Annotated in this window: 51 protein-coding genes, 1 pseudogene, 2 riboswitches and 3 other annotated features (1 of these 57 only partly in view); of the genes and pseudogenes, 40 read left to right on the top strand and 12 right to left on the bottom strand. The window is 34.7% G+C overall.

Annotated features, from left to right (window positions below; genetic code table 11):
• The first annotated feature begins 440 nt into the window (after positions 1 to 440).
• The 9 genes from MHH85_RS09755 (at position 441) to MHH85_RS09715 (ending at position 10,540) form a co-directional block, all read left to right on the top strand.
• Positions 441 to 1,808 (top strand): MATE family efflux transporter, encoded by a 1,368-nt coding sequence (locus tag MHH85_RS09755; protein ID WP_340706883.1) that lies wholly within the window; start codon positions 441 to 443, stop codon positions 1,806 to 1,808.
• 572 nt (positions 1,809 to 2,380) lie between these two features.
• Positions 2,381 to 2,926, top strand: a complete 546-nt coding sequence (locus MHH85_RS09750) for a helix-turn-helix domain-containing protein (RefSeq protein ID WP_340706882.1) — start codon at positions 2,381 to 2,383, stop codon at positions 2,924 to 2,926.
• A gap of 219 nt (positions 2,927 to 3,145) precedes the next feature.
• The gene (locus tag MHH85_RS09745) at positions 3,146 to 4,144 is read left to right on the top strand and encodes an ABC transporter ATP-binding protein (protein WP_340706881.1); all 999 of its coding nucleotides are present in this window, start codon (positions 3,146 to 3,148) and stop codon (positions 4,142 to 4,144) included.
• The gene (locus MHH85_RS09740) at positions 4,131 to 5,135 is read left to right on the top strand and encodes an ABC transporter ATP-binding protein (protein ID WP_340706880.1); all 1,005 of its coding nucleotides are present in this window, start codon (positions 4,131 to 4,133) and stop codon (positions 5,133 to 5,135) included. The genes MHH85_RS09745 and MHH85_RS09740 overlap by 14 nt, the downstream gene beginning before the upstream one ends.
• 33 nt (positions 5,136 to 5,168) lie before the next feature.
• Positions 5,169 to 6,767 carry an ABC transporter substrate-binding protein gene (locus tag MHH85_RS09735; RefSeq protein ID WP_340706879.1) on the top strand — a complete coding sequence of 533 codons (1,599 nt, stop codon included), beginning with the start codon at positions 5,169 to 5,171 and terminating at the stop codon, positions 6,765 to 6,767.
• Between the two features lie 102 nt (positions 6,768 to 6,869).
• Positions 6,870 to 7,883, top strand: coding sequence for an ABC transporter permease (locus tag MHH85_RS09730; protein WP_340706878.1), 1,014 nt, complete (start codon positions 6,870 to 6,872; stop codon positions 7,881 to 7,883).
• Positions 7,883 to 8,716, top strand: coding sequence for an ABC transporter permease (locus MHH85_RS09725; RefSeq protein WP_193739538.1), 834 nt, complete (start codon positions 7,883 to 7,885; stop codon positions 8,714 to 8,716). Before MHH85_RS09730 ends, MHH85_RS09725 begins: the two co-directional genes overlap by 1 nt.
• A gap of 13 nt (positions 8,717 to 8,729) precedes the next feature.
• Positions 8,730 to 9,071, top strand: coding sequence for a cupin domain-containing protein (locus tag MHH85_RS09720; RefSeq protein WP_193739539.1), 342 nt, complete (start codon positions 8,730 to 8,732; stop codon positions 9,069 to 9,071).
• 377 nt (positions 9,072 to 9,448) lie between these two features.
• Positions 9,449 to 10,540 carry a helix-turn-helix domain-containing protein gene (locus tag MHH85_RS09715; protein ID WP_340706877.1) on the top strand — a complete coding sequence of 364 codons (1,092 nt, stop codon included), beginning with the start codon at positions 9,449 to 9,451 and terminating at the stop codon, positions 10,538 to 10,540.
• A gap of 7 nt (positions 10,541 to 10,547) precedes the next feature.
• Here the strand turns inward: MHH85_RS09715 and MHH85_RS09710 are convergent, their stop codons facing one another.
• Positions 10,548 to 10,772 carry a VOC family protein gene (locus tag MHH85_RS09710; RefSeq protein ID WP_340706876.1) on the bottom strand — a complete coding sequence of 75 codons (225 nt, stop codon included), beginning with the start codon at positions 10,770 to 10,772 and terminating at the stop codon, positions 10,548 to 10,550.
• A gap of 194 nt (positions 10,773 to 10,966) precedes the next feature.
• Positions 10,967 to 11,211 (top strand) — a binding site (T-box leader).
• Between the two features lie 78 nt (positions 11,212 to 11,289).
• Between MHH85_RS09710 and MHH85_RS09705 the strand changes: the two genes are divergently transcribed.
• Genes MHH85_RS09705 through trpA form a run of 6 tightly spaced genes read left to right on the top strand, consistent with a single transcriptional unit; the run spans position 11,290 to position 17,089 of the window.
• Positions 11,290 to 12,663, top strand: coding sequence for an anthranilate synthase component I family protein (locus tag MHH85_RS09705; protein WP_340706875.1), 1,374 nt, complete (start codon positions 11,290 to 11,292; stop codon positions 12,661 to 12,663).
• 21 nt (positions 12,664 to 12,684) lie between these two features.
• A complete protein-coding gene (gene trpD, locus MHH85_RS09700) occupies positions 12,685 to 13,716 on the top strand; it encodes an anthranilate phosphoribosyltransferase (protein ID WP_340708148.1) in 1,032 nt (343 codons plus the stop codon).
• Positions 13,713 to 14,501 (top strand): indole-3-glycerol phosphate synthase TrpC, encoded by a 789-nt coding sequence (trpC, locus tag MHH85_RS09695; RefSeq protein WP_340706874.1) that lies wholly within the window; start codon positions 13,713 to 13,715, stop codon positions 14,499 to 14,501. Before trpD ends, trpC begins: the two co-directional genes overlap by 4 nt.
• Positions 14,498 to 15,115 (top strand): phosphoribosylanthranilate isomerase, encoded by a 618-nt coding sequence (locus MHH85_RS09690; protein ID WP_340706873.1) that lies wholly within the window; start codon positions 14,498 to 14,500, stop codon positions 15,113 to 15,115. The genes trpC and MHH85_RS09690 overlap by 4 nt, the downstream gene beginning before the upstream one ends.
• A complete protein-coding gene (trpB, locus tag MHH85_RS09685) occupies positions 15,115 to 16,323 on the top strand; it encodes a tryptophan synthase subunit beta (protein WP_340706872.1) in 1,209 nt (402 codons plus the stop codon). The genes MHH85_RS09690 and trpB overlap by 1 nt, the downstream gene beginning before the upstream one ends.
• Entirely contained in the window at positions 16,319 to 17,089 is a 771-nt protein-coding gene (trpA, locus tag MHH85_RS09680; protein WP_445684122.1) for a tryptophan synthase subunit alpha, read from the top strand. The genes trpB and trpA overlap by 5 nt, the downstream gene beginning before the upstream one ends.
• A 113-nt stretch (positions 17,090 to 17,202) precedes the next feature.
• Here trpA and MHH85_RS09675 read toward each other — a convergent pair whose 3' ends face one another.
• The 6 genes from MHH85_RS09675 to MHH85_RS09650 form a co-directional block, all read right to left on the bottom strand.
• Positions 17,203 to 18,012 carry a carbonic anhydrase gene (locus MHH85_RS09675; protein WP_340706870.1) on the bottom strand — a complete coding sequence of 270 codons (810 nt, stop codon included), beginning with the start codon at positions 18,010 to 18,012 and terminating at the stop codon, positions 17,203 to 17,205.
• Positions 18,013 to 18,160: 148 nt separating this feature from the next.
• Positions 18,161 to 19,231: an AbrB family transcriptional regulator gene (locus MHH85_RS09670; RefSeq protein WP_340706869.1), complete on the bottom strand. Its 1,071-nt coding sequence runs from the start codon at positions 19,229 to 19,231 to the stop codon at positions 18,161 to 18,163.
• Positions 19,232 to 19,575: 344 nt separating this feature from the next.
• Complete coding sequence (locus MHH85_RS09665) at positions 19,576 to 21,099, bottom strand: solute symporter family protein (protein ID WP_193740972.1); 1,524 nt, start codon at positions 21,097 to 21,099, stop codon at positions 19,576 to 19,578.
• A gap of 5 nt (positions 21,100 to 21,104) precedes the next feature.
• Positions 21,105 to 21,497 carry a DUF485 domain-containing protein gene (locus MHH85_RS09660; protein ID WP_340706868.1) on the bottom strand — a complete coding sequence of 131 codons (393 nt, stop codon included), beginning with the start codon at positions 21,495 to 21,497 and terminating at the stop codon, positions 21,105 to 21,107.
• 323 nt (positions 21,498 to 21,820) lie between these two features.
• On the bottom strand, positions 21,821 to 23,194 hold the full coding sequence (locus MHH85_RS09655) for an MATE family efflux transporter (protein WP_340706867.1): 1,374 nt from the start codon (positions 23,192 to 23,194) through the stop codon (positions 21,821 to 21,823).
• Between the two features lie 57 nt (positions 23,195 to 23,251).
• Positions 23,252 to 23,698, bottom strand: a complete 447-nt coding sequence (locus MHH85_RS09650; protein ID WP_193739552.1) for a GNAT family N-acetyltransferase — start codon at positions 23,696 to 23,698, stop codon at positions 23,252 to 23,254.
• Between the two features lie 109 nt (positions 23,699 to 23,807).
• Here MHH85_RS09650 and MHH85_RS09645 point away from each other — a divergent pair, with 109 nt between their 5' ends.
• The 4 genes from MHH85_RS09645 (at position 23,808) to MHH85_RS09630 (ending at position 27,283) form a co-directional block, all read left to right on the top strand.
• Entirely contained in the window at positions 23,808 to 24,635 is an 828-nt protein-coding gene (locus MHH85_RS09645) for a MerR family transcriptional regulator (protein ID WP_340706866.1), read from the top strand.
• A gap of 30 nt (positions 24,636 to 24,665) precedes the next feature.
• Complete coding sequence (locus MHH85_RS09640) at positions 24,666 to 25,538, top strand: hypothetical protein (RefSeq protein WP_340706865.1); 873 nt, start codon at positions 24,666 to 24,668, stop codon at positions 25,536 to 25,538.
• Between the two features lie 27 nt (positions 25,539 to 25,565).
• Complete coding sequence (locus tag MHH85_RS09635; RefSeq protein WP_340706864.1) at positions 25,566 to 26,042, top strand: hypothetical protein; 477 nt, start codon at positions 25,566 to 25,568, stop codon at positions 26,040 to 26,042.
• Positions 26,043 to 26,305: 263 nt separating this feature from the next.
• Positions 26,306 to 27,283, top strand: a complete 978-nt coding sequence (locus MHH85_RS09630) for an MBL fold metallo-hydrolase (RefSeq protein ID WP_340706863.1) — start codon at positions 26,306 to 26,308, stop codon at positions 27,281 to 27,283.
• A 494-nt stretch (positions 27,284 to 27,777) separates the two neighbouring features.
• Here the strand turns inward: MHH85_RS09630 and MHH85_RS09625 are convergent, their stop codons facing one another.
• Positions 27,778 to 28,056 (bottom strand): hypothetical protein, encoded by a 279-nt coding sequence (locus tag MHH85_RS09625; RefSeq protein WP_340706862.1) that lies wholly within the window; start codon positions 28,054 to 28,056, stop codon positions 27,778 to 27,780.
• Positions 28,057 to 28,362: 306 nt separating this feature from the next.
• Here MHH85_RS09625 and MHH85_RS09620 point away from each other — a divergent pair, with 306 nt between their 5' ends.
• The 5 genes and pseudogenes from MHH85_RS09620 (at position 28,363) to MHH85_RS09600 (ending at position 34,128) form a co-directional block, all read left to right on the top strand.
• Positions 28,363 to 29,319 carry a tyrosine recombinase XerC gene (locus MHH85_RS09620; protein WP_340706861.1) on the top strand — a complete coding sequence of 319 codons (957 nt, stop codon included), beginning with the start codon at positions 28,363 to 28,365 and terminating at the stop codon, positions 29,317 to 29,319.
• Between the two features lie 133 nt (positions 29,320 to 29,452).
• On the top strand, positions 29,453 to 29,998 hold the full coding sequence (locus MHH85_RS09615) for a GNAT family N-acetyltransferase (protein ID WP_340706860.1): 546 nt from the start codon (positions 29,453 to 29,455) through the stop codon (positions 29,996 to 29,998).
• Between the two features lie 537 nt (positions 29,999 to 30,535).
• Positions 30,536 to 32,260 carry a putative bifunctional diguanylate cyclase/phosphodiesterase gene (locus tag MHH85_RS09610; protein WP_340706859.1) on the top strand — a complete coding sequence of 575 codons (1,725 nt, stop codon included), beginning with the start codon at positions 30,536 to 30,538 and terminating at the stop codon, positions 32,258 to 32,260.
• Between the two features lie 447 nt (positions 32,261 to 32,707).
• Positions 32,708 to 32,803: riboswitch (SAM riboswitch) on the top strand.
• A gap of 77 nt (positions 32,804 to 32,880) precedes the next feature.
• Positions 32,881 to 33,618, top strand: coding sequence for a cyclase family protein (locus tag MHH85_RS09605; protein WP_340706858.1), 738 nt, complete (start codon positions 32,881 to 32,883; stop codon positions 33,616 to 33,618).
• A gap of 55 nt (positions 33,619 to 33,673) precedes the next feature.
• Positions 33,674 to 34,128 (top strand): annotated as a pseudogene (locus tag MHH85_RS09600) (GNAT family N-acetyltransferase).
• A gap of 113 nt (positions 34,129 to 34,241) precedes the next feature.
• Here MHH85_RS09600 and MHH85_RS09595 read toward each other — a convergent pair.
• Positions 34,242 to 35,237, bottom strand: coding sequence for a 5-oxoprolinase subunit C family protein (locus tag MHH85_RS09595; protein ID WP_340706857.1), 996 nt, complete (start codon positions 35,235 to 35,237; stop codon positions 34,242 to 34,244).
• A complete protein-coding gene (gene pxpB, locus MHH85_RS09590) occupies positions 35,234 to 35,959 on the bottom strand; it encodes a 5-oxoprolinase subunit PxpB (protein WP_340706856.1) in 726 nt (241 codons plus the stop codon). The genes MHH85_RS09595 and pxpB overlap by 4 nt, the downstream gene beginning before the upstream one ends.
• Before the next feature lie 210 nt (positions 35,960 to 36,169).
• On the opposite strand from pxpB, the gene MHH85_RS09585 reads away from it, so the two are divergent.
• The 11 genes from MHH85_RS09585 (at position 36,170) to MHH85_RS09535 (ending at position 47,941) form a co-directional block, all read left to right on the top strand.
• Positions 36,170 to 36,931: a LamB/YcsF family protein gene (locus MHH85_RS09585; protein WP_340706855.1), complete on the top strand. Its 762-nt coding sequence runs from the start codon at positions 36,170 to 36,172 to the stop codon at positions 36,929 to 36,931.
• A gap of 14 nt (positions 36,932 to 36,945) precedes the next feature.
• The gene (locus MHH85_RS09580) at positions 36,946 to 38,166 is read left to right on the top strand and encodes an NRAMP family divalent metal transporter (protein ID WP_340706854.1); all 1,221 of its coding nucleotides are present in this window, start codon (positions 36,946 to 36,948) and stop codon (positions 38,164 to 38,166) included.
• A 21-nt stretch (positions 38,167 to 38,187) separates the two neighbouring features.
• Positions 38,188 to 38,979 (top strand): putative hydro-lyase, encoded by a 792-nt coding sequence (locus MHH85_RS09575; protein WP_340708147.1) that lies wholly within the window; start codon positions 38,188 to 38,190, stop codon positions 38,977 to 38,979.
• 319 nt (positions 38,980 to 39,298) lie between these two features.
• Positions 39,299 to 39,565, top strand: a complete 267-nt coding sequence (locus MHH85_RS09570) for a YhdT family protein (RefSeq protein WP_340706853.1) — start codon at positions 39,299 to 39,301, stop codon at positions 39,563 to 39,565.
• Positions 39,565 to 41,010 carry a sodium/pantothenate symporter gene (panF, locus tag MHH85_RS09565; RefSeq protein ID WP_340708146.1) on the top strand — a complete coding sequence of 482 codons (1,446 nt, stop codon included), beginning with the start codon at positions 39,565 to 39,567 and terminating at the stop codon, positions 41,008 to 41,010. The genes MHH85_RS09570 and panF overlap by 1 nt, the downstream gene beginning before the upstream one ends.
• Before the next feature lie 149 nt (positions 41,011 to 41,159).
• A complete protein-coding gene (locus tag MHH85_RS09560; protein WP_193739568.1) occupies positions 41,160 to 41,318 on the top strand; it encodes a transcriptional regulator in 159 nt (52 codons plus the stop codon).
• 160 nt (positions 41,319 to 41,478) lie between these two features.
• Positions 41,479 to 41,671, top strand: a riboswitch (cobalamin riboswitch).
• 186 nt (positions 41,672 to 41,857) lie between these two features.
• The gene (locus tag MHH85_RS09555) at positions 41,858 to 43,678 is read left to right on the top strand and encodes an Ig-like domain-containing protein (protein WP_340706852.1); all 1,821 of its coding nucleotides are present in this window, start codon (positions 41,858 to 41,860) and stop codon (positions 43,676 to 43,678) included.
• A 74-nt stretch (positions 43,679 to 43,752) separates the two neighbouring features.
• Positions 43,753 to 44,679, top strand: a complete 927-nt coding sequence (locus MHH85_RS09550; protein ID WP_340706851.1) for a DUF4430 domain-containing protein — start codon at positions 43,753 to 43,755, stop codon at positions 44,677 to 44,679.
• Between the two features lie 24 nt (positions 44,680 to 44,703).
• Positions 44,704 to 45,585, top strand: a complete 882-nt coding sequence (locus MHH85_RS09545) for an energy-coupling factor transporter transmembrane component T (protein WP_193739571.1) — start codon at positions 44,704 to 44,706, stop codon at positions 45,583 to 45,585.
• The gene (locus tag MHH85_RS09540) at positions 45,558 to 47,264 is read left to right on the top strand and encodes an ABC transporter ATP-binding protein (RefSeq protein ID WP_340706850.1); all 1,707 of its coding nucleotides are present in this window, start codon (positions 45,558 to 45,560) and stop codon (positions 47,262 to 47,264) included. Before MHH85_RS09545 ends, MHH85_RS09540 begins: the two co-directional genes overlap by 28 nt.
• Positions 47,213 to 47,941 (top strand): ECF transporter S component, encoded by a 729-nt coding sequence (locus MHH85_RS09535; RefSeq protein WP_340706849.1) that lies wholly within the window; start codon positions 47,213 to 47,215, stop codon positions 47,939 to 47,941. The genes MHH85_RS09540 and MHH85_RS09535 overlap by 52 nt, the downstream gene beginning before the upstream one ends.
• A 675-nt stretch (positions 47,942 to 48,616) precedes the next feature.
• Here the strand turns inward: MHH85_RS09535 and lysS are convergent.
• Positions 48,617 to 50,173, bottom strand: a complete 1,557-nt coding sequence (lysS, locus tag MHH85_RS09530) for a lysine--tRNA ligase (RefSeq protein WP_340706848.1) — start codon at positions 50,171 to 50,173, stop codon at positions 48,617 to 48,619.
• Positions 50,174 to 50,261: 88 nt separating this feature from the next.
• Positions 50,262 to 50,520, bottom strand: a binding site (T-box leader).
• A 336-nt stretch (positions 50,521 to 50,856) separates the two neighbouring features.
• Here lysS and MHH85_RS09525 point away from each other — a divergent pair.
• The 3 genes from MHH85_RS09525 to MHH85_RS09515 all read left to right on the top strand — a co-directional run bounded on the left by MHH85_RS09525 (position 50,857) and on the right by MHH85_RS09515 (position 54,485).
• Positions 50,857 to 53,085: a S8 family serine peptidase gene (locus MHH85_RS09525; protein WP_340706847.1), complete on the top strand. Its 2,229-nt coding sequence runs from the start codon at positions 50,857 to 50,859 to the stop codon at positions 53,083 to 53,085.
• Between the two features lie 168 nt (positions 53,086 to 53,253).
• Positions 53,254 to 54,000 carry a hypothetical protein gene (locus MHH85_RS09520; RefSeq protein ID WP_340706846.1) on the top strand — a complete coding sequence of 249 codons (747 nt, stop codon included), beginning with the start codon at positions 53,254 to 53,256 and terminating at the stop codon, positions 53,998 to 54,000.
• Positions 54,001 to 54,071: 71 nt separating this feature from the next.
• Complete coding sequence (locus MHH85_RS09515; RefSeq protein WP_340706845.1) at positions 54,072 to 54,485, top strand: pyridoxamine 5'-phosphate oxidase family protein; 414 nt, start codon at positions 54,072 to 54,074, stop codon at positions 54,483 to 54,485.
• Positions 54,486 to 54,584: 99 nt separating this feature from the next.
• Here MHH85_RS09515 and MHH85_RS09510 read toward each other — a convergent pair whose 3' ends face one another.
• The gene (locus MHH85_RS09510) at positions 54,585 to 55,541 is read right to left on the bottom strand and encodes an alpha/beta hydrolase (protein WP_340706844.1); all 957 of its coding nucleotides are present in this window, start codon (positions 55,539 to 55,541) and stop codon (positions 54,585 to 54,587) included.
• Positions 55,542 to 55,751: 210 nt separating this feature from the next.
• Positions 55,752 to 55,963: a binding site (T-box leader), on the top strand.
• Between the two features lie 67 nt (positions 55,964 to 56,030).
• Here MHH85_RS09510 and trpE point away from each other — a divergent pair.
• Entirely contained in the window at positions 56,031 to 57,419 is a 1,389-nt protein-coding gene (gene trpE / locus MHH85_RS09505; RefSeq protein WP_340706843.1) for an anthranilate synthase component I, read from the top strand.
• Positions 57,416 to 57,671 carry the 5' end (the start) of an anthranilate synthase component II gene (locus MHH85_RS09500; RefSeq protein ID WP_340706842.1) on the top strand. 335 nt of this gene lie beyond the right edge of the window, so only the first 256 of its 591 coding nucleotides appear in the window; its start codon is at positions 57,416 to 57,418; its stop codon lies off the right edge, out of view. Before trpE ends, MHH85_RS09500 begins: the two co-directional genes overlap by 4 nt.

The following is a 57,671-nucleotide window of genomic DNA, read 5'->3' as shown; positions in this document are numbered from 1 at the left end:
TATAAGTAATAAATATCACAATTATAGTTAATTATATTCTGTCTTTAACAATAAAAATATACACCTCGCTAGTCTAGTAGAAAAAATCTAGAGAAAGCCACTAAAGGATGTTGACTAATAACAAACAATGCATTATTATGTTTGTTATTATATAAACAAAAATAAATAAAGTTTGTTTATTTGTAAACATAATTAGCTGTTGGTTAGAAAAGTGGATTGATTGAATAGAAGAGGAGATGATTATAGAAAGACTTAACAAAAATAAGGAATCTTTATTATTAGTTGGAACTCAAGTAAAGGAAACTTAGTAAAGGAGGATTTGAGTTTCAGTACTTTATGATTTTAATAAAACGAAGAATGATATTTTGATAGAACAAATTAGCACTTTAAAAAGTGAGTTTCATCATTATATTTCTCTTTACTTAAGGAGTTAGTATTATATGAATCAACTTAATATAAATAAAACTATATCAAAGCCAATGATGGCTTTTCTTATTCCAGTGATTTTTGCAAGTGTTATTCAATCATTAGGCCAAGTTTTCGGGATAATTGTCGTTGGGCAAACACTTGGAGTGGATTCTCTTGCAGCACTATCTGCCTTTTTTCCATTATTCTTTTTCCTTATCACTTTTGCAGTCGGTATAGGAACAGGAAGTTCGATTTTAATCGGGCAATCTTATGGTGGAGGAAATATGGCGAAAATGAAGGAAGTCGTTGGAGTCACTTTAGCCTTTACGATTGTCATCTCTGTTGTTGGCGCCATTTTTGGAAGTGTCTTTACAGGTGATATTCTTAAATGGATGGGAACACCTAAGAATATTATTGGTGAAAGTGTAGAATATGCTCAAATTTTATTTATTACATTACCTATCACTTTCTTAAATATGGTGTATACAACCTTAATGAGAGGTGTTGGTGATTCCAAAACACCATTCTATTTTTTAATTATTAGTGTAATTTTAAATATTCTATTGCTACCAATACTTATTTTTGGCTGGTTGGGGTTACCGGAATACGGATTAAATGGTGCAGCTTATGCTGCTCTAATATCAAGTCTAATCTCTTTATTACTTCTTATAGGCTACCTGCATAAGAGTAATCACATTCTTAAATTTGATCAAACGATTCTTATTCATTTTCAATTAAAAGGCACCGTTTTAAAAGCATTGTTAAAATTAGCGCTACCATCCAGCATTAGTTTGGTAGCAATGGCTATGTCTGAAATTGCGGTAATCACATTTGTAAATAGTTATGGATCAAATGCAACAGCAGCTTATGGAGTAGCCAATCAAATAGCGAGCTATGTCCAAATACCTGCAATTAGCATTTCAATTGCGATATCTGTATTTGTAGCACAGTCTGTAGGATCAGGGGATATTTCTAAAATAAAGCAAATAGAAAAAATAGGAATTAAATTGAATTATCTTCTTGGTGGCTTGCTAATATTAATTGTCTATTTGCTTTTAAATCCAATTTTAAGAATATTTATAGATAATGGTGAGGCAATTGATATTGCACATAGCCTAATTTTCATTTCATTTTGGAGCTATATTATATTGGGGCATACGCAGTCTATCTCAGCAACAATGAGAGCAACCGGTACAGTTTTATGGCCAACTATATTTACAATCTCGAGTATTTGGCTTATTGAAGTACCTGTAGCTTATTTCCTTTCACATCACACAACATTGCAATTAAATGGTGTATGGATAAGTTATCCTATGGCGTTTATCTTCAATTTCATAGCTCAATCTATATATCAACATTTCTTTTGGAAAAATAAAGTACTAAAAACCCTTTTGCATTAAATTTGAATATTTATCAAATCGATTAAAGGACCAGGGGCAAAAGTTCGCTCATGGTCCTTTAATTTACTATATAGATAATATAAGATTCTTTAACTTGCTAGTCATATATAATAATTAATTGATAAAATACAAACCTCGCTAGTCTATATATTAAAAGCAAAAGCTAGCCACTAAGAAAAAAATAAATAATAAAGTAAGAAAATCTATTGATGCTTTAATGATAATACTAACAAGATCTAGTTTCTTAAATATTCATTATTTTTTAGATATTCGCATGAATTGAATTGACTATGAAAAAATAAGTAACCACAACTTATATCAATATATTTCTTTCCCTTAAAATTATTATAAATGCAGGAGTGGAGGGATATACGGGGTTTTAAATTTTGGTAGGATACTAGTATTAGGCAATTAGATGATAATCTGAAACGTACCCTAGGATCGTTTAAATTTTGACATTATATAACAATGTTATCTTAAGATAACTATATATTAAGAATATTTTTAGTGAAATCATAATAAATTACAGTTATACAGTAATTATTCCACTGTTAAGAGAAAGGAATTAAGTTATGGAAGAAATTTTTCAAAAAATAAAGCAATTAAGATTTGAACAAGGTATGACTTTAAAGGAATTGAGTGAAAAGACAGATTTGTCTGTTAGTTTCTTATCCCAAATTGAAAGAGGAACATCATCACTAGCTATCACATCATTAAAAAAAATTGCTGACGCGTTTGGAGTCAAGATGATTCATTTCTTTGAAGAGACAGGAAATCTAAATTACGCAGTGAAAAAGAAAGATCAAAAACCTTTTAAAATAGAAAGTTCTGATTCTACTTATGTTAGGTTAAGCAATAATTTTATAGATAGAAAAATAGAGCCTTTTCTCGTAACAATAAAGCCTCATCAAAAAGAAAACGAACCATTTAAACATCCGGGTGAAGAGTTTTATTACGTTCTAAAAGGGGCAGTATTATTCACTGTTGACCAGACGGAATATTATTTGCGTGAAGGAGAAGCCATACATTTCCCTTCAAGTCTTCCTCATATATGGGAAAATCCTATAAATCAAGAAACTATATTACTTTCCATAATCACCCCAGTTATTTTTAATTAAACAAATAAATTTCATAATTTAAACACATAGAACCTTAAGATTTCCGTGAGCAAATAAAAGGAAGATAGTGTGCAATAGTTAAAAGGATGTTAATGAAAGACAAATTTAGTGTTATAGATTAGTATGTTAAATTTTCTGAATAATTAGTCTGTTTACCCCTTTAGTATAACTATTCTTTAGCAATCATTTTTAACAATACTTTTGAAAGAGGTGAAACTAATGACATTACTCAAAGTGGAGGATTTGACGATTAAATTCAAGTCACGACAGGGTGTTGTAAAAGCAGTAGATAATTTAAGCTTTGAACTAGCGCAAGGTAGTTCATTAGGAATAGTTGGTGAAAGTGGAAGCGGTAAAAGTGTTACCTCCCTTACAATAATGGGACTTTTACAAAATGCTAATACTGAAATTACTGGAAATATTGATTTTGATGGTTTAGATTTGTTAAAACTCTCGCCTAATGAAATGCGGAAGATTAGAGGGAATTCTATATCAATGATATTTCAAGAGCCGATGACCTCACTTAATCCTTTACATACTTGTGGAAAGCAAATTATGGAACCAATCTTGATTCACCAAAAAGAGGTAAGTAAACAAGAGGCAAAAAAGCATGCAATTGAATTGCTAAGAATGGTAGGAATCCCTTCTCCTGAGCAGCGATTTCAAGAATATCCACATCAAATGTCTGGTGGTATGCGACAAAGAATTATGATTGCAATCGCTTTAGCTTGTAATACCAAACTATTAGTTGCCGATGAGCCTACTACTGCATTAGATGTTACTATTCAAGCGCAAATTCTAGATTTAATGAACAGTCTGAAGAAAAAGAGAGATATGAGTATTATTATGATCACCCATGATTTGGGTGTCGTTAAAGAAATGTGTGAGAAAGTAGTAGTCATGTACACTGGCCAAATTGTTGAGAAAAGTCCAACTGAGTTAGTATTTGCTGATCCTCTTCATCCGTATACAAAAGGACTGCTTAATGCTATACCTAAAATCTCTAATAAAGTGGAAAGACTTGAAGCGATTGAAGGCACTGTCCCAGATGCGTTAAATATGCCAAGTGGTTGTAGTTTTCATCCTCGTTGTAAGTATGCAACAGAGAAATGCACATTGGAAGTTCCAACATTATTTCAACTTGAAGATGGTCGTGAAGTAAAATGCTTTATTTATGACGGATCCGAAAAGGGTGGTGATGTAAATGCTGCAAAATAATACAAATAGTATAGCTACGGTATCAAACGACACTTGCACAGAGAACATTTTAGAGGTTTCACACTTAAAAAAGACCTTTCATATTAAAAGTCCAGATGGAAAAAAAGGCTTACTTAGAGCAGTAGATGATGTATCTTTTACGATAAAAAAGGGTGAAACATTTAGTCTTGTAGGTGAAAGTGGATGTGGTAAAAGTACACTAGGTAGGACGCTACTTGGTCTATATACACCTGATCAGGGATCTGAAATTTTATTTAATGGCGAGGATATTACAAATTTCTCAAAATCAAAACGGAAAAATTTTGCTAAAAAGGCTCAACTGATTTTTCAAGATCCATCTGCTTGCTTAAATCCACGTAGAACCATTAAGCAAATTTTATTAGAACCATTCAAAATTCATAAAATACAAAATGGTGAAGCAAAAATTAAGGAACTAATGGATATGGTTGGTCTAGCAAGTCGTTTCCTCGATAGATTTCCTCATGAAATGTCAGGGGGTCAGAAACAAAGGGTTGGAATTGCTAGAGCATTGGCACTAAAACCAGAACTTATTGTGTGTGACGAACCTGTATCAGCTTTAGATGTGTCAATTCAAGCACAGGTAATTAACTTACTAGAGGACTTACAGAAACAATTGAACCTTACTTATCTATTCATCTCACATGATCTAAGCGTGGTACATCATATTAGTGACCGAGTTGCAGTTATGTATTTAGGTAAAATTGTTGAATTGACTACTCGTGATGAACTATATGAAAAAACGCAACATCCGTACACAAAGTCGTTACTCTCCTCTGTTCCAGATATTAGTGATGAACATCGAGAGAAGATTATTCTTACAGGGGATGTTCCAAGTCCATCTAATCCGCCTGCCGGTTGTCGTTTCCATACAAGATGCCCTGTAGTAATGGATATTTGCAAAACAAAAGAGCCTGACTTTATTCAAACAGGTAGTAAGCACTTTGCATCATGTCATTTGCATATAAAGTAAAAATATAAATTTTTTTATAAAAGGAGAACTTAGATGATGAAAAAAATTTCTTTACTGTCTATTTTATTGGTATTGGTGCTATCACTTTTCGCCTGTAGCAATAATGAAGAAAAAACAAATGAATCTGGAGGCACATCTAACACGGATACAATCGTTATTGGGGTTGCTTCCGACTGGAAAACCTTAGACCCAGCCCGTGCTTATGAAGTGTTTGGGAATTTATATTTCTATGCAACATATGAGAATTTATACACGTTAGAAGGGTCAGAACTTATACCAAAGCCAGCCCTTGCAAAAGAATATACGGTAGACGAATCTGGACTTGTGTATACATTTAAGCTAGAAGAGGGGCGTAAATTTTCGAGTGGTAATGCTGTAACTGCAGAGGATGTTGTATTTAGTTTTAATCGTACAATAAATTTAAAAGATAATGCTTCTGCTCTTGCAAAAGGAGTTGTCAAAGTGGAAGCACTAGATGACAAGACTGTTGTCGTCAATCTTAAGGAAAAGGATGCATCATTTCTTTCAAAACTTACAAGTAATGCCTTTGCTGTTGTAGATAGCAAAGTTGTGAAGGAACAAGGTGGTTCAGATGCAGAAGATGCAAGTACAACTGATGCAGCAACTACTCACCTTGATGGGACATCAGCAGGCAGCGGTCCATATGTATTGAAGAAGTGGACTCCAAATACAGAGATGGTTCTTGAAAAGAATCCGTATTATACGGGTACTGTGAATGCGAGTAAGATAATCATCAAAGAAATTCCGGATCCAAATACACAAATTCAAGCACTTGAAAAAGGTGAAATTGACGTGGCATTAAGTGTTGGACCTGACCAAGTGAAAAACATCAAAGAGGGTGGAAATTCGAAGGTTATATCTTCTCCTACTTCAACTCTATCATTCTTACTAATGAATAATAGTACTGAAATAGGAAAAGAAATGTCGGATCCACTTGTTCAGCAAGCTGTTCGTTACGCACTTGATTATAAAGGCTTCCAGCAATTAGCAGGAGATGGTGCACTATTACCAATGTCATTTGTTCAAGATGGTTTTGTTGGTGCAAAATCTAGACCAGATAATTATCAAAACTTAGAAAAGGCAAAAGAATTGATGAAAAAGGCAGGGTATGAAAAAGGCTTTACCGTACCTCTAACAGCTGCTAATTACGATTCAGAAGGACTTTCATGGGTAACAATTGCTGAAAAAGTAAAAGAAGACCTTGCAAAAATTAATATTAATGTAGAAATTCAAACTGGAGATATTGGGGTTGTTATCGAAGACTATAGAAATGGGAAAACGCCATTCCTAGTTATGCACTGGTCTCCCGATTACTATGATCTAAGCAACCAATTAGCATTTATTCCAGGCGATATTGTAGGAAAACGTGCGAACTGGGAACCTTCAGCTAATGCTAAATTAGTAAGTTTATCTGAACAAGCGAAAGTGGAAATTGATGATACGAAACGTGCGGAAATTTCCGGGAAAATGCAGGAAATAATTGCTGAGAATAGTCCATATGCATTCTTAGTACAGCACCCTAAATCATTTGCTGTAGGTGTCAACCTTGAAGGTGTTACGTATAACGACCTTTATAAATTACGATTAAATGAATTAAAGCTTTCAAAATAATTTTTTACGATCAAACAGCCATTCGTAGGTAGGTAACTATCTACTATAGCATTTAATGAGATTTACTCGGGAGTTGTATTTCAGTTGGGAGTGTGATCCATATTGCTTAGATTTATTGCTAGGCGTCTATTGTTTCTGCTTTTCTTATTATTTGGTGTGGCACTTTTCGTTTTTATTCTTTCGCATTTAGTGCCAAGTGATCCGGTTGCTGCGAATTTGAGCCAAAGTGCATTAAATAATCCTGAAATTGTTGCTGCTTTTAAAGAGAAATGGGGACTAGATCAGTCGCTTTTTAGTCAATTACTTCTGTACTTCCAACACTTACTGACAGGTGATTTGGGTACATCAATACGAACAGGTAGACCTGTGTTTGATGATTTAATGCAGTTCTTCCCGGCAACATTGGAATTATCGATAGTAGCGATGGTGATTGCCTTAGTATTAGGTATTCTATTTGGAACAATCTCTGCAATTTTCAGAAATAAGGCTATTGATCATATCATTCGTACTGTTTCTATTAGTGGGGTATCTATACCAAGCTTTTGGTTTGCTTTAATCATGCTCAATATTTTTTCTTCAGTTTTAGGCATTACGCCTGGACCTGGACGAATTGATACACGAACAACAACTCCTGAAGGGGGAACAGGATTACTTTTACTAGATTCATTTATTAGTGGGAATTTTCAATTATTCAGTGATGTTGCTATGCACTTGATTCTGCCAGGAACGGTGTTAGGATTCTTTACTATGGGATTAATTGCTCGTCAAACAAGATCCAATTTGCTTGAAGTGTTGTCAATGGATTACGTACGTACAGCTCGTTCTAAGGGTCTGAAGGAATCTGCAATTATCGTTAAACATGCAATTTCCAATGCAATGATACCGGTCATTACAGTAGCTGGAATAGGGTTTTGTAATTTACTAGGTGGAATGGTACTAGTTGAGAATATCTTTGCTTGGCCAGGAATTGGACAATATGCCTACCTATCTGCCGTTTCACTCGATTTCCCAGCTATATGCGGCGTCTCATTATTAATTGCCTTTATTTATGTTGTTATTAATCTACTAATTGATATCCTTTATGGGATTATTGATCCGAGAGTGAGGTATAAATAATGAGAAAATTTAGCTCTTTTATCTCTCAAAAAGGATTTCTTTTTAAACTGGGATTATTAATTTGTGCATTTTGGATTATCGTTGTCATTTTTGCACCATTAATCGCTACGCATAGCACAACTGCACAAGAATTATCCATTCGATATCAGCCACCAAGCTTTTCACATTTCTTTGGTACCGATGAGTTGGGGCGTGATGTATTCTCACGTGTTATGTATGGCTCTAGAATTTCTTTATCAGCAGGTATTATTACCGTGATAATTGCCTTTTCTTTTGGTATTTTCTTTGGGGGAATAGCAGGATATAAAGGAGGGAAAGTGGACGAAGTTATGATGCGTTTCTCAGAGCTAATTATGGCATTTCCACCACTAATTTTAGCGATGGTAATCGCAGCAGCACTTGGTCCAAGTATCATAAACTCAGTAATTGCAATGGCCATTATATGGTGGCCAAATTATGCGAGATTAATGCGTTCACTGGTTATCTCCTTAAAAGAAAGCGAGTATGTTACTGCTTCTCGCGTGATGGGTGCTTCACATATTCGTGTTCTATTTTTAGAAATTTTACCGAATAGCTTTGGTCCATTATTAGTTATGGCAACACTTGACCTGGGGAATGCAATCTTGATGTTTTCTGGATTAAGCTTCCTTGGACTAGGAACACAGCCGCCTACACCTGAGTGGGGTTCAATGGTATCAGATGGGGCAAAGGTTATTCAAAATTGGTGGGTATCTACCTTCCCAGGGTTAGCAATTTTCTCAATTTCTATTGGTGCTAACTTCGTAGGGGATGGTCTACGAGACTTCTTGGATCCAAAACTCCAAAAAGAATAGGTGGTAAAACGGAATGGAAAAAATTAACGTTAATCAAGTCGAGCCCATTGGCATGCCAATTTATGAAATGAAGAAACTTTTCACAAAACAGGGGAATTTTCAAGAAGTGAGCATGAGTGTAATTTCTCTAACACCTGGCGAACGAATTCCTACTGTTGGCATGAGCTGTCATGATGAAGATGAGTATTCTTATATTTTCAGAGGAGAAATAGAAACATACTGTAATGGTGAATACAGTGTGGAAAAGGCTGGAGATGCAACACTAATCCCCTCTGGCGAAGAGCACTGGTGTGTTAATAATAACAGTGAACCATGTATGCTCGTTTGCTTTATGGTGAAAAAAGCTGAATGTTAATAGGTGCTTACAAATTTGTCCAATAAGATATGCAATAGTTTTTTTCTCAAATTTTAATGAAGGTTGAAGAAATAGATTGGCTTGCTACAGGTGATTTAAAATATTTAAAGGCGCTAGTGATAAAAAAATTAGCAAGTGATATTTTAAATCGATTAAAGTAAAACAATAAATATGGCTTTCATAATAAACTCAACTAATTAGATTAGTTGAGTTTTTTTACTGAAAAAGATAATACGAACAAGATCTAGTTCACTAATTAATCATTATTCTTTAAGACATTCGCATCGATTCAATCTAGAATAAAAAATAATTAGCAACCACAACTTATATCAAAACATCATTTTCCCTTTCAATTATAATAAAAGCATGAAAGGAGGTTGAACAATTTGATGCAGGAGATGATAGACTGGATTGAAGATCATTTATTTGATGATTTTTCATTAAAGAACTTAGGGAAAGATATGGGTTATTCACCCTATTACTGTTCTTTTACGTTTCATAGAATGGCGGGTATTAGTATTAAAAAATATAGGGCACTTAGAAAGATATATCTGGCTGCAATTGAACTTGAAAAAACAGAACAAAAAACAATTGAAATTGCTTTCAAATATGGGTTTTCATCTCAGGAGGCTTTTTCAAGAGCTTTTAAAACTACATTTGGTATCAATCCAAATGCCTTTAGAAAAAATCCTTCACCACTACAGTCTTATGTGAAACTGAATATGAATGGGGAAAAGGGAGGTTTTATAATGGATATTTCACAGAAGTTAAAGATTGAAAATTTACAAAATAAAATGAATGAGCAATTCGACAAAGATATTTTGAATGTCTTAAATGGGCAGATGATGTATGAAGAGTTTTCTAAACATCACTTAATGGGGCAAAGTGATTATGTTCCTTTTAATGAAGCCATGTGTTCGAATAATACATGTTATCCAATATTCAGTGATGAATTTAAAAAGTTAAGAGCTTTAGGCCATGAAGTGTCTTTACAAGATTATGAGAATATCACGATTAACTCTTTAAAACCTCTATTTGTAAATCAATACAAATGTATCGTTTTATGGTTTGGTGAGGACATGTTCTGTCAGATGAATTTGCTAACAATGCTGGCGTATTTGGACCAAGTGAATTATAAAGGAAAAGTATTCTTCCATATGGTTAATGAATTGACTTATGATGTAGAAGAGATTGAAGTAATACCAGCAGGTTACAAAGAAATATACCAACAAGTATTGATCCAACATCAACTTCCAAAAGCTCAAGTATTGCCTGTTACATATCAAGGTATTAGACTATATTTGGAATATTTAAAAGAAGATAATGAAATCACAGTTTACATAAAAAAACATCTAGAAATGTCACAAGGTGAATTACTAAAAAACTTGTTTCATTTGTTTCCTAATTATGGTTTAGGGGATACGCAATATTTAAAAATGATAAAAAAAATAAAAGAAGAAAAAAGTTGATGTAAACCTAAAATAGGCTTGGCATATAATGAAATAGCGCTGAGTCTATTTGATTTTCAAGAGAAGTATTTCCTTCCTCAATCGTTAACTGTTCTCCACTATTCCTAACACTTAATACTCTGTAACCTTCAGCTTTATAAACTACTTTAAACCCTAATAATTCTTGATACCATTTGCTAGATTTTTTAATATCACTTACTGGTAAACATATAGTGACAATTCTTTCAATCATATAACATATCACATCTTCTGAAATCTATTCTCCATATTATTTATTACCCCTTTATAAAAATGGATGTATTCTTATAAATTTCATTTGACATTTAAGAATTCAAAGTTTAATATAAAACTTAACAATTTTGTTCGGGATAGGTAGCAGGTTTCGGGAGCGAGACCACCTTTAGAACAGTTGAGATTAGCATAGCAGAGAAATTGAAGAGTAAGAGTAGTAGTATAGGTATGGTAGTGTAGAGAGTCAGTGGCGGGTGAAAACTGATCTATCTCCTATATGAATGGACTTATGAGAGCTATTAAGAACAGAAGTGTCTTACTTCTAATTATTAGTAGACGTCTAACCTACGTTATGGGTAGTATCTTTTTGATACGCTAAGTGGGAGCATATTTATAATGCTTCAACTTGAGGTGGCAACGCGGTGAATATCGTCCTCTTGAAAGGAATTTTCCTTTTGAGAGGACTTTTTTTATGCAAAATTTTTTCATAATGAGTTGAGCAGAGGAGAGAAATGGTTATGAGCAAAGAGAAATTGAGTTATAGAACGACAGTGAAGAAATTAGCAGGTGATACGTTAACACCGATATTAATATTTAATCGATTGAAAGGACAGCGAAAATTTTTGTTGGAAAGCTCAGCAAAATCCGAAGAATCAGGACGCTATTCGTTTATTGGAGAGAACCCTTTAAAATCATATAGTGGTAGTGGGCAAAAGTTAATTGAACAACAATTCACAACAGGTAAAACATACGAGTATACGGGCGATTTATTGACTCAATTAAAACGATTGATTCCTAGAATTACAGAACAATCTGCCTTCCCTTTTACTGGTGGTGCTGTTGGTTATATTGGGTACGGTGCAGCAAAGAAGGATTCTATATTAGATGACGAGCTCGATCTGCCGGAAGTGAATTTTCAAATCTATGAAACAATTATCATTTTTGATCATTTGGAAGATGTCGTCACTATTATGCATACTGCTGTGAACCCAGAACAAGAGAAACCAGATTTAGAAGCTATAGCAGTGGAAATTTCGAATGGCAATGAATTAATAGATGAAGACTATCATTTAAGTGAATTTCAAAGCAATGTGACAAAAGAAAAATTTGAAAGCCAAGTTCAGCAAGCGTTACAACATATACAAAATGGTGATGTCGAGCAAGTGGTACTTTCTCGTCAGCTAGTTGCCAATTTAACTGGAAATCCATTTTCAATTTACCGAAAATTGCGTAAACAGAACCCATCACCTTATATGTACTATATGGAATTTGATCAACATATTTTAATCGGGGCCTCTCCGGAAAATGTAGTTAGTGTTTCCGATCACATTGTGAAGGTAACTCCAATTGCGGGAAGTGTTCGTCGCGGCCAATCAATAGATGAAGATGAACATCAAGCAAGGAAGTTATTAAATGATCCGAAAAAAATTACAGAGCATAACATGTTGCTTGACGAGGCTAGACAGGAATTAACCCATATATGTGCACCAACTACAGTACGAGTGAAAAACTACATGGGAATTGTTCGATTCGAACACGTCATGCACCTAATGTCAAATATCGAAGGCAAATTATCACCAGTACTTCATGCTCTAGATGCGCTTTCAGCAACATTCCCAACAGGAACTGTGACGGGAAAACCAAAGCACTTGGCAATGGCTATTATTGATGAAATTGAAACAACTCATCGTAGTACTTATGGTGGAGCCATTGGTTATATCGGTTTTAACGGAAATATAGATTTTGCTATTACGATTCGATCTATGCTTGTGAAAAACAATAAAGCGTATATTCAAGCAGGAGCAGGAATTGTTAAAGATTCAATTCCTTCTAATGAGTTTGACGAGACGGAAGCAAAGGCAAAGTCATTAATCTCTTTCCAAGGTGAATGAACTTACATGAGGAGTGGCATGATGAAACAATTTATAAAAATGGTAGAGAACAATCAACATTTATTATTTGATGAAATGCTTCAAGCATCAACGCTAATGTTTCAAGATGAAACAGCTTTGCATGAGATTCAGGCATTTTTAATCGCATTAGCGAAAAAAGGCGAGACTGCTCATGAAGTAGCAGCACTTGCGACCGTTATGAAATCTTTTGCTCTAGAGGTAGCTGCTCCGACTGCAAGATATATGGATAATTGTGGTACGGGTGGAGATGGCGTGAACAGTTTTAACATCAGTACAACTGCAGCATTTGTGATGGCTGGTGCAGGAGCGAAGATTGCAAAACATGGTAATCGAAAAATCTCTAGTGCTGCTGGAAGCTCTGATGTACTTGAAGCACTAGGTATTCATACGGATTTATCAGTTGATGAAACTGTTGAACTATTAAATACACATGGAATAGCCTTTCTATATGCACCAAATGTCCATCCGAAACTAAAAAGAATTGGTCAAGTGAGACGCCAAATTGGTAAACCAACGATATTCAACTTAGTAGGGCCATTAACAAATCCAGTCACATTAGATACGCAGTTTACAGGAATTAATAGACCTGAATTCACTATGGAGTATGCAGCTGTCATGAGGATGCTCGGTCGAGATCGCGGAATTGTCGTAACTGGAGCTGGAGGTATGGATGAAGCATCGCTTGCTGGCCAAAATGATTTTGTTTTAGTAGATCATGAAGATTTAATACCATTTTCATTAACACCTGAAGATGTTGGTTTAAAATCTGCACCCCTTGAAGCAATTCGTGGAGGTAATGCAGATGAAAATGCGGTCATTATGCGCACATTACTAAGTGGTAAACGGGATGCATATTTTGATACGGTTGTTTTCAATGCAGCTATTGGCTTATTTGCATACGGATTAGTGAATCGCATTAAGGATGGAGTAGATCTAGCAATTGACACTATTTTATCAGGCAAAGCTTTAGAAAAGTTAGATGCTGTAGTGGCATATAGTGAAGCTCGTAAAAAACAGGAGGTTATAAAATGACGATTTTAGATCGGATTTTAAGAGAAAAAGAAAATGAGGTTCTAAAATTACTACAAAACCCTCCAGAAAAAATCAATGAACCAATTAAAAGACCATCTCTTTTTGATGCACTGTATCAAAATAAACGACTACAAGTCATTGCTGAGATGAAACGTGCCTCTCCTTCTAAAGGGTTAATAAATGAAGTTGCCAATCCAGTGGAGCAAGCTAGTATTTATGAGCGAGCTGGAGCAGCTTGTATATCAGTGTTAACTGACAGTCCTTTTTTCAAAGGATCATTCGAAGATTTGAAAGCAGTATCTAAAGCTGTTGGGATTCCGCTTTTATGTAAAGACTTTATCATTCATGAAGTACAGATTGATCAGGCAAAAGCTTCAGGTTCTTCAGTTATCTTATTAATCGTGGCAGCTTTACAACAGGAGAGATTAGAAACGCTCTTTGAATATGCAAAAAAAGCTAAATTAGAGATTCTTGTAGAAGTACATAATACGGATGAACTTCAACAAGCACTTAAATTGGATGCAAGATTGATAGGTGTCAATAATCGTGATTTAAAAACATTTGAAGTAGATTTAGCACGTACTGCTGAGATTGCAGACATTTTCCCCTTCCATGAAAAACGAGTATTGATCAGTGAGAGTGGAATACAATCATCACAGGATGCAGATATTGTAGCAAATCTTGGAGCGAGTGCCATTTTAGTCGGAGAAACATTAATGCGAAGTGGCGAAGTTGCACAAACTTTAGCATCTTTCAAAGTGGAGAAAGGTGTGGAAATACAATGACGAAAGTAAAAATTTGTGGTCTACAAGAGCCTGAGCATATACAAACAGCAGTTTTGGCAGGAGCTGATGCCATTGGCTTTGTATTTGCACCGAGTAAACGCCAAATATCAATTGAAAAAGCTAAAGAACTTGCCAAATTCGTTCCAAAAGGTGTACTTAAAATCGGCGTTTTTGTTGATCCAACACTTGAAGAGTTAGAGCAAATTGTAGATGCAGTACCTCTTGACTATGTGCAGTTTCATGGACATGAAACACCTGAATATATAGAGAGTTGTCAGTTTCCTTCTATTAAAGCATTAGCAGTTAAAACGGTTGCTGATGTAGAAAATGGCTTAAAGTATAATACCGACTATTTATTATTCGATGCCCCAGGAACTGATTTCAAAGGGGGAAGTGGTATGTCATTCGATTGGCAGCTCCTACAAGGACATGGCATTTCAGAAAATCGACTCATTTTGGCAGGCGGTCTAAATCCTTCTAATGTAGGTGATGCCATTAATCGCGTTAAACCATATATGGTAGATGTCTCAAGCGGTGTAGAAGTGAATGGACGAAAAAGTAATGAGTTAATCAAGGCATTTATTCAAGTAGTAAAAGATGAGGAGAGATCTTAATGGTAAAAGCAATCGAGCAAGAGCAAACAGGACGTTATGGTAAATTCGGTGGTCAATACGTTCCCGAAACATTGATGACTGCATTAATAGAATTAGAAGATGCCTATAAGGAAGCTCAACAAGATCCTGCTTTCTATGATGAATTAAATTACTATTTAAAAGATTATGTAGGGCGTGAAAATCCACTTTATTATGCTGAGCACTTAACTAAGAAACTTGGCGGTGCGAAAATCTATTTGAAACGGGAAGACCTTAACCATACAGGTGCTCATAAAATTAATAATGCATTAGGGCAAGCACTACTTGCTATGAAAATGGGGAAAAAGAAAATTGTTGCTGAAACGGGTGCCGGTCAACACGGTGTAGCTACTGCAACTGTATGCGCCCTATTTGACTTAGAGTGTATTATTTTCATGGGAAAAGAAGATGTCAGACGACAAGCGTTAAATGTTTTCCGTATGGAATTACTTGGTGCAAAAGTAGTTTCTGTCGATCAAGGAGCTGGTACGTTAAAAGATGCAGTAAATGAAGCACTTCGTTACTGGGTAGCAAATGTAGAAGATACTCATTATATTTTAGGTTCTGCTCTCGGACCACATCCATTTCCTCAAATTGTACGTGATTTCCAACGTATTATTGGACTTGAAACACGAAAACAAATTGTTGAAAAAGAAGGTAGATTACCAGATGCTATCGTAGCGTGTATAGGTGGAGGTAGTAATGCAATCGGTATGTTCCATCCATTTGTAGATGATGAAGATGTTAAACTTTACGGAGTAGAGGCGGCAGGTAGTGGCCTTGAGACAGGTTTACACGCAGCTGCTATTGCAGATCAAAAAGAAGGTGTATTGCACGGAGCATATATGTATGTGTTGCAAGATGATAATGGCTTTATTCAAGAAGCACATTCTATATCTGCTGGCTTAGACTATCCAGCTGTTGGACCGGAACATTGTTATCTACATGATATCGGTAGAGTGAAGTACGATGCTGTAACAGATCAAGAAGCATTAGAAGGTTTGCAATTATTATCCCGAACAGAAGGAATTATACCAGCACTAGAAAGTTCACATGCAATTTTCTACGCAGCCAATCTTGCAAAGGAAATGAGTAAGGACGAAATTTTAGTCATTTGCTTATCAGGTCGTGGAGACAAAGACGTACAAACTGTTCGAGATGCATTAGGAGGGAATAATAATGGCAATTAAAACATTACAAAAAGTAGTGGAGGCAAAAGTAACAGAAGGTGAAAAAGCGTTTGTTGCTTACATTATGGCAGGAGACGGGGGACTAGATTCCCTTCGCGAACAGATATTATTTTTACAAGATAGTGGTGTAACTGCTATAGAGCTAGGTATTCCATTTACAGATCCGGTTGCAGATGGACCAGTCATCCAAGAGGCAGGACTTCGTGCACTAGAAGCCGGAGCTAACCTACGAAATATTATTAAAACTATTTCTACATTTAAAGAAGAGATTCACACTCCGCTTGTAGTAATGACTTATTTAAACCCAATCATTGCATATGGAATTTTGAATTTCATTAAAGCATGCGAACAAAGTGGAGTAAGTGGCCTTATCATTCCTGATTTACCTTTAGAAGAATCTACTATAATCACAAATGAATTACAAGGTACAGATATTGCACTTGTTCAGCTCGTATCATTAACAAGTCCACAACAACGTATTGAAAAAATCGCTAAATCAGCAGAAGGATTTATATATGCTGTTACTGTTAATGGTACAACTGGTGTGAGACAAGAATTTACAGAGCAGCTTGAACAACATTTAGCTAATTTGAAAATAGTAAGTAAAGTACCGGTACTTGCAGGGTTTGGTATTTCAAATGCACAGCAAGTGAAGGAAATCGGTGCTATGGCAGATGGTGTCATCGTAGGTAGTGCCATTGTTCAAGCTTTCCATGATGGTAATAATAAACAAATAACAGAGTTGTTACGTAATCAGCCTGTGTAAAATGCAAACCCCCTTACAAAAAATATGTAAGGGGTTTTTGTTCATGAAGTAAAGTTGTTTCAGGATATACCTAAATTAAAGAAGGCTATTAGTCGAAATGAATTTAGTCTGTATTATTCAACCACTTTTCTATTATTGAGAGATTGAACAGGTCTGTTGTTATGTGGGATTATAGCTTTAAATGCCTCAATTTGTTCTTTCGACATTTCAATGGGTTGTTGCATAATTGACCATTTAACACCTTCTGAACAAGGAGGTGTAGTTAAAGAACCACTGTATCGATAAACTTTTTTGTCAGTAGGTAATAATTTAGCAAGGTTTATAGTATTACTTAAAGGAATATCTGCTTCTGTAATATTAGATGGTAGTTTTGACCAAATATCGGTTAGTAATTTATTTTCATTACCAGCATTGATAAGTAATCCGAGAACCGCCTTGTCTCCTTTGCTATTTTCATGAACAAGATGAGCCTCCATTGCAAAATGTTGGCCATTAATTTGATGCTCGCTAGGTGTATGGAAGTGTATTCTTAAAAATGTGTATTTTTCACCGTCTATTACTATCGAGTTTTTTCCAGAATCATCAGTAGCTTGTATATTGTGTCCGTCATTTCTCAGTTTAAATAGTGTCGGCTGATAGTTTATTTTAATATCACCTAAAGATTTGTCCAATACAACGTCTTCAAGATCAATGTTGATTGGAGATTGCTCTTTTCCATTGCCACACATTGAAAATGAGGCATCTAAACTTCCCCATTTATTTGGGCCGGTATCACCTTCATAAGACCATTCTATTGGTTGCGCTGTTGTTGCAACTTTGTCTTCTTCTAGCTTTTTTTCTGGTGCATAAGTTAGAGAACCATAAACGGCTACTGAGATACAGGCAGATGCTACAAATATTCCGATAAATTTCTTGATTTCCATCAAACTTCACTCCTTTTTGCAGAAGCTAATGTCTTTTAATAAGTTGCTTCTTACAAACAAGGTAACCATAATTTGCAATTATTAATTGAAAGATTGTTAAAAAGTGAAAATATTTTTTAAACTTCAAATAAATAAGTCAAACATGTTATCAACTGTTCAGATGTTTATTTTGATAACGTCTTAATACAAACGTCAAAAACGGTGGAATAAGTATATAGATATAAAGCATGCGAAACACTTGATATATAGTTATTGTAGAGACATCCGCTCCAACCTCGTGCGCGATAATACCCATTTGATCCATACCACCTGGAGCTAGACTTAAAAATCCAGTCATTATGGATGTATTCTCTAAACTAACCATTACAAAAACACTTAATAAAAATGTAATAACAATTAGTAATAAGCTGCTTGCAAATGCTAATGTAAACATCCGCTTCTTATGATGTAAATTTTCTAGCTTTAACAATAAACCAATATGTGTCCCTACAAGTATTTGACAAATGCTAAGTACACCATTCGGCAGAGGAGAAGCTTGTAAAAATGTTACATTGCATAGAAGTGTAACTATAATTGGACCAAGTATATAAGGAGCAGGAATATGAAGCTTTTTGGATGCTAGCATTCCTAAAAAGCAAAGTATGGCAAATAGAGATAAAGTAACATAGTTAATATCACTAACTGTTTCTGCATTAAAATGATTAGAGGATTCGGATTGTATCCAGGGCAAATGAAGAACAATTGGCACTAAAAAAACAACCATAATTACACGGATAGTATGAAAGAAAGTAACGGTCGTCATATCTATACCATCCATCTCTTCTGCATAGATAAGAATTTGAGAAAGCCCACCTGGCACACTACTTGTTAGAGCAGTCGGGTAATCCATATGACCAACTTTGGCGACAATAAACGCAAAAACAATGCTAATAATAAAAGTAACAGTCGTAATTCCAAACATCACCGGAACATGCTGTACCATATCAACTAAAATATCCGTTGTAAAAGTACTTCCAAGTGAATAACCAATTACTAGTAAACCAGCATTCCGAAAAGTCTTAGGCCACTTAAGTTGCAAATGAAATACCTTAGTAGCAATTAATACAGATGTCATCGGACCAAGTAAATAGGGAACCGGGGCATGAATAAGTTGAAAGAGTAATACACCAAATATGGCGATAACTGCAGTCAGTATAACTTGAGTTGTAGTATTGTTCATAATCAAAATCCTTTTCGATTAATATGTGCTCTATTTATTATGACTGATACTACTGATTATAATAAATCTTTCTATTGAAAACTATTGTAGTAACTCAATATATACTAGATGAAAAATAAAATAAGGGAGTGATAGTGACAGTACTGTAGTATTTATTTTTTTAGGTAAAATATATCTTCCTGAAGAGTAAATGATCTTAATAGATAAATTAAATACAAAATAGTCGTTAACGTTACATAAGATTGAAGACATTTTAAAATTATGTATCTAGCAACAAAAAACAAAAAAACTGCTACTAGCAAGCTAGTAAGCAGTTTTTCGTAAGTTGAAAGTCGAAAGATAGATTATTTTATGCCAGTATTTGCTTTAACTGTAACTTCAGCATATTTACGAGCATCAGATTTAGCACCAACTAATGATCCAATCCAGCCTGCAAGGAAACCAGCAGGAACAGAAATGATTGCCGGGTTAGTTAATGGGAATAAAGCAGTACCAGTAAAGATTGCAGTACCTTCTGGATTCCAAAGGTTAGGGCTCACTACTACAAGTACTAGAGCAGTAACAAGACCAGTGATCATAGCAGCCATTGCACCAGTTGTATTGAACTTTTTGTAGTAGATTGTGTAAATGATAACAGGTAAGTTTGCACTTGCAGCAATACAGAATGCTAAAGATACTAAGAACGCTACGTTCATTGTTTGAGCACCTAAAGCTAAAATGATAGAGAATACAGATACTCCGATAGAAGCAAGACGAGCAGCCTTCATTTGCTCTTTTTCTGTAACTTTACCTTTTTTGATAATTTGTCCATAAATATCATGGGCGAATGCAGACGCACCAGATAATACAAGTCCTGCTACAACAGCTAAGATTGTTGCAAATGCAACCGCACAGATGAATGACATTAACATGTCGCCACCAAGTGCTTGAGCTAGAAGTGGTGCAGCCATGTTACCAGCAGCATTTGCACCGATAATTTTCTCAGAACCAACGAATGCAGCAGCACCGAAGCCTAAGAAAATAGTTAAGATGTAGAAAATACCAACGATCCAAGTTGCATATACAACTGAACTACGAGCAGTTTTTGCATCTTTTACTGTGAAGAAACGCATTAAGATATGTGGTAAACCAGCAGTACCAAGAACAAGGGCAATCATCATAGACATAGTATCTACGCCATTTGTATATTTAGCACCTGCAACTAAGTAACCTTCTCCATGTGGAGTTGCTGTTTTCATTGTATTAAACATTTCAAGAACATTAAAGTTGAATTTCCATAGAACCATTACCGAAATAATAACTGTACCAATCATTAATAGAACGGCTTTAATGATTTGAACCCAACTCGTTGCAGCCATCCCGCCCCAAAGAACGTAGATTGTCATCATAACACCAACAAGAAGTACAGCAACCCAATAATCAATACCTAATAATAATTGAATAAGTCCGCCTGCACCAACTAGCTGTGCAATCATGTAGAATAATACAATTACAATTGTACTTACTGCAGCAGTTCCACGTACTTTCTTTTGATCGAAACGAGCAGTAATCATATCTGCTAAAGTGTAACGACCAAGGTTTCGTAATGGCTCAGCTACGATATATAACACAACTAAGTAAGCTACTAAGTAACCAATACTATAGAAGAAACCGTCAAATCCAAATAAAGCAATTGCTCCAGCGATCCCTAAGAATGATGCAGCTGATAAGTAGTCACCAGCAATCGCAATACCATTTTGCCAGCCAGTTAATCCGCCACCCGCTGTATAGAATTCACTAGCTGAGTTTGTTTGCTTCGATGCAAGGTATGTAACGAATAGAGTTAAACCTACTATTGCTACGAAGAAAGAAATACCTATTACACTCATACCCATTAGTACTCACCATCCTTTGCTTTCTCAATAATCGATTCTGCTTCTTGGTCAAATTTGTTTGCTTTACTCACATAAGTCATACATAAAATCCATGTCATGATAAATTGAGCCAAAGCAAAAACCCAAACCAATGTAATGTCACCAATAACTTTGACATTCAATACTTTTGTGAATGATGTTAAGACTGGTAAAGTGAAGTAGAAGAGTAAGAAAAAGATTGAGACCGGTACGATAAATGAATTCTTCTTTTTTACCAATTTCTTAAAATCTTGACTATCAGCAATTGCTACAAAAGCATCAGCTGTAATCTCTTTATTACGTTTCTTAGATGTTTTATCAGAAGAATCTGAATTCTTAACACCTTCGAGAACGCTTTCAAGTTTGTGATCCATAAAATTTCCCCCTTTATAAAAGTAAGAGTTAGCAGTGATTACCAAAAACCCTTGAGATAATCATATTCAAATTTGTCTAAAATAGCAATCTTTTTCTATGAAAAAATTAAAAAAATTCTATATTATGTTGATTTTTTTCTTTATAAATCAAAAATATCCTAATTTCAACATCAAATTTAGATGAAGAAATTAGGATATTTGCAAAAATAACGCATGATTATTACCTGAAATCATGTAAAAATAACATAACTGCTAATTCGGTAGTTCAATTGTAGTGTCATATTAGAAAATATGCGTTTAAGCGAGTAATTAAATATATTTAATTACGAAATAATGGGTTTTTCGCCTGTATTCCCCAATTCTTTTTCCGGTAAGACATTACGGAAAAGTTTTTTAACTATTAATAGAGCAATTATTGTTAGTCCTTCAGCTAAAGGGAAAGCTAACCAAATAAATTGGGATCCAAAATATTTAGGTAAAATCCAAAGTAATGGTAAAAATAATACAAGACTTCTCGCCATAATGATAAACATAGATAAGCGAATTCGCTTAATAGATTGATAATATTCGGCCATAATTAAGTTGAAACTCAAAAATAAATACCCTATGAAGAAATAGGAAATACCTTCTTTTGTAAAAGCAATCACCTCTGAATCTTTCACACCGAATAACGCAATCATTGGATCTGCGAATAACCAGCCAATTAGTAAGACGGCTGCACCAAACCCAACACCTGTTATTAAACCAAGTTTTAAAAAGGATTGTAAGCGGCTATACAGCTTGGCACCAAAATGAAAACTTACGATCGGTTGTAGGGCGGCACCTATTCCAAGGAAAACCATTAAGAAAACAACATGTAAGTAATTGACTACGGCATATGCAGTTACACCGATTTCACCAACGAAATGGCTAAATGTAATATTATAAGCCACGACTATAATTGCTGCAGACCCTTCAACAACAAAACTTGGTGAACCTATTTTCAGTATTTCTACCATCGTTTTATAATCAATGGAGAATTTAACAAATCTAAGTACACTTTCTTTGCGCACAAAATGATACATTAAGACAATGACACCAACTACTGTAGAAAGTACAGTTGCATAAGCTGCTCCAGCTACACCCATATCCATCATGAAGATGAAAATGTAGTTGAAAACGATGTTTAATACTGAAGTGGTAATTAATCCAAACATAGCTAGTTTTGGGTTACCATCATTACGGATGAAAATACTTAGAATATTCTCTAATACATAGACAATACCAAAGAGTAAAATAACATGTAAATAATCTTCTACATAATGAAGAATTTCATCACTGGCTCCAAATAAGTAAGCAATTTCTTGTTGCTTCCATAAGCTGAAAACTACTAAAACGCCAACAATTGAAATAGCTAACACAAATGACTGTGTAAAAATCGAACGAGCTTTAGCTATATTTCCTTGACCTATAGAAATGGAATATAACGTAGCTCCTCCCATGCCGATCCATAAAGAAATCGACAAGAGAATAGAGAAAATAGGTACAGCAATGTTAACGCCCGCAAGTGCGTCTGGACCAATCCCATTACTAACAAATATGCCATCCACTAAAATATTGATAGACATTAAAAGCATCCCTAAAAGAGAAGGGAATAAATAAGATGCAAAAACCTTAGGCACCGAACTATTTTGTAACTTAAAAGTTGAATCTGACATTAATAATACTCCTTAACACGGAGAAGCACACATTTCCGTTTATAATGTGGGGTTAAGCTATACAGCTTTAACCATAACCTTCTCGTTGTGAACATCTAGTTCACCATTAAATTCAAAACCAAATTTCTTATATAAATGAATTGCTCCAGGATTATCTTCATATACACTTAAATATATTTTTTGACAATTAAATTCATTTGTTAATTTCTCGATTAATGCTTGAAGCATAATCTTTCCTAACCCTTGTCCTTGGAATTTAGCATCTATAAGGAAACGATCTAACCAAACTTGATCTCCATCCTCATTTGGGAAATATCCATACATCGCAAAGCCAACTAACTTGCTATCTGCGAATAATCCAACAGGGTGGTAATGTAAATCTTCTTTTGCTTCTTGCAAACATTCTTGAGGTGTTTCAATGAAACCTTTTTGCTCTTTAGCCACACTTAATTTCAAGATGGCACTTTCATTTTCTTGCGTTACGTCATGAATCTCTATACTCATGACTATCAGTTCCCTTCAATAGAAAAAAATTCTTTTTACTTACCATTGCACGTGGTATATTAGCATGATAAGGTATACGGTAACCGTATAGTCAAGGGAGAAGACTTAAATGAGCGAAAATTTACGTAAATACTTCACTACTGGTGAATTTGCAAAAATCTGTCATGTTAAAAAACAAACGCTTTTTCATTATGATGACATTGGATTATTAACACCTGAAATCAAAACTGCAAAAGGATATCGATATTATTCTTATCAACAATATGAAGTTTTTGCAGTCATAGAGCTATTAAAAGAGCTGAAAATGCCGTTAAAAGAGATAAGAGCATTTTTACAAAATAAAACCCCAATGGAATCAATTGAATTATTAGAACAACAAGCGCAATTGATCGAGAAAAAAATTGAAAACCTTACTCATCTAAGAGAAATACTTGATACTAAAATAGACATTACAAAAAACGCATTACAGACAGACTTTGAAAGTATTTCATTAGTGTATTCTGAAGAAGAGTTGCTATTAAGAAGTGACAGTACACTCGACACTACAGACAAAGAATTTCTAAAATCGGTTTCCAACTTTATCAACTATAGTGATAACTATGAGTTATATAGTGGCCATCCAATCGGTGCAATCCTACACAAAGATAAAATAATGGAGAGAGATTTTGAGAATTATTCATATTTATACACTAAAATGAAGAAAGGTTGGCAGGGAGAGAACATTTGGACGAAACCATCTGGCTTTTACATCGTCGGATATCATATAGGCGATGAAGTCAATATTTTTGAAACTTATGATAGGTTGATTGCGTATAGTATAGAGCATCAGTTACAATTAAAAGGCTATTCGTATGAAGAATATATTTTAGATGCAGTATCAGTTAATGGCATTGATAATTACGTTACTAAAATAATGATAGAAGTTGAAAAAAGTTGATATCCATTGGCGTTATGGGGGATACATCAGATGACTGTACAAATTCAACGACCATCGGATATACCATTACTAGCAGTATTTTTAGAAATGATGAACAATCAGAAAGAACATCATATAGGCTTTTGTAGTTTAGAACGTCACACTATCCATTCCAAACTTACTTATTATTTCTCTGATTTGCCATTAAAAGAATCATTCGTAGTCGCTTATGATCAAGGAGAAATTATAGGAGCACTTGGTTTTGATGTCTATATGAATTTAAACAAAGCAAAAGTTTGTGGACCGTTTGTTAAATATCCAAGCAAATATCCTTATTTAGCAGAAAAGATGTGGCTGGCCCTTAATAGGAACATGCCGACAGAACTGCGAACATTTGAATTTCTTGTAAATGAAAATAACTATAGCATTCGCCAGTTACTATTAAAGCTACAAGCAAATGAAATGAAACGAATGTATTTAACAAAGGCATTGAAAGATTCTGTGGAAAACTATATTAATGAAGAAACATCTGAAATACAATTGAATGTCCACCCTTTTTATGTATCATTTTGTAAGTTCTTACAAATCGGAGAAGGTGAATGGAAAAAGTTCACATCTACTTTAAATGAGGACCAAAGACTATTTTTCTACATAGATGAAGTACAAAACATTTCGGGGTATTCATATGTAAGAGTTGAACCGATGCACTATTTAGGAGAAATTCACCATTATACATTTAAGAGCTTACAGAAAGAAAAGTGTACTCAGTTATTAAGGAAATCATTAATGCATATCTTTTCCTATCATCCTTTTAGGCAAACTGAGTTATTTATAGAAGTGGATGAACCGATGGATATTTTTACAGATGCAGGTTTTAAAGTAACTGATGAAATGATTTTTTATCAATTTATTAAAACGACTTAATAAGTCAGTTTAAGGTGGGCGGTTTTGTTGTCAAAGAAAATATTCATATTAACAGGGGCACTATTAATTTTTGTACTAGTAGGGTATTATTTTTTAATTGTGCATTCCGATATAACAAGGCATGCAGAACGAATGATTGAAGCTGAAATTCCTAAGGGAGCTGTACTTGTATCTAAAAGTGATAGACATAAACAGTTTAAAACAAACGGAGAATTTTATGCTGAATACCTTTTGAAGCCAAAGCAAGTAAAAAGATTTAAAGAATCAATTGCAGAACAAGACAAGTGGCAACCTTTACCTGCTAGTAAAGAGTTTCAACAATTAGTAGCTAAGCAAATTCAACACGCTCTACCAACTGATGAACATACCGGGAATTACTACTTTAATAACAATGAGAATGACGACTCTGTTCAAGATATTATGAATAGTGAGACGTACAACTTTACAGTAGCCATTTTAAATGAACAGGCTGGTAAGCTGTATATTTTGAAAAAAGTAAGGTGAAACGGATAGGATGAACTTTAACTATACCACCGTTATTGAATACAATTTAGTCTATTTCATACTGTGACTAGCATTTATGAAAAAACGACTTCATAGAAATAGCTTAGAACGACTTTCTAATACTAGAAGTAGGGAAGTAACTTTACTTTTTAAAATATAACTAAGACTGCTTAAATACTATAGCAGTCTTTTTTGTTTTCAAAAGTATGAAAATTCTATACTATAAACTGTATAGTAAATATTTCAAGAAAGGCGTGATAGATTTGATAAGTATTAAGAAAAAGTCTCGTTCAGTTTATCCAATCATAGTGCCTACAAGTTATGGAAATGTAGGCACTATTAATAGTTACATATTAAATGACGGAGATTCATTATCTCTAGTAGATGCGGGGATTCATACAGAGAAATACAAAGATGCACTCATTACTACATTAGCAGTAAATGGTTATCAAATAAGCGATTTATCTCGTATTCTTTTGACACATCATCATGAAGATCATGTTGGCCTAGTCAATTGGGTTCTACAGAAAAAAGATATCCCCGTTTATGCACATCATGAAGCGATTCCACGTCTAATGGTGGAACAAGAATTTCTCGTAATGAGAAAGAATTTTTTTACGGAACTATACATATCAATGGGTTGCATAGAAGAAGCGCAGCCACGCCTAAAAAAATTGCAACAGACAATTGAACATAAAAATGAACACGCTCTTCAAACCATCATTCGTCCTTTAGGGGAGGGGGATAGCATCTTAGGAATGAAAGTATTAGAAACCCCCGGGCATTCTGCTGATTCTATTAGTTTTTATGACGAGGAGAGGCAATGGTTATTAGCAGGGGATGTTGTATTAAAAACAACTTCATCAAATGCAATTGTAGATCCAGATTTAAAAGGGAACCGTCTACATACTGTGAGACAACATAAGGAATCATTAATAAGACTACAGCAGTTAGATGTAGAATACCTTTTTGCTGGGCATCAAGAAATTATTGAAGACCATCAAAATGTCATTTCGAAAAAGCTAGATAAAATACAATCTAAAGCGAATCGTTTATATTCCGTTATTAAAGAAGGGACATATCTTCCTAAAGAAATAGCACAAAATCTATATCGTCATAAGTACAATACAGATTTTTCTCTTGTCATGTCAGAAGTCATTGGCTACTTAGACTATTTAGAAGAAGATGGCCACTTAAAGAAATCATTGCAAAATGGCGTTTGGCACTATAATGCACAGTAATAACAAAACCCACACCATTCATGTTGTGGGTTTTGTTTGGTGTTAGTCCCTCATTATTCTTTATAGCCTCTTTCACAATTATTACTCCCTCATTTTGAATGTTAGTCTACATGCTTTAAACCACCTTTTTTCTTTGCCAAACGTTTTGTCCTCCATTCATAACTACTCTTTGAAAATTACTCCCTCATTTTCATTAACTTAATCGTAGTATATTCTAACTTTTTTATATAATTAGACTTTTCGTAAAAATAAATCATTTCAGGCGATTTATTGACAGATAGTTTATTACATTCCGAATAATATAATAATTATATAGATAAAATTAGTCCCTCTATCGCTTCTTCATCTTTTTCTAGTTGTTTGTATATTTTTTACATAATGATATTTAATTGTATTTTTTTGTCTGATAGAGTATTCGACCTTTCGCTCTTTAGTTAAACTTTCTAAAATCACCGATGCTTCTTCTACTTCATTCACCATTAATAATATTTATACTAATTTTGTATAAATTGTAAATTAAGGTATAAAATTTTCTTTTTGTATTTTTTATTCAAATAAAAGTCCTTTTTTCCAAATATGAATGATTCGTTAATTTCCACCTCTTTAATACATAATAAATATATATTGTTACAATAGTTAGGTAGGATTTGATTTTCTTCTCCCTCGTTTGCAAGTGAGATTGTTTTGAATAATGCGCGTTCAGCTGCTTTATAATCGCCTTGAATTTCCAACTTCCTTACGACTATTTGAGAAAATTGATTTTTTTTAGACACCTCTCTGCTTCTCAATTTATATTATAATTATTAACTAATGTAACATATTTTCTCATATTCTAACTTAATTTATTGCTGAAATTGGGGGAGAAAATCGAAAAACCAAAGCAATTCGAGACCTATAATGATACGAATATTGCATTCTCGAATCGTCTGAGAGCGAATTTGGAGCATCCTAATTTTTAGGAGGAAACAGGGCTTTTAGGAAGGAGAATCTCGATAAAAATTGTTTTTCAAAAAAGGTTCCCAAATACGCATTTGGGAACCTTTTTTATGCTAGAATAGTAGTATAAGAGGTGACGAATTTTGAAAACTACATACCCAAAAGTAATGAGAGACTTCCTAGTTTATTTAACAGCGATTAAAGGAAAGTCAAAAAGAACGCGTGAAGAATATGAATATGATTTATTATTATTTTTTAGATTCTTAAAAGCGGTACAACAAGATATGGATATAAAGTTAGTGGATCAAATAGATATATCAGATATAACAATCGATTTTATCCGAGAAATATCATTAGAAGACATGTACTTGTTTTTAGAGTATTGTGAGGAGCAAAGACGAAATAGTGCACATGCAAGAGCAAGAAAAGGTGCTACATTAAAGTCTTTTTTCAATTATTTGAAATCAAAACGACATTTAATAGAAGATAACCCTGCGAGTGAGTTAGAATCTCCTAAAATAGGGAAGAGACAACCTATTTATATGACGATGGAAGAGGCAAGAATTTTCATAGATGGAATAAAGGAATCTACGCATTACTATCGTAATTATTGCATGATTACCTTTTTTTTAAACTTAGGAATACGTGTAACAGAGCTATGTAAACTGAATTTAACCTCCATACAAGGTGACTATTTAACTGTTACAGGTAAAGGTGATAAGGAAAGAACCGTTTTCCTAAATGAAGCGTGTCAGAGCGCTCTATCACGTTATTTAAAGAAAGAACGCTACGCTATAAAAGGCGCAGATACAAGTAATTCTCTATTTCTATCACAGAAAGGAACACGCTTAACAAGGCAACGTGTTGCTAAAATAGTAAAAGAGATTAACGAGCAATCAGGGTTGAATAAAACAAAGCTAACACCGCATAAATTACGCCATACTTCTGCAACTATGATGTATAAAAGTGGAGCAGACATTCGTAGTTTACAGCAGATTTTAGGGCACTCTAGTGTTTCTACAACGCAGATTTATACGCATGTAGAAGATAAAGAAATCCAACAAGTGATTGAAAACAACCCATTTAATCAATTAATTTAATAAGAACAGTGTATTTTGCATACAAATCCGCACTCATTTTGAGCTAGCGGATTTTTTTATTTTAAATCTATTTACATAGTACTTAATTGATACTATAATTCCTTATTAATACATTTTGACTAGGAGGTTTCATATGTTTGCTGTAGAGATTGATGAGAAATTGCAACTGAAGTTATTGCAAGAGCATGATGCACAAGAGTTATTTACAGTTATGATGGGATCAAAAGAGAGTTTAAGAGAGTGGTTGCCCTTTATAGATTCAAATGAAGTGGTAGAAGATACATTACAATTTATTCGGTCAGCTATGAAACAATTTAGTGCTAATGACGGCTTCCAAACTGCCATCGTATATGAAGATAACATAGTTGGAGTTATTGGTTTTCACCATATAAATTGGCAAAACAAGTCTACAAGTATCGGATATTGGTTAGCGAAGGACTATGAAGGGTTAGGTATTATGACCAAATCCGTACATAAGCTTATGGATCATGCCTTTAATGATTTGAAGCTAAAACGTATAGAAATTCGTGCAGCTATTGAAAATAAGAGAAGTAGAGCGATTCCAGAGCGAATAGGGATGACATTAGAAGGTATTAGTCGTCAATCAGAGTGGTTATACGATCATTTTGTAGATCATGCCGTTTATAGCATTCTTCAAGAAGAATGGAAAATTAAGTAATTAAAGACCATCTTGAATGGTCTTTTTTTCAATTAGTTTACATAATATTATTATGTAAACTAATTGAAATTTGCATGTAAAATTTAGGAAAATGTCTAATAGTTACTATTACCTAATATTATTGATTTTATATAATTTAAACTTAAATGAATTAGTGATTTTTTAAATTTTTTTAATAGTAATTGAAAAAAAGTAGCTCACTAAATTTCTTTTTCATTTATTCGTTCCTGACAATCGAACTAGCCAAATTTTTCGGATTATTGCATTTTATAATTCCTGTATTTGAATTATTTTACAGCGAAAAACCTATATACTGTAGAAAAAATATGTCACAACTACTATAAAAACTATATGAATGGTGTAAAAATTTGATAATAGGAATTTCTCCCTTTGACTTGTATTGTTTCATAGCTTTTTCTAATTAGGACTTTTTACCTTTTGTTTTAATTTGAATAATAGCCTTATATTGGTTGTGATAAAATAGTAACAAGAGAGAAATTGCTCGAATTATGCCGAACTGATTAGGAGTGAGGTCATATGGACCAAGATTATAGTCAAACGACAGATCTTAGCCTACATAATGATGCGTATTCAGTACAACAATTAATAGATATTCAACATGCATTGGACCAATCTATTATCGTCGCAATAACAGATAATAGAGGTATCATTACATTTGTAAATAATCATTTTTGTACCATTTCAAAATACAGTAAAGATGAGTTAATTGGGCAAGATCACCGTTTGTTGAACTCTGGCCATCATCCTAAAGCCTTTTTCAAAGAATTGTGGCGTACAATTGGTAGCGGAAAAATATGGCGTGGTGATATTTGTAACCGCGCAAAAGATGGTAGTTTATATTGGGTACAAACAACGATAATACCTTTTTTGAATGATAAAGGTAAACTTTATCAATATGTGTCGATTCGAACAGATGTAACGGAACAAAAAAATATAAAAAAACTAAAATTCTTTGCTTATCATGACGAATTGACGGGTTTATATAACCGGAGAAAGTTGAATATATGTTTAGCAGATCAATTCAAAAATGTACATAAAGAAGGCTTTTCATTATCACTCTTAATGATAGATATCGACCGTTTTAAGAGTATTAATGATGGATTAGGGCATTTAACAGGTGATTTATTTCTAATTGAAGTAGCGACTCGCTTGAAAAGATTAGGTATCGACGAAAAATCACTGTTTCGCTATAGTGGTGATAAATTTGCGATCATATTGAAGAATAATGAACATGCTATTTGGAAGGCACATCAAATAATGGCTAATTTTGAAGATAGTTTTTTGATTGAACAATTTGAATTCTATTCTTCTATTAGTATCGGTATAAGCTCAAGTCTAGCTGGTGCAGATACACCCGAGGACTTAATAAAGTTTGCGAATGTGGCCTTGCTAGAAGCTAAAAAGAATAGAGCTAGCAATTACATACAGTATGAAAATACGATGAATAGTACTCATAATCAATTCCTGCTGCTAGAAACAAAACTCCGTCATGCTATTAAGCAAGATGAAATTCAACTATATTATCAACCGAAAATCGATTTAAAAACAAATCAATTAAACGGAATGGAAGCTTTAATTCGTTGGTATGATAAGGATTACGGTTTTATTTCTCCAGCTAAGTTTATCCCTTTTGCAGAAGAGTGTGGATTGATTAGTTCTATTGGTGAATGGACATTGAAAAGGGCTTGTAAACAAATGAAGAAGTGGCTTGATGAATATGGGTTTGATATTCGTATTTCAGTTAATATTTCGCCTATTCATTTGAAGGAAAGAAATTTTGTGTACAATTTACGTGCAGTATTACAAGATACAGGTTTACCAGCAAAAAATTTAGAGTTGGAAATTACCGAAATGAGCTTAATGCATCAAACAGAGGAATTAATTGAAACGTTTAATCAAATAAAAGCTCTAGGTGTAATCATCGCTATTGATGACTTTGGAACAGGATACTCCTCTCTAAGCTATTTAAAACAGTTTCCAATTGATGTATTGAAAATCGATCAATCGTTCATCCATGGTTTAAAATCAGGGCTTAGTAATGTCGCAATGGTGACTGCTATTATCAAATTAGCACATGCATTAAGTATGCAGGTGGTTGCTGAAGGGGTAGAGACGGAAGATGAATTATATATCGTCCGTGAAAACCTATGTGACTTTGCACAAGGATATTACTTTAGTAAGCCATTACCGACAGATGAATTTTCCGCAAAATTACATGAATTGTATGTATCGAGAATTTAGGGAAGTGTTATATATAGAAAGCTAGACAAAAGGTCACCCAATACGCTGGGGTGACTTTTTTTATAATTTTTATTCAAAACGTTTGTTTATTATCTAATTTATTTAGTATTTAGTTTTGCTTCTTATAGTAGTAAGAACTTAACAAATATATTATATAAATTGTAGCCGGCTATCGCGAGATTTTTATAGTTTTGAGGATCAACTAAGTCAGTTTCAGCTAAACGTGCACTGAGAGTGGCTCAGTGCCCTTTACAAAGCCTCTTGATAGTAGGCGGTTAGCATTTGGCCATTTGGCATCAAACAAGGCTAGAGCGCATATTACACTATTATTGTAGAAGAAAGCTATCATAATTGATTATAAAAATCATATATTATAAAGAATTTTCTAAATTTTTATTGACAATAGATTTCTATAGTTGTAAATTAAGAATCAACAAAATAACTTTTTTCTTATCCAGAGAGGTGGAGGGACTGGCCCTGTGAAATCTCAGCAACGGACGATGTACCGTGCTAATTCCAGAAGCGTATGCTTGAAGATAAGAAGAGTGCATGGACGTATCGTCAACCTCTTCTTATCAAGAAGAGGTTTTTTTGTTCAAAAAAATGATGAGGTGATGGATATGTCAACAGAATTAATCAATGCACTACAAACGTTAAAAGAAAAGAAATGGATCGATTTAACACATACTTTTGGAGCAGAAACACCCCGTTTCAACGCATTCAATGGGTTGGAAAAAACAACTTTATTTTCACATGATGATGGTTTTTTTGCTCAAAATTTCTCGTTTGCTGGACAATATGGAACACATTTAGATGCACCTATTCACTTTGTTCGTGATGCTCGTTATTTAGAAGAATTAGAGTTAAAAGAACTTGCATTGCCGCTCATTGTAATAGATCATTCAAAAGATGCAGCAGAGAATCATGATTTCACGATTTCAGTTGAAGATATTTTGAAATTCGAAGCCGAACACGGTGAAATTGAAGCGGGTACATTTGTTGCTCTTCGTACGGATTGGAGCAAACGCTGGCCTAATGTTGAAGCATTCAATAACTTTGATGCTGAGGGAAATCCACATGCACCAGGATGGTCGGTTGATGCGCTAAAATTCTTGTTTGAAGAGCGTCATATTAAAGCAGTAGGACATGAAACTTTTGATACGGATTCTAGCATTTTATACCGTCAAAACAATGCATTACTAGGTGAACTATATGTATTGGAACAAGATACATATCAAGTAGAGTTGCTAACTAATCTAGACCAGCTACCCGCAAAAGGGGCTGTCATCTTTAACATCGTACCTAAACCTGAAAAGGCTTCTGGCTTCCCAGTTCGCTCATTTGCTATCCTGCCTTAAGTACGTACCTTGAATGTACTTGCAAATGAATAATAGAAACTGAGAGGTGTATTCTTTGGATATTAGAATTGATGATTTATCAGGTGATGACGTTAAGGCGTTACTGGAGGAGCATCTCCAAGGTATGGCACTAAATTCTCCACCAGAAAGTATACATGAGTTAAATATCGAGGAATAAAAAAACCAGAGATTACTTTCTGTAGTGCATGGAAAGAAGGCGCATTAGCAGGTTGCGGAGCACTAAAAGAACTGGATGCACACCATGGTGAAATAAAATAAATGAGTACTGCATCATTATATTTACGGAAAGGCGTTGCAAGAAGTATTCTTGAGCATATTATTGAAGTGGCTAGGTACCGTGGATATAAGCGATTAAGTTTAGAAACAGGTTCAATGGAGGTTTATGAACCTGCTAAGAGGCTGTATTTGAAAAAAGGGTTTCAATATTGTAAGCCTTTTTCTAATTACATTGAGGATCCGAATAGTTTATTTATGACTTTAAAGTTATAAGTAAATATACAAAGATATAAAAATAATAAGAGCATGTTTTGAATAATCTTCATTCAAAACATGCTCTTTCTCTTTGTTCTTCTATATTTTTGTTGGACAAAACTTTTTACATGTTAAGAAAGCTTTGCAGAACAGCGAATAGCAGTAGCGATAGTTTTTATTTTTTGCTCTTTAGCTATTAATGCTTGTTGAGCTTCCTCTAATGTTACGAGCTTGAATCGGATTTTAGCGCCTGTTTGTAACTGTGCAAGACTAGCTAAATCAGCTGTGATGACTTGAACCATTTTCGGATAACCACCAGTTGTTTGACGATCGGCCATTAAAATGATCGGTTTACCACTTGGTGGGATTTGAACTGTTCCAAAGGTCACAGCCTCTGATAATAATTCGAATTTCTCTGTCAATGATAACGCTGGCCCCTCAAAGCGGTACCCCATACGATCAGCTTCTGTAGAAAGCGTGTAAGGGTTGTTTGTTAAGCAATGCTGACTTTCAGTGGTAAAACTATCCCACTCTGTACCAGGCATCACACGTATTGTTTGCTGTTGCTTTAAAGAGATTAATTCGTTGTAATTTACAGACCAAGAAGCAGGACCTACTAGTTGTATTGCATATTGATGTATTTCTTTATTACTTTTAGTATAAGGTCCGATATTTATTTCATCCTGCTTTTGCAATGCTCTACCTTCAAATCCGCCCATTCCCGCCTTTAAATATGTACTTTTACTATTCATTATAATAGGAACTTGAATACCGCCAGCAAAGCTTACATAAGCACGACAACCTTTGTGGGCTCTTTTAAACTTTAATAAGTCTCCTTTTTTCACTATAAATGGACGCCAAAGTGGTGCAGGCTCATTATTAATCGTTGCTGTTAAATCTCCACCTGTTAGTGCAATAAGATGGTCATCATTAAATTGTAATACAGTCCCAAATAATGAAACCTCAAGTACGGCTTCACTTTCTAAGTTACCTACAAGAATATTCGCAATTCTTAATGAATAAGCATCCATAGCACCACTAACGATGACTCCATATTTTTGTGACCCGAATCTCCCTAGATCTTGAATGGTAGTTAATAAACCTGGTTTAACGACTGTAACTGTCATGATCTTGTCTCCTTCAATTGTTTGTATTCTTTTTCAGATATTGGTTTAAAGCGAATACAATCACCTGCTTGCAATAGGGAAGGTGGTGTTTCATTTGGTAAAAATAAATCGAGTGGCGTACGACCGATGATTTGCCAGCCACCAGGTGTTTCAAATGGGTAAATTCCTGTTTGTTTGCCTGCAATCCCAACCGAAAGTGCAGGAATGGCAAGTCTAGGTGTTTCTTTTCGAGGTGTTGCTATAGCTTCATTCATGCCTCCCATAAAAGCAAAACCAGGTGCAAAACCAAGCATATAAACAAGACAATCATTTGCACTATGTAACTGAATGACTTCATCTGTCGTTAAACCATTAATTTCGGCCACATATTCTAAGTCTGGACCATATTCACCACCATAGACAACGGGTATTTCAACTACTCTTTGCGTGTGTTGTTTAACTGTTGTCATTTGAGTAATCAGTTGTTGTACATACCGACATACAAAGCTATATGATGTTACATTTCCATTAACCTTAAAAAGTGTATATGGATTGTAGTAAATTGTAATATTTGTATATGCTGGAACAGCTTCTATAAACCCTTCAAATGGCTGTTCTTCAAGTAATGATGCTAAATTTTGTAAAATAGTGCAGTTTGATGGATCAATTGTATTCCCAATCTGAACCATTACTGCTGAATCACCCAAAGGTTTAAATTTCACGTGTTTAAATTCTTCTCCCATAACGTACAACCCCTCATTTTGCATATTAAACAATATAATCATATAGATAGATAATAGTAAATGACAAGTAAGTTATTTACAATTGATAATTCATTATTGTGAGAAAGTTCAAAAATAAATGTTTTCAGAATAATGATTTAGTGATAATATAAATTTTGTGTTAGAAAAACTGACATTAAATCAATTTTGAATTAGTAAGGGGCTGAGAAAATGTTTCGTGTAGACTTGAATTGCGATTTAGGAGAAAGTTTTGGTCAATACAAACTAGGGGAACAAGAAGAAATTTTAAATTATATTACTTCAGCTAATGTAGCATGTGGTTTCCATGCAGGAGACCCAACAGTGATGAGGGAAACAGTTAAAATGGCTATAGCTAAAGGTGTAAAAATTGGTGCTCATCCTGGTTTGCCTGATTTAAATGGCTTCGGACGTCGCCCAATGCAAATTACTCCTCAAGAAGGCTATGACATGATCGTATATCAAATTGGTGCACTACAAGGGTTTTTATCAACATTCGGCGAGAAAATGCAGCACGTAAAACCTCATGGAGCATTATATAATATGGCTGCGAAAGATCAGGCATTATCTGAAGCTATTGCACAAGCTGTATATGATGTCTCACCTGAGCTTGTATTATTCGGATTAGCTGGAAGTGAGTTAACGAAGGCAGGAGAAAAACTTGGTCTTCAAACAGCTCATGAAGTATTTTCTGATCGTACATATCAAGCGGATGGTTCACTTACTTCACGCACACAATCAGATGCTTTAGTAACAGACGAGGAACAGTCTGTAAATCAAGTCGTAACGATGGTCAAAGAAGGTTATATTGAGTCTCAACAACAAACGAAAGTATTATTACGAGCAGATACTGTTTGTATCCATGGGGATGGAATACATGCACTTGCATTTGCAAAATATATACGAAACACATTGGAGAAAAATAACATCAACGTTCAAGCATTTCACGTATAAAAAGGGGTTTTCATATGACAAAGGTTAGCTTAGATCAAGGACAAGGCAGAAAGAAAGTAGGACGTAGCGTCTTATTAGGAGCTGCCTTCCTAATGGCAACATCATCGATTGGACCAGGGTTTTTAACACAAACGACGGTCTTTACACAACAATTAGGAGCTAGTTTTGCCTTTGTTATTCTAGTTTCACTTATTTTAGATGTCTTCGCTCAAATGAATGTATGGCGTATCATCGCAGTATCAGGTATGCGTGGTCAAGAAATTGCCAACAAAGTACTTCCTGGTTTAGGTCTTGTATTAGCCATCATGATTGTTATTGGTGGACTAGCTTTTAATATCGGAAACGTTGCTGGAGCTGGTCTAGGATTGAATGCTATGCTCGGCTTGGATCCGATTATGGGCGCAGTTATTAGTGCAGTATTTGCAATTTTCATTTTTCTTGTAAAAGAAGCAGGTAAAGCGATGGATAAGGTTGCACAAGCAGCTGGCTTTATCATGATTTTACTTATGATGTATGTTGCTTTTACAACATCGCCACCAGTTGGTGATGCATTAGCAAATACATTTACACCAGAAAAACTGGATATCCTTTCAATCGTAACTTTAGTTGGTGGGACAGTTGGTGGGTACATTGTTTTCGCCGGTGGCCACCGTTTACTAGATGCAGGAGTTAAAGGAGTAGAATCTTTACCTGATGTAACGAAAAGTTCAGTAACAGGTATTGCTGCTACTGGTATTATGCGTGTAGCACTATTCTTAGCGGTATTAGGTGTAGTACATCAAGGTTTGGCAATTGACCCTGCTAACCCACCTGCTTCTGTCTTTAAATTAGCTGCAGGTGAAATTGGTTATCGTATGTTTGGTGTTATTATGTGGGCAGCTGCGATTACTTCTGTAGTCGGTGCTGCATATACATCTGTATCATTTATTCGTTCATTCCACCCAATGATTGAAAAGTATCATAACTGGGTTATTATTGGCTTTATCGTGGTATCAACTATCACATTTGCATTCGTTGGTAAACCTGTGAAAATTCTAGTTTTAGTAGGGGCAATCAATGCAATAATCTTACCGCTTGCACTTGGTACGTTATTAATCGCAGCATATAAAAAAGATGTTGTTGGGAACTATAAGCATCCGATGTGGTTAACGATTCCTGGTATTTTTGTTGTAGTCGTTATGGCTGTACTTAGCGTTCGAACACTTATTGTCGAATTACCTAAACTATTTAGCTAGTAAAGAAAGTGGGGAAATATGATGACACAATTCGATACAATGGCTCCAACTGCTATTCGAAAATTAATTCGAAATGGTGAACTGACAGGACCAACAGCGGGAATGGCTAAAGGCTATACACAAGCAAACTTAGTGATTTTAAAGAAAGAATATGCGTATGATTTCTTGTTGTTCTGTCAACGCAATCCCAAATCTTGCCCACTAGTGGATGTATCCGATATTGGGTCATTTACACCTAACTCTATTGCTCCTGGTTCAGATATTCGCAAAGATATACCGAGATATCGAATATATCGTGATGGTGTTTTCACTGAAGAAGTAACCGATGTTACAGATTATTGGGAAGATGATATGGTTTGTTTTCTATTAGGATGTAGCTTTACTTTTGAAACGCCACTACTTGCAAGTGGAATTCCAGTAAGACATATTGAAGAAGGTTGTAATGTACCTATGTATAAAACGAATATCCCATGCGAAAAAGCAGGTATTTTTGAAGGCCCAATGGTTGTTAGTATGCGTCCTATGAAACATGCTGACGCAATCCGAGCTGTACAAATTACTTCTCGCTTCCCAGATGTTCATGGTGCCCCAGTTCATATTGGCGATCCAAGCCAAATTGGGATCACAGATGTGAATATGCCTGATTTTGGAGATGCTGTAACAATCAAAGAAGACGAGGTACCAGTATTTTGGGCTTGTGGCGTTACACCTCAAGCAGTAGCGATGGAAAGTAAACCAGCTATTATGATTACCCACGGACCCGGTTGTATGTTCATCAGTGATTTAAAAGATGATAAATTAAGCGTACTTTAAGTTTTAAAGCGCCTCCAAGTTAGAAAGTTAACTTAGAGGCGTTTTTTATATGTGTTTTACTTATATTTTCCTTAACATCTTGTCACTGCAAGTGATGTTTTTTCTTAGCTAATCCTCCTTTTTTGATTCCAAAAATACTATTTATGTAAATATATCCATTAAATATATAAATAGGTATTATTATATCAATATTTTTTAGTTTACATAATATTATTATGTAAACTAAACTCTATACTTTCAATTTTTTAAACGAGAACGTATTATTATTAAAGCAACTTATTTTTGATATGTTGTGATTTGTCATAAAGGAGATTGTTATATGAATGATAAGCGATTTAAAATTGCGCATCGGGAAGCTATCATTGGGGTGATTCTTGTAATCATCAACTTCAGTATTTGGTTTGGCTTTGCTTATGGGATGGGCTCAGGAGATCCTTCTTCTTATACATATGTATTTGGTTTTCCAGCATGGTTTTTCTATAGCTGTATTGCAGGTACTATTTTCATGGTCATCCTGATAGTTTTTGTTATTAAATTCCTCTTCACAGAAGTGTCATTTGACGATGAGGAGAGTGAACACAAATGATACATTGGCAAGTAATTATTCCATTAGTTGTTTTTCTTGTACTTATATTTGGAATTGGGATATGGGCAAATCGCCAAGTCATGCAATCAAATTCGTTCTTGCAAGAATATTTCCTTGGCGGACGTGAAATGGGTGGCTTCTTACTAGCGATGACAATGATGGCCACTTACGGTAGTGCAGGTAGCTTTATTGGCGGACCAGGTGTTGCCTACAATACTGGCCTAGGTTGGGTACTTTTGGCGATGGCCCAGTTACCAGCAGGTTATTTCGTTCTAATGATTCTCGGTAAAAAATTTGCAATTATTGCTCGTAAATATCAAGCAATCACACTAATTGATTTTTTACGTGAACGATATCAAAGCAAAACGGTTGTCATAGTATCTGCAGTTAGTATAATTCTATTTTTATTTGCTTCCATGGCTGCACAGTGGATTGGTGGAGCGCGATTAATAGAGTCATTAACCGGCTTAAACTATTCAGCTGCATTGTTTATCTTTGCAGGTGCTGTATTAATATATGTGATTATTGGCGGTTTCCGTGCAGTCGCATTAACGGATGCAGTACAAGGTTCAGTAATGGTCATTGGGACAGTCATTTTACTTGTCGCAACGGTTATTGCTGGTGGTGGAATTTCAAATATAATGAGTGATTTAGTCGCTGAAAATCCGAATCTTGTATCTCCTTATGGTGCAGATCGTAGTTTAACGCCATTATACGTATCGACATTTTGGATTTTAATTGGGATAGGTGTTATAGGCTTACCTCAAATTGCGGTTCGTGCCATGTCATATAAAAACTCAAAAGGCATGCATTCAGCCATTATTATTGGCACAATTGCACTGGCTACAGTTATGTTTGGCATGCATTTAATTGGTGTACTAGCACGTCCTGTACTACCAGGGGTAGAAATAGGTGATAAAGTGATGCCTTTACTGACTTTAAAAGTATTACCACCTTATTTAGCAGGAATTGTACTTGCTGCTCCTATGGCAGCAATCATGTCTACGGTCAATGCTTTACTTATTTTAGTAAGTTCAACTGTTGTAAAAGATATTTACTTAAACTATATAAAACCAACTGCTTCAGACGCACAGATTAAAAAGGCAAGTTTCTATGTGACTACAGTTATTGGAATAGCTGTGGTACTAGTAGCTCTACGACCACCAGATTTACTTATCTGGCTGAACTTATTTGCTTTTGGTGGATTGGAATCTGTATTCCTATGGCCGGTTATATTCGGTCTATATTGGAAAACAGGAAACAAATACGGTGCGATTGCTTCAATGATTATCGGGATTTCATCATATATCTACATCGATCAAATAATGCCAAGTGTATTAGGTATGCATACGGTTACGTTGCCTATTATCTTATCTTTAGTAGCATTTGTTGTAGTAAGTCTTGTTACGAAGGACAAAGTTAAGAATGAGACCTCAATTATTTAATAAAAAACACCAAACTTTCAATTACAAAGTTTGGTGTTTTTTATATGGAAAAATAGGATAAAAATTTTCGTTAGAATAATTGACAGATAACTCAAACTGTTATATATTAATAAAAAATAATAAATTTGTTATATAACAGGAGGTTTCACATGGAAATGTATAGAGAAGGTTATGAAACGTATTGTCTTGCTTGTGAAAATTATGGTATGGAGTCAATGAATTTTTATCTTTATGTGAAAAACTTAACAGTAGAACAGTTAAACGCATTCAATCAACATACGAAGGGAAGCGATGATTACGAAGTCTGATGCCATAGCAATTTTATAAAAACCCTACCCGTTGCTCAAAACAGGTAGGGTTTTGTCATGTTTCTGTTAAATTAAGAGAAAAAAGTCTGAATTTTATTACAATACAAAAATCTAATTTACAATCTAAAACTTTTATGAAATACTTTAGATTAATAGACAATTAAATATTTCTTATAAGAGTGCTTATGTTCATCATAAGCTAAAAGGGAAATCGGTGTAAATCCGATGCAGCCCCGCTACTGTAAGTGTGGATGAAATTGTTGCGAACCACTGGTGCATGTTTAATGCGCTGGGAAGGAACAAGAGTAAATAGATACACAAGCCAGGAGACCTGCTTTTATAATGTAGTTTCAATCTTCGAGGGGGAGATTTGGAGCATCGAAGGCCTTTTTGTATATAACTGTACATTTTTTTGGCATTTCGCCGTCCAAATTCTCTTTACATTGCGTAAAGGGATATTTTTTTGCCCTTATATATATGTTCATCCTTTTGAAGCAAAAACTACAAATAATTCACAAAAAGATATGGGGGATTTCAACATGTACACAAGTAAATGGGTAAGAAAATGGGTAGCACCAATCGGCATGGCAAGTTTATTAGCCTTTTCACAACTACCGGGACAATTGTCAACAGTAAACGCTGCAGAAAATACTTCAGCGACAGTTCAAGTACCAGCGAAAGATGTCAGTTATAAAAACGTTCTAAATTCAACAGCGGCATTTTTACTACAACAAGTGCCTAACCCGTCATTTGGTGATGAAGACTATGTAACAGATTTCGCTCGTGCTAGCGTACCAGTTCCATCTAAATACTATGAAACTTACTATAACAACCTTGTTAAAGAGGTTAAAAGTAAAGATGGTAAAATTTCTGAAGACGTTGGTAAATATTCAAAAGTCATTATTGCATTAACAGCAATCAACAAAGATCCACGTAATGTGGGAGGTTATGATTTAGTTAAATCTATGTATGATACATATTTGGCTACTGAAGAAGCGAAAAAATTAACTAATGGGAATAAATTTCATTTCTTAAACGCTATTGATACGAAAAATTATGATTTATCAAATGAAGCGAAATACGCTGAGATTACAAGAACGAAATTGGTAAATGATTTAGTAAAAGATCAATTTGAAGATGGATCATTTGCATGGTCTCTAGATTATGGGTCTGATAAAGATTCAACGTCAATGACGGCTACTGCTTTAGCACCTTATACAAAGGATGACAAAGTAAAAGCAGCAGTTGAAAAAGCAAATGATTATTTAGGTAAAGAACTAGGTGAACAAGGCGGCTTCTACTCAGAGTGGGCAAAAGGTGACAGTCCTGAAACGGTATCTCAATTCATCATCAATTTAACTTCTAATCAAACAAATCCAAAGACGGATCCACGTTTCATTAAAGGTGATGGTAACTGGGCTGTTTCTAACCTAGTAAATTTTGTAGATAGTGCTACGGGTGGGTTAAAGAGTGGTTTATCACTTAAAATTCCAAACTTAATGTCTTCAGATCAAGGATTACGTGCACTTGCTGCATATAATCGTCTAGAAAACGACAAAAACCGTATTTATGATATGTCAGATGCTGCAGAATCTATTAAATTCTACGCAGTAGATATTGCTGCACCGGTAGTGGAGTCTGTTGGTGATAGCGCAACTGTTGTTAAAGGAAAAGCTACTGCAAATGCTACAGTTTATATTTACAATAACAATAATTTATTAAATAAAGCTAAAGCTGATACTAAAGGGAATTTCTCAGTAACAATTAAAAAACAAGCGGCTGGAAGCAATATTATTGCAATCGCAGAAAATGCTGATGGTGTAAGAAGTAACAATGCCTCGATAGTTGTTAAAGACATTACAGCACCATTACTAGCAACAGCTAACATAGTTAGTGATCAAACAACTATTGTTAAAGGCAAAGCAGAATCTGGTGCGAAAGTTACAATTTATAACGGCTCTAAGTTACTAGCATCAACAACTGCTTCTGCGAAAGGCACATATTCTCTAACAATCAAAAAACAAAAAGCGAATTCAACATTGAAAATTTATGTTACAGATGCTGCTAAAAATAAGAGTAAAGCATACACATTAACTGTAGTAGATAAAACGGCTCCTAAAGCCCCTTCAGTTAAAAAAGTAACAAAATCAACTACTAAAGTGACTGGTACTGCTGAAAAAGGTGCAAAGGTATATGTATTAAAAGGCAAGACGTCTATCGGTAAAGGCACTGTAAATAGTAAAGGTCAATTCACTGTGAAAATTAAAAATCAAAAGGCTAATTCGAAATTAACAGTCTATGCCAAAGACAAAGCCGGCAACAAAAGTAATGCTACAAAAGTAACAGTTAAAACGAAATAATTTGAAAGAATTAGGAAGGGTGTTGGAGTTAATCTCCAGCACCCTATTCCCATCTATAAGAAGAGGTGCGATAAATGAAAAAATTAATACCATTATGGCTAATGATGATCTTCTCATTGGTTATTATCACTGGCTGTAAGATTCAATCTGTTGAAGAATATAATAATCAGACTGAACAAGAGCAGAGTGTTAAGGGAGCAAGTGAGACTAAGATAATCGTTAAAGGAGATAACGGTGATGTATCAACAAAGGAAGAAATAGAAAAGGATTCTACAATAGAGGCTAAAAAGCCAGATAACGAAGAAGAGGAAAAGAGCGAAACAAAGCAAAAAGAACTAAAAAATGAAGCAGAGGTAACGTCAAAAAAAGAGAACCCAACTAGCAAACCTAAAACTGAGTCAACATCAACTTCGAAAACACCTAGTAAAGATACTTCGACTAGTTCAAATAAAGAAAAGCCAGATAAAAGTCCAGCACAATCTAAAGATAAAACACCAGAAAAAGACCAAAAGCCCGACAAGGTTAAAAAACCAGAAAATAATAACGTCGCTCAAAAGCCAAGTAAGCCTAATAAAGAAGATGAAAAGAAAAAAGAATATGTAACTATTTCTATTAGTGCTGCAACTTTGCTAACGCATTGGGATATGTTAAAACCTGCGTTACAGAGTGAAAAATACGTGCCGAAAAATGGTGTAATTTTAAAGTCTACGAAATATGAGATCTTAAACGAAGACGAAACGGTTTGGTCTATTATTAAACGAGCTACAAAAGAACATGGTATTCATATGGAATATGAAGGAGCGGGCGACAATCAATATGGCTCTGTCTATATCGAAGGGATTAATCACCTTTATGAATTCGACGCAGGGGAATTAAGTGGTTGGATGTACTCTATAAACGGGCAGACCCCTAATTATGGTGTGAGTGCAGTTACCGTTAAAAATGGTGACAATATTCAGTTTCAATACACAGTCGATCTAGGCCGTGATATAGGTAGATAATGATTAAAAGGAGTAATAAGCATCATGAAAGCATTTGAAACGTATCACCCCATTGTCCTTTTCGCATATTTTGCATCTGTCATCGGACTTTCCATGTTCTATATGCATCCAGTTTATTTACTTATTACATGTATTGGAGCTATTACATTAAATCTATTACTTAATAGAAAATCATTTATAAGTGGATTAAAGTTTTTCGTACCGATGTTTTTTATCGCAGCAATTATTAATCCACTTATTAGTCATGACGGGGAAATCATTCTATTTTACATAGATTATAATCCTATAACATTAGAGGCTATTGTTTATGGATTTGCGATGTCCATTATGATTTGTTCAGTCATTTTTTGGTTTGGTTGTTATAACGTTGTAATGACATCTGATAAATTTCTTTATTTATTCGGTAAGGTATCCCCTGCACTAGCGTTGGTCATTTCATTAACATTACGTCTTGTTCCGCGCTTTAAACATCAAATTACAGTTATTTCACATGCACAAAAGACAATTGGCATGGATATTTCAGCCGGCAATCCTTGGCAAAGAGTAAAAAGCGGGATTCGAATTATCTCCATTCTTATAACTTGGGCACTTGAAAATGCGATTGAGACCGCTGATTCGATGAAAGCACGTGGTTATGGTTTGAAAAACCGTTCCACATTCTCACTATTCGTTTTTGAAAAAAGAGATGGGTTTTTACTTGGGATTATATTAACTCTTCTTTTTATAAACATTCTTGGCAGTTACTTTGGTGTGACAACGTATTATTTTTATCCAACGTTTACTGAATTAACTGTAACTCCAATTAGTATAGGACTTTATACTTCTTATGCTAGTTTACTAGTAATACCTATTGTGATAGAAATTCGGGAGGCAATTAAATGGCGCTCATTGAAATACAACATGTAAATTTTCAATATCCAGATAAACAAGAGCGAGTATTAGATGATATCAATTTAACAATTGAAGAAGGTGAATTTGCTGTTCTATGCGGTACATCTGGCTGTGGTAAAAGTACATTATTAAAACATTTAAAAAGAGAAATAGCTCCTCATGGTGAGAAATCAGGGACTATTCTTTATGCGGGTACTGCATTGGCCGATTTACCTGATCGCGTTGCAGCTTCTGAAATTGGTTTTGTTATGCAAAATCCAGAAAATCAAATTGTCACTGATAAAGTTTGGCATGAGTTGTCTTTTGGTCTTGAAAACTTAGGATTAGACACGATGACAATTCGACGTAGAGTGGCTGAAATGGCAAATTTTTTCGGTATTCAGCAGTGGTTTAGGAAAAGTACGATGGAGTTATCCGGTGGCCAAAAGCAACTGTTAAATCTTGCAGCAATTATGGCTATGCAACCAAAGTTATTGATTTTAGATGAACCGACCTCACAGCTTGATCCAATAGCAGCTACAGAATTCATCGGTACTTTGCAAAAGTTAAATAAAGAACTTGGATTAACAATTATTCTTGTAGAACATCGCTTAGAAGAGGTTTTTCCTATAGCAGATCGTGTTGTGGTCATGGAGAAAGGTCGCATTATTTGTAATGATTCACCACAGGATGTTGCACAACATTTAAAAGCATTCGATTCCTCTCATCCAATGATGCTAGGCTTACCTACACCAGTGCGGATTAATAATGCATTGCAAATCAATGATGTTGTACCATTAACGATACGAGATGGGCGAAATTGGCTTACAAAGCACTTTACTAATGAAGTACGTGCTTTAGAAGGAAAATTGAGTACGGCCAATCCAACTGATGACATTGTTTTGGAAGTTAAAGAGGCATGGTTCCGTTATGAAAAGAATGCTCAAGATGTATTAAGAGGTTTCTCAATGCAAGTACGTGCTGGGGAGATTGTTAGTATTTTAGGTGGAAACGGCACAGGGAAAACAACCGCACTAGGTATAATGTCAGGATTATTTAAACCATATCGAGGAAAAGTCTTCGTTAATGGAAAACCCATTAAAAAGTTTTCAAACGGCGAACTGTATCGTAATAATATAGCTGTATTACCGCAGGACCCATTAACTCTACTCGTTGAAAAGAGAGTACAACTTGAATTCGATAGTATAATCGACGTTTTAGGCATCTCAAAAGAGGCAGCTAATGTACAGCTAAATGAAATTATCAAAACACTTAATATCGGTCATTTATTAGATAGTCATCCATATGATTTGAGCGGGGGAGAACAACAAAAAGTTGCTTTAGCCAAGGTTTTGTTATTAAACCCTAAAATAATCCTGCTAGACGAGCCTACAAAGGGCATTGATGCATATTCTAAGGAAATATTCGCCGAAGTACTGAGAGCGCTTAAAAAGCGTCGAGTGGCCGTTGTAATGGTTACACATGATATTGAGTTCTCAGCGCAGTATTCTGACCGTTGTGCCATGTTCTTTGATGGCAATATCGTTTCTGAGGATGAACCAAAACTGTTTTACAGTGGAAATAATTTTTATACAACTGCAGCGCATCGAATGTCGCGTCATTTATATGATTTTGCAGTGACAAGTGAGGACGTGATTTCGTTATGCAAGCACAATCAACAGCTCGAGCAGATAACTACTCCCGTAAACGTCTAATTTTCTCCAGTATCATTATATTTGTAGTTATTCCAATCGTCATGCTTATTGGAGTGACTATCTTCAATGATCGTAAATACAATCTTATATCTATGATTATCGTATTATTAGCCTGTGTGCCATTCTTTGTTTCATTTGAAAGAAGAAAACCACAAGCACGAGAAATTTTAACGATAGCTGTTATGTCGGCTATTTCTGTTGCAGGTCGTGCAGCCTTCATTTGGATCCCTGCTTTTAAGCCAGTGACAGCCATAACAGCTATTACTGGATTTGCATTCGGAGCGGAAGCAGGATTTCTAACAGGAGCGACATCTGCCATAGCATCAAACATCTTTTTCGGACAAGGTCCATGGACTCCATTTCAAATGTTTACATGGGGGATCCTTGGTTTTATCGCTGGTCTATTAGGACAAAAAGGTTGGATGAAAAGCAAAATAGCACTCATTATTTATGGGGTTTTTGCTGGAATAATGTATTCCTTCTGTATGGACATTTGGACGGTCATTTCTTATGATGGGTTGTTTTCTTGGAAAAGGTATTTAATTGCTATGTCAACAGCTATTCCGTTTACGATTGTCTATGTAGTATCAAATGTCGTTTTTTTACTCGTTTTAGCCAAACCGATTGGTGAAAAATTAGAACGAATAAAAGTGAAATATGGAATGTTGAATAACTAGAAAAGAAAAAGAACTGTTTCGAAAGTCGTTAATCTAGACTTTTAAAACAGTTCTTTTTTTAATACAGTTTGCTTTCATACTCAGCGAATAATCGAATCTCAGGACTCTGAGTTCTTTTTTTACTTACAAAAAGGATAATATCAACATTGTTGGAATTATGTTAAAATTTCATTTATTCCACTAAGGAGGGTCACACATTGGATAAAAATAAACATTCATCGGTTCTTTTAGTAGCTTTAACAAACTTATTAATCATTTGTTTAGCTCAATATTTTTATGCTTTGATGTTGATAGACAATAATGTGGTGACCATTTTTCAACTTTTTTACATACCTTTAATTAGTATAACTATCAATTTGCTACTATGGTCAAGTAGATTCAAAATCAAATTTTATCTACATTGGATTTTTGTGTACATTAGTTACTTCTTTTCCATTTTTATTTTCTATTTCATTAATTATATTAATGTAGATTCAATAAAGTGGGGAGATTTCCCCCCAGGTGAAGCATACTGGGATTTGTTTTTATACGTTTTCGTTAATTCAATGTTACAGTTATCCATTTTGTTTTTCCTGAACATTGCTACTTGTTTACTTTATAAGATAATCAGAAGAAGTGATTATACAACTATATAACATGATTAATTAATCATGTTATATAGTTAACTTCAAATACTTAAGAAAAAGTAAGCAATTCTATTATTTTTTCACTTCCCACTGCACTAATAAGCAAAGGTAATCGAGGACCACTATTTTCATTCATCACTAGCTGATAAACATTTCTAAATAAGTCTTTCTGATATTCGCGCATTCTTTTTTTGTCATCCTGATGGCAGATGGCATAAATATTTTTCATTAAAGCATCGCCTGTTAAGGTAGGTTCAAATGCGAGTAAATCCACAAGCTGTTTCACTTTCTCTTGTTGTAGTTCAGGTAGACTATTGTAGTATAAAGTATTTTTTTCGTCATTAATACTTACTAACCGATTAGGATTCCAATCGTTCATCCAATGAGCTACTCGGTGGCTGATCCGTGTTATTTCTTCAATTGTATGTTTTTCACCTGTTTGACTTAAAGATGTGTGTAATAAATCGGTGTTAAAACCAATTAAAGAGAAAATACTTGCTACTTGGCTAAAATTAGGTTGCTTCATTGATCTATTTGCTCCTGCTAATTTTAAGGAATGTATTAAGTGTTCATCTTTTAGTAAGCCCTGAATATAAGAGGATAGATACCGTTCATACTCTGAATAATTACGTAATACATCCTCATCTAAACCGATATTAAAAGCAGCATTGGGGTTGTATTTTGCAAACATAAATAGAATAAGCTCTGGTGTATATACATTTAACAATTCATTTGGTGTAATAACGTTCCCAGATGAGCTAGACATCTTTTGGTTTGTGCCTTTTAATCCTATAAACTCATATGCAGCATAGTCAGGAGCTTTATAATCGAAAATTTCTTTTGCTATAACTTTGGATACATTATAACTTCCTGTAGCAGAGGAATGATCACGCCCCCCTGGTTCAAATACAACATCCTCTACCATCCAGCGCATTGCCCAATCTACTTTCCAGTTGAGCTTTATATTGTTGCTATCTGATAAAGCTTGAGATCCTTTATTTCCACAAGTACACTCATATTCAAAAATTTCAAGTTCTGCATTAAAAGAGTTTATTGTAGTCGAATCCTTGTTACAAACATGACAGTACAATGTAATTGGATAAAAGGTTGCACGTTCTTCTTTTATAGGGGGGCTAGATTTAAACCGCATAAGTATGTCATAAATCTCTAGACGTTTTTTTAATGCAGTTCGTATAAATTGTATATACCGTCCAGAACGATACTCAATATTTTGATATATAAATTGGGGTTCGATATCAAATGCTAGTAATGAGTGTTCAAACTCTTTTTCAAAATGACTAGCATAAGATCCTTTACCAAAAGGGTTTGGAACATCTGAATAAGGCATGCCAATATACCTCTCGTAAGATGAAGCTACATTTTGTGGAACTTTCCTTAGTCTATCAAAATCATCCCAAGAAAAAATGAATCGTGTTTTTTTTCCCATACTTTCTAATGCTTTTACAACAAAAAAAGTTGTTACTATTTCACGAAAATTCCCAATGTGAACGGAACCTGAAGGGCTTATCCCTGAAGCACAAGTAAAAACCTCTTTTGTGGGATACTTCTGAATTAATCTTTCTGCAATTTGATATGCCCAATGCATATAATCACCTCAACTTAAAATTTTTTTAATCATTAAGAAATGAATAGAAAATAAAAAAACTCCCACCTCCCAAGACATATGTCAATGTCTTGAGGGCGAGAGTTTGAATTCGCGGTACCACCTCAGTTTGCTTATTGATCACTCAACAAGCCTTATCAGGTACGGCGAAAGTGCGATACCCTATCCCTATAACGGGGGAATCCGTCGTAGTATCCCTAAGTAACTCTATACTTAGTTCCGTACGAAGCTCGGAGTTTTTGTTCAATAAGATTTCCCATCCCTCTTTTCACCAACCAAGGGTCTCTGTAATAATCCTTCTTATTTACTCTTCTCTTCATCGCTCATTAATTATTGTTATTGATAATAGCAAAATTACTTTTCCTTTTCAACCAAAATTTAGGTTAAAATTAAAAAAATAGAAAAAAGACGTCTATTATTATTTTAAAAATTCCTCCTCTGCAATACTTGAGAAGGCTTTTTTGTTTCTTTTTTATAGAGTATTCTATCCAATAGTTCAATTCAAATACATAAGATTGTATCTAATATTAAATTTAGGGATGCTAGAATATATAAACTTATAGAGCTAAAAATATATTAGATTTGTGAAAGTCTTTTAAGTAGAATAAAATATACATAATATTAGACTTTATGCTAAAAAAATGAAGAAAGGGGGTCTCATAACAGTGAAAAAGCCTTTATGGAAGCATGTAAGTATTTCATGCCTTGCTTTAACAGCTTTATGGACCTTATCCGATAAACATCAATTCGCTTACGCTGAAGAAAATACAATTAATGCGTTGATCTCATATAAAAACGAAGAAGGTAAACAGAGAGTGTTAGGGGACGCTGAAGATGTCGGTGAAGTATTGGACAATGTGGAAATGGTTGAAGCATCTTTAACAGAGCAACAACTGTCTGACCTAAAGAAAGATCCTAACATTGAATTTGTTGATACTAAAGAAGCACCAATGACTTTAGCTGATTTGGCTACACCGGCTCAACCTTTACTAATACCTACTTGGAATATAAGTTTAATCAATACGCCTGTAGCATGGAATAACGGTATTTTTGGCAATAAAGTTAAAGTAGCGGTTATTGATACAGGAATTAACCCTATTGATGATTTGCAGAATGTTGTAAGAAGAGTATCCTTTGTGAGGGATTTGCCAGAAACAGTTATTAAAGAATCAGACAATGTGGATCGTGGAGGTATAAGAAATAATGGGCATGGTACATCAGTAGCTGCAGTCATCGGTGCAAGAGTTGGTGGTTATTTAAAAGACCAAAAAACCACTGATGTTATTGGGGTTGCACCAAACGTCCAATTATATTCTTTGAAATATGCGGATGGCACAACGAGTGGAACTACAACAGAAATCGTCAAATCAATTGATTGGGCTATTGCAAACAAAATGGACATTATTAATATTTCTTCTGGTTTATATGTTGATGTCCCTGCACTAAGAAATGCAGTTCAAAAAGCTTATAACGCAGGTATTTTAATTGTTGCCTCGGCTGGTAATGATGGCAATGATAGAAATGTCACTTATCCTGCAAGATATAGTCAAGTGATTGCTGTATCATCTATTAGTGCTAAACAAAAGATTAGTACTTTCTCAAATACAGGCTCATCTATGAATCTTACTGCTCCAGGTGAAGCTGTACCTACGATTAATAAAGACGGCAAATTGATTTATGCTAGCGGTACTTCATATGCAGCACCGCATGTTACAGGCATACTTGCTCTATTAAAACAGCAATACCCATTTTTATCTGCGAAAGAATTACGTGCAAAATTAGATGAACAGGCAATTGACCTCGGTATAACAGGGATCGACAATTTATATGGGCATGGGTTGGCTCAATACCCACAAGCCGATGAATTAGTCATTGAAGATTTGGTTGATCCTCAAATTGAAAAAGTAACCGATCATACTGCGACTGTTAGTTTTTCATTGCCAAATGATACGAACGTTAAAAAGATAGCTATTTTCTTAGATGATAAACTTGTCACATCCACCACTGCAAACAAATATACAATAAAAAAATTACAAGCTTCTAAAGACTATAAGATAACTTTAAAAGTTGTAAGCCGAGATGGAAGAGCATCCAATGGCCTAGACCTGCAATTGCATACGTTAAAGGACGTTACCCCACCTGCTGAGGTGACAAAATTAATAGCGTCATCAATTCAAATAAATGCAGCTAAGATAAATTGGCGAAAGCCGTCAACCGAAGACTTTAAACATTCTAAAATATACGTAAATAATAAAAAAATAGCTACCACAAATGAATCTACATATACAATACGCAATTTGAAGCCAGGTCAGACGTATAACATTGAAGTGAAAACAGAAGACGAAGCGAAAAATGTTTCGCAAGGTGTAGCAATTACTATCCAAACACCTGCAAAGAAATTCTTACATTCACCTTCAGTAAAAAAAGTATCTGATCGGAGTACAAAGGTAAGTGGTACTGCTGAAGCAAATACGACGTTTTTAATTTATAAAGGGAATAAAAAAATAGCTCAAGCTTCCGTCCAATCAAATGGTAGCTATACTGCTGCTATTAAAAAACAGGTAGCCAATAGTAAATTATCCGTCTATATTACAGATAAACAAGGCAATACGAGCCCAGTAAAAAGACTGACAGTCATAGATAAAACGGCACCAGACAAGCCAAAAGTAAATAAGGTAACAAGTAACTCAACTATTATTACAGGTACTGCTGAACCGTTTGCAATAATCGAAATGATTAAAGAAAAAAAGATTATAGCTAAAACCGAAGTAAAATCTTCTGGTAAATTTTCGTTTAACATTAAAAAGTTAAAGAGAAATTCAACTGTTTCGTTTTACGCTATTGATCAAGCGCATAATCGTAGTAAAAGTACTTTAATTAATGTGCAATCTTAGAAAACTACGCCTCTATATAGGTCTCTTATCCTCTTAATCCGCTTTATTTATGTGGATGATATTGATAGGGTAGGGGAGTATATATGGGGGTATATTTTTTGTTGAATATATGGACTAACGAGGTTTATAATAAATGTAAATAAAACTATTAATTGGAAGGTGATGTATATGAAAGAAAAAACGTTCCAACAAACAGTTGGCTTTAGCATAAAAGATACTGTGGCACTATATTGGCTATTCAAAACACAACAAACGGAATGTTATTCTGTTGAAATACATAAAACCTTTCAAAAAGACTTTCCCGGACGCCCTGTTGGCTATGAATATGTCGCACGTATTGCAAAACAACTAGAAGCAGATGGGGCTTTAAAAGTAAGACAAGAACAAAAAAGGCTATTCTATCATGCTACTGGGCTAGGTATTGAACGACTTCGCAGATACGAAAAACTCTATTTCCAGCAATTCCATGAAATCGTACTCGTATTGGATCGTTTTTATTATGCCTTAACAAAAAACGGGGAAAAACCAGCTGCACCTAACCATCCGCTTCCAGAAGAATTTCGTGCTTATTTCTCGAAACTTATATCAGTAAAGGATATCGTACGCTATTTGGCACTTAAACTAAGTCAAACAAGATCGTCCTTTTATATGGCAGAAGTAGGTCAACAACTAGAAGACGTGTTTGGTTGGACTCCTTCAAACGGATATTTATATCAAATCGCACGTGAAATGGAAGAAACTGATTTGCTCATTGGTTATTGGCCAGATGAAAGACGTACTGTACGGAAATTAAAAGGAACAGACGCAGGAACGGCATTTTATGATGTCATTGCTAAATCATTAGAAGAGCGAATAACAACGACTCGACATTACTTACGATATATGCTTGCTTTTTTTCAAAACAAATCGGCATAGATAATGTTTATATATCTCCTTATAGGGAAATATACATTTGAACGTATAATATATAAGGAGTTGTTTTCTTTATGAATAAATTAAAGGACAATATTCTGTCAATTTTAAAAGATAGTAAAGTTGGGACAATGGCTACAGTGCATAATAACAAACCGTATTCATGCTACATGACCTTTTTTAATGATGATTTGACTCTCTACACAGCGACAAGTAAAGAGACAACTAAATATGATACTCTGCACGAAAATCCTTTTACACACATATTACTTGGCTATGAAGGTAAAGGTTTTGGCGATACTTATGTAGAGTATGAAGGAAAAGTCACTCAATTTGATGATGAAAGTATGAAGACGAAGATTCTAAGTAAGCTATCAGGATTAATATTTGATAAACCTGAAGAAATGGTCATTTTGAAAATTGATCCTGAACGAATTACACTTCTAAATAAAAAAGGTGAGCCATCGCAAGAATTAGAAATGAAATAAAAAGATTATTTAGCCAAAATCTATAATTGTTAAGATTTTGGCTTTTTAATGAAAAAAAAGATCTGGGAGCAATTACTCCCAGATCAAAGTTACTCAATATTAATCAATATATTTGTTTACAAATCCCCACACCGTATTCCAATACTTCTCTGGATTTACTTTTTCAGCTTCTCCATGACCTGCACCTGGAATAATTAATTTTTCTTTATCAACATTTGCCGCATTATAAACTTCATCTAGCATTTCATAAGGGACAAATGTATCTTTGTCACCATGGATAAATAGCATAGGTGTTTTACTCTTCGCCACTTGTTTGACGGCAGAGGCTTCGGCTAAATCGTACCCTGCACGGATTTTCGTGACGGTGTTAGCCGCGTTCATAACGGGGAACTTTGGTAAATTAAACAAGTCATCAAGCTGATATGTAAATACATCCATAACAGATGAATAACCACAATCTTCAACAATTACTTTTACATTTGAAGGTAATTTTTCGCCTGAGGTCATCATAACAGTGGCTCCACCCATGGAAATTCCGAATAAGGCGATTTCAGCTTTCGGATCTTCATCAGTAATTGTCTTGATCCATAAAAGCATGTCTTTTCGATCATCCCAACCCATTCCGATGTAATCTCCTTCGCTTTCTCCATGTCCACGAAGATTTGGTGCTAACACATTGTATCCTTTTTCATAAAAATTGCGGATCCATCGAACCATTAGAGTGTTATTTGAGGTATACCCATGATCGACGATAACCCATTTATGATCTGAATTATTGTTTTCATATAAATGTCCTTTTAATGTTAATTTATCTGAAGAAACAATACTTTTTGTAATAGGTGGGTGTTTTTTTGAAAAGGCAACATCCGCTAATTCACTTGTTTTTGCTACTTCAGCTGAAACAGCTTCCGATTGAGCTAAATGCGGATTACCGGTTAAAAATTCTTTTTCCGTATTAGCATTTAATGCGAAATTGTAAAAGTAATTTCCGACTAAACCATAAGCAATGACTAATATGATGATAATTACTGATGAAATAATACTGAATTTTTTCATAAGACACTTCCTTTTAACTAAACTATTAATATTTTAATAGTTCAAAGTATAGCATATGTTGTAATTTGAACTAGATATCACTATAGAATTCTATTAGATGCCTATAAGTTATTTTATAGCCATGAGAGATCAGTCTAAATTAATGATTGAATTTTAAGACACTTCTCTTTATAATAAATGCAAGTAACATTTTTACACACAATTGTATAACAGAACTCGTAGATAAGGATTAGTACATAAGGAATGCGCGGATAGAGAGTCGGATTTGGTGGAAACCGATACGTAGCAACTAATGGAATGGACCTTTGAGTGACTGCTTGAAAGTTGAGTATGGCAGTTCGATTAGCGAATCGTTATATCGCTTAAAGTGGTAGCGTTTTTTGCTGCAATTGAGGTGGTACCGCGGAATTTCCGCCCTCCATAGAGAATAGTCTCTATGGGGGGCTTTTTGTGTTACTTGAGATGAGCTGAGAAAAGGAGTTTGAGCAAATGACAGTTAAGACGAGAGAGTATGAGATGGTAACACTTCAAGGGGATATGATGACACCGATATCTATTTATCAAGCAGTTAGAGGTCGAAAGAAAATGCTTTTTGAATCGTCCGCTAAGCATGAAGAAAGTGGTCGTTATTCATTTATCGCCTTGAATCCAATCGCGGAGTTAAAGAGTAAGGAAAATGGAACGGTAATATTTCAAAAAGGGCAGCATAGTGAATTACAACGTTCTCCAATTGACGTTTTAAAAGAAATGCTGCCATTAAATAGGGAAGACTATCCATTCGCCTTTTTTGGTGGTGCAATAGGTTATATCGGTTATGAAACCGCTTTTTATTTTGAAAAAATCGGTAACTCTTTGCCAGATGAACTAGACATGCCGAATATGCATATGCTTTTTTACGATACATTTATTATTTATGATCATTTACAACAAACGGTATCAATTGTTGCGATTGATTTGTTTAATAGTGATCGTAGTCCTGAAGATATGAAGGCAAGTATTCAAGAAATTGTGACAAGCCTACAAATGACGACTGTCTCACAGCCTGATGAGGAAGAAGATACTTTAGAATTTAAATCATCAATGGATGAAAAGTCGTTTTGTGATATGGTCAAAACAGCTCAGGAACATATTAAGCAAGGTGATATCTTCCAAGTTGTACTTTCACAACGTTTTTCATCGCCATTTTCAGGAAATCCATTTTCTTTATATAGAAAATTACGTACATCTAACCCTTCACCATATATGTTTTATATGGATTTTGAAGACTATATCATTTTGGGTACTTCACCTGAAAGTTTAGTCAAGGTTAAAAACAGGCTTATTACCACGAATCCGATTGCAGGAACACGTCCTCGTGGTAAAACGGCTAAAGAAGACGCTGCTCATGCGAAAGGTTTACTTGAGGATGAAAAGGAGATTGCCGAACATCGTATGTTAGTCGATCTAGGACGCAATGATATAGGTAAACTATCAAAAATTGGCTCAGTGAAACTACCAAAGTATATGGATATTGAATACTACAAATATGTCATGCACATCGTCTCTGAAGTGACTGGTGAGTTGAAAGACGATATTCATGTGTTAGATGTATTAGCAACCTGCTTACCCGCTGGTACTGTGTCAGGCGCACCTAAAATTCGTGCAATGCAGATTATCAATGAGTTAGAAAAGATGAAACGTGGTGTATATGCCGGTGCAGTCGGCTATATTTCAATTTCTGGAGACATGGATATGGCCTTAGCTATTCGTACAATGGTTGTTCGAAACAGTCAAGCACATGTGCAGGCTGGTGCTGGTATCGTCTATAACTCTATTGCAGAAAGCGAATACGAGGAAACGCTGAATAAAGCAAAAGCGCTTTTGGAGGTGCGAAAATGATCCTATTAATAGATAATTATGACTCATTCACATACAATCTTTATCAACAAGTGAGTGCATTAGGGAAAGAAGTGCAAGTTGTACGAAATGATGTTCTGACTATAGATGATATCCGTCTTATGCAACCAGAGGCTATTATCATTTCCCCAGGACCTGGTACGCCATCTGAAGCCGGTATTTCTGTACAGATTGTGAAAGAACTTTATAAAGAGTTTCCTATTCTCGGTATTTGCCTAGGTCACCAATCAATTG

This window comes from Viridibacillus sp. FSL E2-0187 (genome assembly GCF_038006425.1).
GTDB classification, from domain to species: Bacteria; Bacillota; Bacilli; order Bacillales_A; family Planococcaceae; genus Viridibacillus; species Viridibacillus arvi.
This window is presented reverse-complemented; position numbering and strand designations above follow the sequence as displayed.

What these genes read in the sequence shown, in the direction of transcription:
- MHH85_RS09755 (WP_340706883.1), top strand. Translation starts at nt 441, where the DNA reads ATGAATCAACTTAATATAAATAAAACTATATCAAAGCCAATGATGGCT.
- MHH85_RS09750 (WP_340706882.1), top strand. Translation starts at nt 2,381, where the DNA reads ATGGAAGAAATTTTTCAAAAAATAAAGCAATTAAGATTTGAACAAGGT.
- MHH85_RS09745 (WP_340706881.1), top strand. Translation starts at nt 3,146, where the DNA reads ATGACATTACTCAAAGTGGAGGATTTGACGATTAAATTCAAGTCACGA.
- MHH85_RS09740 (WP_340706880.1), top strand. Translation starts at nt 4,131, where the DNA reads ATGCTGCAAAATAATACAAATAGTATAGCTACGGTATCAAACGACACT.
- MHH85_RS09735 (WP_340706879.1), top strand. Translation starts at nt 5,169, where the DNA reads ATGATGAAAAAAATTTCTTTACTGTCTATTTTATTGGTATTGGTGCTA.
- MHH85_RS09725 (WP_193739538.1), top strand. Translation starts at nt 7,883, where the DNA reads ATGAGAAAATTTAGCTCTTTTATCTCTCAAAAAGGATTTCTTTTTAAA.
- MHH85_RS09720 (WP_193739539.1), top strand. Translation starts at nt 8,730, where the DNA reads ATGGAAAAAATTAACGTTAATCAAGTCGAGCCCATTGGCATGCCAATT.
- MHH85_RS09710 (WP_340706876.1), bottom strand. Translation starts at nt 10,772, where the DNA reads ATGATTGAAAGAATTGTCACTATATGTTTACCAGTAAGTGATATTAAA.
- MHH85_RS09705 (WP_340706875.1), top strand. Translation starts at nt 11,290, where the DNA reads ATGAGCAAAGAGAAATTGAGTTATAGAACGACAGTGAAGAAATTAGCA.
- trpD (WP_340708148.1), top strand. Translation starts at nt 12,685, where the DNA reads ATGAAACAATTTATAAAAATGGTAGAGAACAATCAACATTTATTATTT.
- trpC (WP_340706874.1), top strand. Translation starts at nt 13,713, where the DNA reads ATGACGATTTTAGATCGGATTTTAAGAGAAAAAGAAAATGAGGTTCTA.
- MHH85_RS09690 (WP_340706873.1), top strand. Translation starts at nt 14,498, where the DNA reads ATGACGAAAGTAAAAATTTGTGGTCTACAAGAGCCTGAGCATATACAA.
- trpB (WP_340706872.1), top strand. Translation starts at nt 15,115, where the DNA reads ATGGTAAAAGCAATCGAGCAAGAGCAAACAGGACGTTATGGTAAATTC.
- MHH85_RS09675 (WP_340706870.1), bottom strand. Translation starts at nt 18,012, where the DNA reads ATGGAAATCAAGAAATTTATCGGAATATTTGTAGCATCTGCCTGTATC.
- MHH85_RS09670 (WP_340706869.1), bottom strand. Translation starts at nt 19,231, where the DNA reads ATGAACAATACTACAACTCAAGTTATACTGACTGCAGTTATCGCCATA.
- MHH85_RS09665 (WP_193740972.1), bottom strand. Translation starts at nt 21,099, where the DNA reads ATGAGTGTAATAGGTATTTCTTTCTTCGTAGCAATAGTAGGTTTAACT.
- MHH85_RS09660 (WP_340706868.1), bottom strand. Translation starts at nt 21,497, where the DNA reads ATGGATCACAAACTTGAAAGCGTTCTCGAAGGTGTTAAGAATTCAGAT.
- MHH85_RS09655 (WP_340706867.1), bottom strand. Translation starts at nt 23,194, where the DNA reads ATGTCAGATTCAACTTTTAAGTTACAAAATAGTTCGGTGCCTAAGGTT.
- MHH85_RS09650 (WP_193739552.1), bottom strand. Translation starts at nt 23,698, where the DNA reads ATGAGTATAGAGATTCATGACGTAACGCAAGAAAATGAAAGTGCCATC.
- MHH85_RS09645 (WP_340706866.1), top strand. Translation starts at nt 23,808, where the DNA reads ATGAGCGAAAATTTACGTAAATACTTCACTACTGGTGAATTTGCAAAA.
- MHH85_RS09640 (WP_340706865.1), top strand. Translation starts at nt 24,666, where the DNA reads ATGACTGTACAAATTCAACGACCATCGGATATACCATTACTAGCAGTA.
- MHH85_RS09615 (WP_340706860.1), top strand. Translation starts at nt 29,453, where the DNA reads ATGTTTGCTGTAGAGATTGATGAGAAATTGCAACTGAAGTTATTGCAA.
- MHH85_RS09610 (WP_340706859.1), top strand. Translation starts at nt 30,536, where the DNA reads ATGGACCAAGATTATAGTCAAACGACAGATCTTAGCCTACATAATGAT.
- MHH85_RS09605 (WP_340706858.1), top strand. Translation starts at nt 32,881, where the DNA reads ATGTCAACAGAATTAATCAATGCACTACAAACGTTAAAAGAAAAGAAA.
- MHH85_RS09595 (WP_340706857.1), bottom strand. Translation starts at nt 35,237, where the DNA reads ATGACAGTTACAGTCGTTAAACCAGGTTTATTAACTACCATTCAAGAT.
- pxpB (WP_340706856.1), bottom strand. Translation starts at nt 35,959, where the DNA reads ATGGGAGAAGAATTTAAACACGTGAAATTTAAACCTTTGGGTGATTCA.
- MHH85_RS09585 (WP_340706855.1), top strand. Translation starts at nt 36,170, where the DNA reads ATGTTTCGTGTAGACTTGAATTGCGATTTAGGAGAAAGTTTTGGTCAA.
- MHH85_RS09580 (WP_340706854.1), top strand. Translation starts at nt 36,946, where the DNA reads ATGACAAAGGTTAGCTTAGATCAAGGACAAGGCAGAAAGAAAGTAGGA.
- MHH85_RS09575 (WP_340708147.1), top strand. Translation starts at nt 38,188, where the DNA reads ATGACACAATTCGATACAATGGCTCCAACTGCTATTCGAAAATTAATT.
- MHH85_RS09570 (WP_340706853.1), top strand. Translation starts at nt 39,299, where the DNA reads ATGAATGATAAGCGATTTAAAATTGCGCATCGGGAAGCTATCATTGGG.
- MHH85_RS09560 (WP_193739568.1), top strand. Translation starts at nt 41,160, where the DNA reads ATGGAAATGTATAGAGAAGGTTATGAAACGTATTGTCTTGCTTGTGAA.
- MHH85_RS09555 (WP_340706852.1), top strand. Translation starts at nt 41,858, where the DNA reads ATGTACACAAGTAAATGGGTAAGAAAATGGGTAGCACCAATCGGCATG.
- MHH85_RS09550 (WP_340706851.1), top strand. Translation starts at nt 43,753, where the DNA reads ATGAAAAAATTAATACCATTATGGCTAATGATGATCTTCTCATTGGTT.
- MHH85_RS09545 (WP_193739571.1), top strand. Translation starts at nt 44,704, where the DNA reads ATGAAAGCATTTGAAACGTATCACCCCATTGTCCTTTTCGCATATTTT.
- MHH85_RS09540 (WP_340706850.1), top strand. Translation starts at nt 45,558, where the DNA reads ATGGCGCTCATTGAAATACAACATGTAAATTTTCAATATCCAGATAAA.
- MHH85_RS09535 (WP_340706849.1), top strand. Translation starts at nt 47,213, where the DNA reads ATGCAAGCACAATCAACAGCTCGAGCAGATAACTACTCCCGTAAACGT.
- lysS (WP_340706848.1), bottom strand. Translation starts at nt 50,173, where the DNA reads ATGCATTGGGCATATCAAATTGCAGAAAGATTAATTCAGAAGTATCCC.
- MHH85_RS09520 (WP_340706846.1), top strand. Translation starts at nt 53,254, where the DNA reads ATGAAAGAAAAAACGTTCCAACAAACAGTTGGCTTTAGCATAAAAGAT.
- MHH85_RS09515 (WP_340706845.1), top strand. Translation starts at nt 54,072, where the DNA reads ATGAATAAATTAAAGGACAATATTCTGTCAATTTTAAAAGATAGTAAA.
- MHH85_RS09510 (WP_340706844.1), bottom strand. Translation starts at nt 55,541, where the DNA reads ATGAAAAAATTCAGTATTATTTCATCAGTAATTATCATCATATTAGTC.
- trpE (WP_340706843.1), top strand. Translation starts at nt 56,031, where the DNA reads ATGACAGTTAAGACGAGAGAGTATGAGATGGTAACACTTCAAGGGGAT.